The sequence below is a fragment of the Hyphobacterium lacteum genome (assembly GCF_036330345.1).
In the GTDB taxonomy this organism is placed as follows: Bacteria; Pseudomonadota; Alphaproteobacteria; order Caulobacterales; family Maricaulaceae; genus Hyphobacterium; species Hyphobacterium lacteum.
Window position 1 is genome coordinate 1 of the sequence record NZ_JAZDRP010000003.1, and the last position, 57,542, is coordinate 57,542.

The 57,542-nt window shown below is 60.6% G+C and carries 53 protein-coding genes, 1 tRNA gene and 1 pseudogene (1 of these 55 running past the window's edge); 31 read left to right on the forward strand and 24 right to left on the reverse strand.

The genetic code is table 11. The annotated features are described in order from the left end of the window. Positions 1-57 precede the first annotated feature (57 nt). Positions 58-147, forward strand: a tRNA-Ser gene (locus tag V0U79_RS04840). Between the two features lie 108 nt (positions 148-255). Further along, complete coding sequence (locus V0U79_RS04845) at positions 256-1,968, forward strand: tyrosine-type recombinase/integrase (RefSeq protein WP_330198348.1); 1,713 nt, start codon at positions 256-258, stop codon at positions 1,966-1,968. A 105-nt stretch (positions 1,969-2,073) separates the two neighbouring features. Here V0U79_RS04845 and V0U79_RS04850 read toward each other — a convergent pair whose 3' ends face one another. Then, the gene (locus tag V0U79_RS04850; RefSeq protein WP_330198349.1) at positions 2,074-2,421 is read right to left on the reverse strand and encodes a helix-turn-helix domain-containing protein; all 348 of its coding nucleotides are present in this window, start codon (positions 2,419-2,421) and stop codon (positions 2,074-2,076) included. A gap of 111 nt (positions 2,422-2,532) precedes the next feature. Here V0U79_RS04850 and V0U79_RS04855 point away from each other — a divergent pair, with 111 nt between their 5' ends. From V0U79_RS04855 to V0U79_RS04870, 4 genes and pseudogenes are all read left to right on the forward strand, one after another. Further along, on the forward strand, positions 2,533-3,033 hold the full coding sequence (locus V0U79_RS04855; protein WP_330198350.1) for a hypothetical protein: 501 nt from the start codon (positions 2,533-2,535) through the stop codon (positions 3,031-3,033). Between the two features lie 124 nt (positions 3,034-3,157). Beyond that, complete coding sequence (locus tag V0U79_RS04860) at positions 3,158-4,285, forward strand: hypothetical protein (protein WP_330198351.1); 1,128 nt, start codon at positions 3,158-3,160, stop codon at positions 4,283-4,285. Between the two features lie 113 nt (positions 4,286-4,398). Next, positions 4,399-5,484 carry a hypothetical protein gene (locus tag V0U79_RS04865; RefSeq protein WP_330198352.1) on the forward strand — a complete coding sequence of 362 codons (1,086 nt, stop codon included), beginning with the start codon at positions 4,399-4,401 and terminating at the stop codon, positions 5,482-5,484. Positions 5,485-5,762: 278 nt separating this feature from the next. After that, positions 5,763-6,464: pseudogene (locus V0U79_RS04870) on the forward strand (IS6 family transposase). Positions 6,465-6,600: 136 nt separating this feature from the next. On the opposite strand, the gene hemN reads toward V0U79_RS04870, so the two are convergent. Then, on the reverse strand, positions 6,601-7,941 hold the full coding sequence (gene hemN / locus V0U79_RS04875; RefSeq protein WP_330198354.1) for an oxygen-independent coproporphyrinogen III oxidase: 1,341 nt from the start codon (positions 7,939-7,941) through the stop codon (positions 6,601-6,603). A gap of 107 nt (positions 7,942-8,048) precedes the next feature. Here hemN and V0U79_RS04880 point away from each other — a divergent pair, with 107 nt between their 5' ends. The 4 genes from V0U79_RS04880 (at position 8,049) to V0U79_RS04895 (ending at position 13,764) form a co-directional block, all read left to right on the forward strand. Then, positions 8,049-9,794, forward strand: a complete 1,746-nt coding sequence (locus V0U79_RS04880) for a pyridoxal phosphate-dependent decarboxylase family protein (RefSeq protein ID WP_330198355.1) — start codon at positions 8,049-8,051, stop codon at positions 9,792-9,794. A gap of 134 nt (positions 9,795-9,928) precedes the next feature. Then, positions 9,929-11,812: a ribonucleoside triphosphate reductase gene (locus V0U79_RS04885; RefSeq protein ID WP_330198356.1), complete on the forward strand. Its 1,884-nt coding sequence runs from the start codon at positions 9,929-9,931 to the stop codon at positions 11,810-11,812. Beyond that, positions 11,781-12,503: an anaerobic ribonucleoside-triphosphate reductase activating protein gene (locus tag V0U79_RS04890; RefSeq protein ID WP_330198357.1), complete on the forward strand. Its 723-nt coding sequence runs from the start codon at positions 11,781-11,783 to the stop codon at positions 12,501-12,503. The genes V0U79_RS04885 and V0U79_RS04890 overlap by 32 nt, the downstream gene beginning before the upstream one ends. Positions 12,504-12,597: 94 nt before the next feature. Beyond that, positions 12,598-13,764: an NnrS family protein gene (locus tag V0U79_RS04895; protein ID WP_330198358.1), complete on the forward strand. Its 1,167-nt coding sequence runs from the start codon at positions 12,598-12,600 to the stop codon at positions 13,762-13,764. A 26-nt stretch (positions 13,765-13,790) separates the two neighbouring features. Here V0U79_RS04895 and V0U79_RS04900 read toward each other — a convergent pair whose 3' ends face one another. From V0U79_RS04900 to V0U79_RS04945, 10 genes are all read right to left on the reverse strand, one after another. Further along, positions 13,791-14,462, reverse strand: coding sequence for a hypothetical protein (locus V0U79_RS04900; RefSeq protein WP_330198359.1), 672 nt, complete (start codon positions 14,460-14,462; stop codon positions 13,791-13,793). Between the two features lie 58 nt (positions 14,463-14,520). After that, positions 14,521-14,904 (reverse strand): YbaN family protein, encoded by a 384-nt coding sequence (locus V0U79_RS04905; protein WP_330198360.1) that lies wholly within the window; start codon positions 14,902-14,904, stop codon positions 14,521-14,523. Between the two features lie 2 nt (positions 14,905-14,906). Beyond that, positions 14,907-15,662 carry a sulfite exporter TauE/SafE family protein gene (locus tag V0U79_RS04910; RefSeq protein ID WP_330198361.1) on the reverse strand — a complete coding sequence of 252 codons (756 nt, stop codon included), beginning with the start codon at positions 15,660-15,662 and terminating at the stop codon, positions 14,907-14,909. After that, complete coding sequence (locus V0U79_RS04915) at positions 15,662-16,852, reverse strand: molybdopterin molybdotransferase MoeA (protein ID WP_330198362.1); 1,191 nt, start codon at positions 16,850-16,852, stop codon at positions 15,662-15,664. The genes V0U79_RS04910 and V0U79_RS04915 overlap by 1 nt, the downstream gene beginning before the upstream one ends. A gap of 15 nt (positions 16,853-16,867) precedes the next feature. Continuing rightward, positions 16,868-17,383, reverse strand: coding sequence for a molybdenum cofactor synthesis domain-containing protein (locus V0U79_RS04920; protein ID WP_330198363.1), 516 nt, complete (start codon positions 17,381-17,383; stop codon positions 16,868-16,870). Continuing rightward, complete coding sequence (locus tag V0U79_RS04925) at positions 17,380-17,838, reverse strand: molybdenum cofactor biosynthesis protein MoaE (protein WP_330198364.1); 459 nt, start codon at positions 17,836-17,838, stop codon at positions 17,380-17,382. The genes V0U79_RS04920 and V0U79_RS04925 overlap by 4 nt, the downstream gene beginning before the upstream one ends. Next, positions 17,838-18,095: a MoaD/ThiS family protein gene (locus V0U79_RS04930; protein WP_330198365.1), complete on the reverse strand. Its 258-nt coding sequence runs from the start codon at positions 18,093-18,095 to the stop codon at positions 17,838-17,840. Before V0U79_RS04930 ends, V0U79_RS04925 begins: the two co-directional genes overlap by 1 nt. Before the next feature lie 2 nt (positions 18,096-18,097). Then, positions 18,098-19,117, reverse strand: coding sequence for a GTP 3',8-cyclase MoaA (gene moaA / locus V0U79_RS04935; RefSeq protein WP_330198366.1), 1,020 nt, complete (start codon positions 19,115-19,117; stop codon positions 18,098-18,100). A gap of 77 nt (positions 19,118-19,194) precedes the next feature. Beyond that, on the reverse strand, positions 19,195-19,746 hold the full coding sequence (gene mobA, locus V0U79_RS04940) for a molybdenum cofactor guanylyltransferase (protein WP_330198367.1): 552 nt from the start codon (positions 19,744-19,746) through the stop codon (positions 19,195-19,197). Next, a complete protein-coding gene (locus tag V0U79_RS04945; protein WP_330198368.1) occupies positions 19,730-20,428 on the reverse strand; it encodes a helix-turn-helix domain-containing protein in 699 nt (232 codons plus the stop codon). The genes mobA (V0U79_RS04940) and V0U79_RS04945 overlap by 17 nt, the downstream gene beginning before the upstream one ends. A gap of 251 nt (positions 20,429-20,679) precedes the next feature. Between V0U79_RS04945 and V0U79_RS04950 the strand changes: the two genes are divergently transcribed. The 10 genes from V0U79_RS04950 (at position 20,680) to V0U79_RS04995 (ending at position 33,971) form a co-directional block, all read left to right on the forward strand. Continuing rightward, complete coding sequence (locus V0U79_RS04950) at positions 20,680-22,005, forward strand: MFS transporter (protein ID WP_330198369.1); 1,326 nt, start codon at positions 20,680-20,682, stop codon at positions 22,003-22,005. A 67-nt stretch (positions 22,006-22,072) separates the two neighbouring features. Then, the gene (locus V0U79_RS04955; RefSeq protein WP_330198370.1) at positions 22,073-23,680 is read left to right on the forward strand and encodes an MFS transporter; all 1,608 of its coding nucleotides are present in this window, start codon (positions 22,073-22,075) and stop codon (positions 23,678-23,680) included. A 12-nt stretch (positions 23,681-23,692) separates the two neighbouring features. Then, complete coding sequence (locus tag V0U79_RS04960; RefSeq protein WP_330198371.1) at positions 23,693-27,430, forward strand: nitrate reductase subunit alpha; 3,738 nt, start codon at positions 23,693-23,695, stop codon at positions 27,428-27,430. Continuing rightward, entirely contained in the window at positions 27,427-28,953 is a 1,527-nt protein-coding gene (narH, locus tag V0U79_RS04965) for a nitrate reductase subunit beta (RefSeq protein ID WP_330198372.1), read from the forward strand. The genes V0U79_RS04960 and narH overlap by 4 nt, the downstream gene beginning before the upstream one ends. Further along, on the forward strand, positions 28,953-29,651 hold the full coding sequence (gene narJ, locus V0U79_RS04970) for a nitrate reductase molybdenum cofactor assembly chaperone (protein WP_330198373.1): 699 nt from the start codon (positions 28,953-28,955) through the stop codon (positions 29,649-29,651). Before narH ends, narJ begins: the two co-directional genes overlap by 1 nt. Then, the gene (gene narI / locus V0U79_RS04975; protein WP_330198374.1) at positions 29,648-30,352 is read left to right on the forward strand and encodes a respiratory nitrate reductase subunit gamma; all 705 of its coding nucleotides are present in this window, start codon (positions 29,648-29,650) and stop codon (positions 30,350-30,352) included. Before narJ ends, narI begins: the two co-directional genes overlap by 4 nt. Further along, positions 30,349-31,182, forward strand: coding sequence for a peptidylprolyl isomerase (locus tag V0U79_RS04980; protein WP_330198375.1), 834 nt, complete (start codon positions 30,349-30,351; stop codon positions 31,180-31,182). The genes narI and V0U79_RS04980 overlap by 4 nt, the downstream gene beginning before the upstream one ends. 23 nt (positions 31,183-31,205) lie before the next feature. Next, positions 31,206-32,405: a hypothetical protein gene (locus V0U79_RS04985; protein ID WP_330198376.1), complete on the forward strand. Its 1,200-nt coding sequence runs from the start codon at positions 31,206-31,208 to the stop codon at positions 32,403-32,405. Positions 32,406-32,434: 29 nt separating this feature from the next. Next, the gene (locus V0U79_RS04990; RefSeq protein WP_330198377.1) at positions 32,435-33,124 is read left to right on the forward strand and encodes a carbonic anhydrase; all 690 of its coding nucleotides are present in this window, start codon (positions 32,435-32,437) and stop codon (positions 33,122-33,124) included. Positions 33,125-33,269: 145 nt separating this feature from the next. Then, positions 33,270-33,971 carry an IS6 family transposase gene (locus V0U79_RS04995; protein WP_330198378.1) on the forward strand — a complete coding sequence of 234 codons (702 nt, stop codon included), beginning with the start codon at positions 33,270-33,272 and terminating at the stop codon, positions 33,969-33,971. Between the two features lie 106 nt (positions 33,972-34,077). Here V0U79_RS04995 and V0U79_RS05000 read toward each other — a convergent pair whose 3' ends face one another. Next, the gene (locus V0U79_RS05000) at positions 34,078-34,302 is read right to left on the reverse strand and encodes a DUF2188 domain-containing protein (RefSeq protein ID WP_330198379.1); all 225 of its coding nucleotides are present in this window, start codon (positions 34,300-34,302) and stop codon (positions 34,078-34,080) included. Positions 34,303-34,401: 99 nt separating this feature from the next. On the opposite strand from V0U79_RS05000, the gene V0U79_RS05005 reads away from it, so the two are divergent. Together V0U79_RS05005 and V0U79_RS05010 are read left to right on the forward strand one after the other, a co-directional pair. Then, a complete protein-coding gene (locus V0U79_RS05005; protein ID WP_330198380.1) occupies positions 34,402-35,484 on the forward strand; it encodes a helix-turn-helix domain-containing protein in 1,083 nt (360 codons plus the stop codon). Further along, entirely contained in the window at positions 35,481-35,987 is a 507-nt protein-coding gene (locus tag V0U79_RS05010; RefSeq protein WP_330198381.1) for a PIN domain-containing protein, read from the forward strand. The genes V0U79_RS05005 and V0U79_RS05010 overlap by 4 nt, the downstream gene beginning before the upstream one ends. 202 nt (positions 35,988-36,189) lie before the next feature. Here the strand turns inward: V0U79_RS05010 and V0U79_RS05015 are convergent, their stop codons facing one another. Genes V0U79_RS05015 through V0U79_RS05025 form a run of 3 tightly spaced genes read right to left on the reverse strand, consistent with a single transcriptional unit; the run spans position 36,190 to position 41,971 of the window. Beyond that, positions 36,190-37,179 (reverse strand): cytochrome c-type biogenesis protein, encoded by a 990-nt coding sequence (locus V0U79_RS05015; RefSeq protein ID WP_330198382.1) that lies wholly within the window; start codon positions 37,177-37,179, stop codon positions 36,190-36,192. Next, positions 37,176-41,381, reverse strand: a complete 4,206-nt coding sequence (locus V0U79_RS05020; RefSeq protein WP_330198383.1) for a VWA domain-containing protein — start codon at positions 41,379-41,381, stop codon at positions 37,176-37,178. The genes V0U79_RS05015 and V0U79_RS05020 overlap by 4 nt, the downstream gene beginning before the upstream one ends. Positions 41,382-41,416: 35 nt before the next feature. Next, entirely contained in the window at positions 41,417-41,971 is a 555-nt protein-coding gene (locus V0U79_RS05025; RefSeq protein ID WP_330198384.1) for a hypothetical protein, read from the reverse strand. A gap of 453 nt (positions 41,972-42,424) precedes the next feature. On the opposite strand from V0U79_RS05025, the gene V0U79_RS05030 reads away from it, so the two are divergent. The 3 genes from V0U79_RS05030 to V0U79_RS05040 all read left to right on the forward strand — a co-directional run bounded on the left by V0U79_RS05030 (position 42,425) and on the right by V0U79_RS05040 (position 45,085). After that, the gene (locus tag V0U79_RS05030) at positions 42,425-43,168 is read left to right on the forward strand and encodes a hypothetical protein (RefSeq protein WP_330198385.1); all 744 of its coding nucleotides are present in this window, start codon (positions 42,425-42,427) and stop codon (positions 43,166-43,168) included. Positions 43,169-43,251: 83 nt separating this feature from the next. Then, positions 43,252-43,902, forward strand: a complete 651-nt coding sequence (locus V0U79_RS05035) for a hypothetical protein (protein ID WP_330198386.1) — start codon at positions 43,252-43,254, stop codon at positions 43,900-43,902. A 328-nt stretch (positions 43,903-44,230) separates the two neighbouring features. After that, positions 44,231-45,085, forward strand: coding sequence for a glycoside hydrolase family 16 protein (locus V0U79_RS05040; RefSeq protein WP_330198387.1), 855 nt, complete (start codon positions 44,231-44,233; stop codon positions 45,083-45,085). 17 nt (positions 45,086-45,102) lie between these two features. Here V0U79_RS05040 and V0U79_RS05045 read toward each other — a convergent pair whose 3' ends face one another. Together V0U79_RS05045 and V0U79_RS05050 are read right to left on the reverse strand one after the other, a co-directional pair. Next, positions 45,103-45,870 carry a hypothetical protein gene (locus tag V0U79_RS05045; protein ID WP_330198388.1) on the reverse strand — a complete coding sequence of 256 codons (768 nt, stop codon included), beginning with the start codon at positions 45,868-45,870 and terminating at the stop codon, positions 45,103-45,105. 3 nt (positions 45,871-45,873) lie between these two features. Then, a complete protein-coding gene (locus tag V0U79_RS05050; protein ID WP_330198389.1) occupies positions 45,874-46,572 on the reverse strand; it encodes a hypothetical protein in 699 nt (232 codons plus the stop codon). Between the two features lie 126 nt (positions 46,573-46,698). On the opposite strand from V0U79_RS05050, the gene mobA (V0U79_RS05055) reads away from it, so the two are divergent. Genes mobA (V0U79_RS05055) through V0U79_RS05080 form a run of 6 tightly spaced genes read left to right on the forward strand, consistent with a single transcriptional unit; the run spans position 46,699 to position 50,706 of the window. Further along, entirely contained in the window at positions 46,699-47,235 is a 537-nt protein-coding gene (mobA, locus tag V0U79_RS05055; protein WP_330198390.1) for a molybdenum cofactor guanylyltransferase, read from the forward strand. A gap of 34 nt (positions 47,236-47,269) precedes the next feature. Continuing rightward, positions 47,270-48,286, forward strand: a complete 1,017-nt coding sequence (gene moaA / locus V0U79_RS05060; protein WP_330198391.1) for a GTP 3',8-cyclase MoaA — start codon at positions 47,270-47,272, stop codon at positions 48,284-48,286. A gap of 2 nt (positions 48,287-48,288) precedes the next feature. Then, entirely contained in the window at positions 48,289-48,546 is a 258-nt protein-coding gene (locus tag V0U79_RS05065; protein ID WP_330198392.1) for a MoaD/ThiS family protein, read from the forward strand. Further along, positions 48,546-49,004 (forward strand): molybdenum cofactor biosynthesis protein MoaE, encoded by a 459-nt coding sequence (locus tag V0U79_RS05070; RefSeq protein ID WP_330198393.1) that lies wholly within the window; start codon positions 48,546-48,548, stop codon positions 49,002-49,004. Before V0U79_RS05065 ends, V0U79_RS05070 begins: the two co-directional genes overlap by 1 nt. Next, on the forward strand, positions 49,001-49,516 hold the full coding sequence (gene moaB, locus V0U79_RS05075; RefSeq protein ID WP_330198394.1) for a molybdenum cofactor biosynthesis protein B: 516 nt from the start codon (positions 49,001-49,003) through the stop codon (positions 49,514-49,516). The genes V0U79_RS05070 and moaB overlap by 4 nt, the downstream gene beginning before the upstream one ends. A gap of 5 nt (positions 49,517-49,521) precedes the next feature. Further along, positions 49,522-50,706, forward strand: a complete 1,185-nt coding sequence (locus V0U79_RS05080) for a molybdopterin molybdotransferase MoeA (RefSeq protein ID WP_330198395.1) — start codon at positions 49,522-49,524, stop codon at positions 50,704-50,706. 71 nt (positions 50,707-50,777) lie between these two features. On the opposite strand, the gene V0U79_RS05085 is transcribed toward V0U79_RS05080, so the two are convergent. The 6 genes from V0U79_RS05085 to V0U79_RS05110 form a co-directional block, all read right to left on the reverse strand. Further along, on the reverse strand, positions 50,778-51,194 hold the full coding sequence (locus V0U79_RS05085) for a DUF2147 domain-containing protein (RefSeq protein ID WP_330198396.1): 417 nt from the start codon (positions 51,192-51,194) through the stop codon (positions 50,778-50,780). Positions 51,195-51,268: 74 nt separating this feature from the next. Beyond that, complete coding sequence (locus V0U79_RS05090) at positions 51,269-52,219, reverse strand: dimethyl sulfoxide reductase anchor subunit family protein (RefSeq protein ID WP_330198397.1); 951 nt, start codon at positions 52,217-52,219, stop codon at positions 51,269-51,271. 25 nt (positions 52,220-52,244) lie between these two features. Further along, the gene (locus V0U79_RS05095) at positions 52,245-52,991 is read right to left on the reverse strand and encodes a 4Fe-4S dicluster domain-containing protein (RefSeq protein ID WP_330198398.1); all 747 of its coding nucleotides are present in this window, start codon (positions 52,989-52,991) and stop codon (positions 52,245-52,247) included. Next, positions 52,988-55,978, reverse strand: a complete 2,991-nt coding sequence (locus V0U79_RS05100) for a molybdopterin oxidoreductase family protein (RefSeq protein ID WP_373696444.1) — start codon at positions 55,976-55,978, stop codon at positions 52,988-52,990. The genes V0U79_RS05095 and V0U79_RS05100 overlap by 4 nt, the downstream gene beginning before the upstream one ends. Before the next feature lie 130 nt (positions 55,979-56,108). Then, entirely contained in the window at positions 56,109-57,044 is a 936-nt protein-coding gene (locus V0U79_RS05105) for a universal stress protein (RefSeq protein WP_330198400.1), read from the reverse strand. 5 nt (positions 57,045-57,049) lie between these two features. Continuing rightward, positions 57,050-57,542 carry the 3' portion of an SLC13 family permease gene (locus tag V0U79_RS05110; RefSeq protein WP_330198401.1) on the reverse strand. It continues 941 nt past the right edge of the window, so only the last 493 of its 1,434 coding nucleotides appear in the window; its start codon lies beyond the right edge, outside the window; its stop codon occupies positions 57,050-57,052.

The window sequence follows — 57,542 nt, forward strand, 5'->3', positions numbered from 1 at the left end:
GGCCAGCGCGACTCTCTTGATTTTGTTCGACCACTCGGCTTTAACGCGTGTCCCCGCGGAGAGGTGCCGGAGTGGTCGAACGGGGCGGTCTCGAAAACCGTTGAGCGCGCAAGCGTTCCGAGGGTTCGAATCCCTCTCTCTCCGCCACTTTTCTGGAAACCCCCATTATCCCAATAGGCTACGGTTTCCGGGGATTTCGGCTCCAGCAAAACGTTCCAATTCCCTGTTCCAATCCTCCCTCCTGAGGGCGGCGTCGTGAGCGGGCGCAGGGTTCAGCATCTCGTAGCGCGTGGCCGGGGCTTCCAGGTGCGCTTGCCTATCCCGGCGGACGTCCAATGCCTGCTCCGGCGGAAAGAGCTTAGGTGGTCGGTCAGAACACGCGATCCTAAGCTGGCGGCACGGCGCGTGCTAAACGCCACGCTCGCCTTTCACGGGCTCTGCGATAAGCTGCGGCGTATGAAGGACTTAAGCATCGACGATGCGCGTGAAATCGCGCAGGCGTTCTATCATGACCTGGCCCAAAGCTATCGCTCTCCAGCGCCAATTGCGGAGGGCGAGTTGGACTACGATGCCGGACACCAAGAGGTTATGGCTGAAGAGTTCATCAACGGTCTGGAAAGTCAGGTCCAGTCGCGCACGTTCAAGTCTGGTGTCCAATCGCAAGCGATGACGGTTGCTGAGGAACACGGCTTCCAGATGCCGCCACCTGGAAGCGATGAATTCCGGGCGCTTTGTGAGGGGATTGCGCGAGCGCAGATCGAGCATGCCCGGTTCACCCTCTTCCGGCAGAGCAACATCCTGGGAAAATACAGCCCGCAAGACGAACTCTTCGTGCCGGTAGAAATGCCAGCCGCGCGTCCCAGCGTTCCGGGATTGCAATCAATTGCAATTGAGGCGGGGCTGCCGGTCAAAGAGGCCGTTGATCTCTATATCAAGGCATACTCATCAGGCCCACGAGCGTGGAAGCCCAGAACTCGCGACGAGAAAATCCGCATCCTGCAGATCGCGATGAAAACGTGGGGCGAGGCGATCACGGTCGAACAACTGACCAGCGCCCATGTTCGCGATGTCAGGGACGTGATCGAGGCGCTGAAACCACGGGCAGAGGCTGATCCGAAGTATCCCAAACGGCTGACCGCGAAAGAGGGCGAGAAGCGTCTGAACCCAAAGACCTCGGGCAAGTATTTTAGCTATGTGAAATCCTTCCTGATCTGGCTGGACGCGGAAGGCTATATCGACGGTGTGCCAGGCGCGTCCGTAAAGATCGCCGCTCCAAAGCCGAGCCTGAAGAAGCCGCGCCGGCCGTTCACACAAGATGAGCTGAACGAGATTTTCGCTTCACCGCTTTATAGCGGGTTCAGCTCCCGCCATCGCAGATATCTACCGGGCAAGCACAAGGCCCAGGACGGCCTTTATTGGGTCTATCTGATCGGGCTCTACACCGGGATGCGAGAAGGCGAGCTGATCCAGTTGACGCGATCCGACCTGCATGTGGATGACGACGTGCCCTTCTTCGATATCCGGGGCGAGCTCGACCTGAAAACTGAAGCCTCTGAGCGGCGGGTGCCGATACACCCCGACCTGTTCGACTTCGGACTGAGGGAGTGGCTGGAGGCGCGGGCCAAGAAAGCCGAAAAGCGCCTCTTCTTTGAGATCAAGCTGGGGCCGCCGGGAAATCTGACCGCAATCGCTTCCAAGAAGCTGAACAAATACCTGGTGCAGATCGGCGTGAAGACCGGACCGGACCTGACCTTCCATAGCTTCCGACATGCCTTCGTAGACGCGATGCGGAGCGCGAATGTCCCTGAACAGCGCCTACACGAGTTCCTCGGGCACACGGACAAAAGCGTCACCGGAGGCTACGGGCAGGGGGCGAATTTGCTGGCCCTTGGTAAGCTCATGAACGGGGTGGATTTCGGGCTGAGCGAAGATGTGAAAACGCTCTTGATCGGGAACGCGAAAAACTAGTTGAACACTGTTTGTGACAAATGACCTCCCCGGTCTTAATTCGCGCCATTGATATACCTACGTCGACTGGCAGACCTATTACGTTCAACGTGACACGCTAGGGAACTATCTGACGATCAGGTCAATGGCCGAGCTGACCCGTTCAAGGTCCGCCGGTGATAGCGTGTCCACGCGTCGATGGAGGGCTCGCCGGATCGGGGTCATTCCCAATTCCACGGACTGGTCTGGCCCACCGAATAGGTAAGAGGGATGGACACCCAAGACTTCGATCATCCGTGCGAGTGCATTGAAGGAAGGGAAGCTCTTGCCGCGTTCGATCCGGCTGATCATGTCGACGGTCAGGTCACAAGCTTCTGCAAGCGCGCTTTGTGTCATCTGGTTCTTCACCCTCGCCTGTTTTAGGCGGGAGCAGAACAGTGCCCGTAATTCGCTCTTTGTAATTCGTTCGACCATTCACCCGGATTAATATTCAGGGCGACGAGCGAACAGGTAACTAAATTCTGGACAACTATCGCCTTAAGAATATCGTTCTTAATTCGATCCAACTAAGAACGGAGTGAGCTGTTGTCTGCACGAATAAACTTTGGCCTGGCGGCCATCGCGACAATCATGATGATTACCCCAGCCGAGGCGCAGGAGTGGTCCGGGTGGGAGTTCGATCAGACGTCCAACGCGTTCTCCGATGAAGCCTCATGGTCGGTCAGCAATGTTGAGACGAATGCTGTTTCTCCGGCCCAGATTGCGCTGATCTGTCATCAAGGCGGTCAGGTCGGTCTCGTGTTTAATGACGGCGAGGTTCCGATACCACGGACGCCGCGGATACAGTTTCGCATCGATAGTTCTGAGGCCTTTTCCGGATCGTCGGTTAGAGCATCCTCGGATCGATACCTTGTCGCTAACCCATTTATAATGGAGCGCTTGGTGGATGAAATGCGGCAGGGGGAAGAGCTGGTCTTCCAGATTGGGAATAATGCGCCGCGGTTCGTATCCTTGGAGGGGTTTGCCGACGCAATGCTCCTGTTCGATGAGCTCTGCCCCCATCCGATCAACCGCCAGCGGCGATGACCGGTGCTAAATTCTCATAATTGAACAACCCAGAACGTTGTTCTGTGTGGCGAACTCTGATAGCTTGTTCCAGTAAGAAAATTGGTCGTTAGTCTCCGGGGTCCCATCACCGTGAGAGCTGAATTTGACGACCAGCACCATCAATATTCCCGACGCCTATAGTTTTCCCTCTAACAGCCCAGAGATAGGGGTGGAGATAGAGCGCGTATGCAAGGTGATAGAAGCCACCGCAACGCATAAGATCGTCGTTCTAAAGCCAGTAATAGATAAACTTCGTCTGACCTTCTCTGGGCTAGGGGTGATCCAGCACGTTGATGGCCTGCAGGCGGAGGCATACTGGAGCGGCGTGCATCAACTCGCAAATTACGTTGCACAGGCTACCGACGAGCCCTCCATCACACCCTGTTCAGTGGAGGGTTACTGGACCGGTTTGCGTGTCGAACTCGAAGGAGGGGGCGTCGCTACGTTTGGCTTCAATCCTCGAAACGCTAAGAATGCAGCCGTGCGATTGGAGTTCAATCCGTCCCGCCTCTCGCCCGCAGGCTTGAAGAGCCTCTTTGCGGCCTGGAACAGCATCGAGGGCAAGAACATTCCTCTGGCGGCCCACCTTACTTCCGCCCGAGTGTCCCGCTGCGACGTGGCGCTTGATGTGCTGAACCTCAGGCTTGCCGATCTGTTTGTTCACAGCCCTGCGGTCTGGAAGGTGTGGATGTGTTCGTCGATGACCGATGGTGTTCAGACAATCAATTTCTACAAAGGCGCCAAAAACCAATCGCCGTTTCTGGACCCGAAAAAGCGGGCGAACGTAATTATCTATGACAAACGCGAGGAGCGGTTAGCGATGGGCGAGGTGCCCGAGTTCGGCTCCCTGGCCCACACGCGTATCGAGTTCCATCTGAACAAAACGTCCTATTTCAAAAACCTGGCGAACACCCAGTTCCCTGCGAAAGACTGGGTCTTCTGCCGAACAGTCTTGGATGAGCCACCCTTGAAGGCAGACAGGTGGAAAACGTTTCTAGATAGTGCGCGCTTTCGCGGCTATGCGGCGGCGGAGGCATTACTTGATGAAGATGAGAAGGCCGCGCTTGATCTGGCGCACTCGAACCCAGCCTCTCAATTCCAGGATTTGTTCGACAAGAGTGTCTGGAAACACTGGCCAGATGCTGTAGGCGTTCCGGCTCTAGCTTTGCTTATCGAGCTGGCCTCGGTTCATCCCTCCGAGATGATCGGTCAATCAAAGTTCGCTCTCTGAAGGGCGATTGCAATCAATTGCAATTCGCCGAGGACAATTGACCTCTTTGTCCCCCAAGCCACGATAGAAGTGGGCGCGAATGGTCGCGGACCTCCCGACATCAGGAGGTTCAGATGATCAATGCATTCCTTTCCGGCGTTCGACAGCAGGTCGTGACCGAGGCGATGGCGAGACCCTTGCCCGATACGCCCTACCTGCGCATCGACACCCACATCGCCGCATCGCTCATGCAGAAGGCGATCCGGCGCAGCGAAATAGATTGGGCGCTGAAAGCAGGCCAACGACTGTTCGATGTTCAGCCGGCCCGTTTTTGGAGGCGAGTGAGCGTCACGCTCTTCGAGGATGTTGGCCTGCTGGACAAACAGCTCGCGCTGGACACGCTCACCTGTGCGCCTCGACGTGGCGCATCTCCGGTTTGCTGGAGTGTCGCCGCCCATCTGATCTGTCGTCTCTGTGAAGCGACGAAAACCCAGGTCGCGAACAACCTGCTCCACCTGGGCCTATATGATTTGAGTGAGGCGGAGCCGATGGTCGATTTCGACCTGCTACCCTTCGCCGATGCTGAGCGCTGGATCACGGGTAACACGGCAACGACAGTCCAGAGGGCCAAGGCCGTTTGGCAACTCAGCGGGATCGGTTGCTCCGGTCAGGTAGTCCAGCATCCGGAGGCCGACCGGGAGCGTGTGCTGTCCATCCTTTCCGGTTTGGCAGGCGATCCCGTCCTGGAGATCATCGCCCGCGAAGGGCTTCGATTGACTGGCCACATTCTGCCGCTGATCTCTGTACTCGAAGAGGCCGTGAGCCAGGAAAAGGTTTACGTCACAGCTGCTGCCGATCCCATGCCTCCGGAAGACTTGATCGGCGGCTTGCCGAGCTGGACGTTCGATCAATACACCTGGCCCGGTAAGTCCGCCCTCCGGCGGGCCCGCACAGAATGCCCGGCAATCGCCGCCGACCTCGAAAGCCGGGCGACCACCGCCGAGCAGCGCTTCCGCGCCCTGGCGGACGCCCACTTCGAGTTCGAAAGCGCAAACCTTGCCCGGAGAGTGCAAATTCCAGCGCATACAGCCCTGTGGAGACGCGTTCAGGCTCTCGGCCCACATCGGCTACCTGAAAACGCCGCGGCGCTCTATGAAGCGCTCAGGGGGGATTGGGAGGCCTATCAAGCGCTGAGGTCGAGCGCGGTCGAAAATCTATGATTTCTAGACCTATTCAGGCTCCAGCTCCGCTCCCGTCGCGTCGCCTTCCCCCCACGCGGTAAGGTCGATATCTTAGACTGTAGCCTAATCGACCCCTGGTATGTCTCGCGCAAGTTCTTCTGCTTGAACCTGAAGGCGCTCGATCAGCCTTTCGAAGCCTGCCATCTGGCCATTTGACAATCTGGGAGCTTCCGCGTCAGTTTCTTGCCTCGATGAACCAGAATCAGGCACTGTCAGAGGAAGCTCCGTGTTAGCGGGATCGCCGCCAATTTGGCGGTATGAACAAGAATCCCTTTCGCTATTTCAAGACATCGCCTGAGATCATCCGCCTTGCGGTGATGATGTATGTTCGTTTTCCGCTTTCATTGCGGAATGTCGAAGACCTGCTTCATGAGCGCGGCATCGATATCTGTAATGAGACGGTGCGGTTCTGGTGGAACCGCTTTGGCCCAATGTTCGCCTCTGAGACCCGCCGACGACGAGCGGACCGCCTTCGTGCCTGGCCCCAGTGGCAATGGCATCTGGACGAGATGTTCGTGAAGATAAATGGCGAGGCACACTATCTCTGGCGTGCCGTTGATCAAGAAGGCGAAGTGCTGGAAGCCTTCGTCACTAAACGCCGAAATCGCCGAGCTGCGTTGAATTTCTTGCGCAAAGCCATGAAGCGATACGGGCAACTCAAGACAATCGTGACAGATCGGTTAAAGTCCTATCGCGCTGCGATGAAGACCATCGGCAATCAAGATGATCAGGAAGTCGGGAGGTGGCTCAACAATCGGGCCGAGAACAGCCACGTACCTCTTCGAAGACGGGAGCGGGCGATGCTCCGGTTCCGACGAATGCGAAGTCTCTAGAAGTTCGCCGCCGTCCATTCTTCCGTCCACAATCACTTCAATCTTGAACGCCATATCAACCACCGCGCCCGGTTCAAGGAGAACCGTCAAATCGCGCTGGAAGAATGGCGGGACTTGGCCGCCTAAAGTTCGCTCGTGTTAGAAAACTGAGGCCACTTCGCTTTCGTCTGACAGCACCCGACTATGAGGCGCGATCTGCGGCTTAGCTAGCTATCCCCTTGCAATCCGCGCAGCGCCAAGGGCGCCGTTCCAATCAACGAGATTAGACAGAGTTTGAATGCCGGCCGGCGCGATCACTTTGCCAATAGGCATCAAAGCGTGACGCAACGATGCGGGCGAGCATCCGGTTCTGTTCGGGTATCCGGATGCCTGAAGCCCTCATATCAACCAGACCGTCCTGCTCGAGATCGCTCAGATCGGGTTGCGGCGGGGCCAGGCCATAGGCGGACGCGACGCCCGGCACGTCCGCTTCCAGCCCGGACATCAGCTGTTCGATAATGGCGCCGCGCATGCGGTCATCGTCTGACAGGGCAAAGCCGCGGCAAATGGCGTTCCTCCCGGCCGAGACGGCTTCCGACCACGCCCGGACGTCCAGCGTGTTCTGGGCATACCCCTGTGGCAAGTGACTGATCGCGGACGCACCGAAACCGATCAGGTAATCCGAACGGTCGGTTGTATAGCCCTGGAAGTTCCGGCGTACGCCTCCAGACCGGGCCAAGATGGCAAGCGGATCTTCCGAGCGTGCATAATGATCTATCCCGACAGGCACATAGCCTGCCTGTTCAAGCGCATCCGCGATCTCCAGCGCCTGGGCGACACGGGCCGTTGCATCCGGCAGGTCAGCTGTCCGGATAAGGTTCTGGTGCCTTCGCATGTGTGGCACGTGCGCATAGCCGAAGACCGAAAGCCGGCCGGGGGAAAGGCTCCGGGCCAGCGCGACCGTCCCGACGCAACTTTCAATTGTCTGGCCGGGCAGGCCATAGAGCAAATCCATGCTGATGCTGGAAATGCCCGCTTCACGCAGGTCGCTGACGCAGTCGCGGACCGTTTCGAAGGACTGGATCCGGTTGATCCGGGACTGAACGCCGCGATCGAATGTTTGTACGCCAATGCTGGCCCGGTTGATCCCGGACCGGGCAAGCTGACGCGCCAGTTCGGGCGAGAAGGTGCGGGGATCGATCTCGATGGCCTTTTCGGCATCCGGGCCGATGTCGAAGTGTTGATCGAGGCAGGCCATCAGCCGGCCGAATTGATCCGGGTCCAGAATGGTGGGCGTACCGCCGCCAAGATGCACATGGCCGATGCGCGGCCTATGCGGGATGTACGCTGCGGTGATCGCGATCTCGCCGATCAGCTTTTCCAGATAGGCTGCCACGGGTTCGCGGCGTGTTGTGGCCCGTGTCGAGCAACCACAATACCAGCACATTTCCCGGCAATAGGGGATGTGGATGTAGAGCGAGCCCTTGCCGGCCGGATCCAGAGCGGCCAGCCAGTCCGCGAAAACACCGGCATCGATGCCGTCGTGAAATTGCACCGCCGTGGGGTAGCTGGTGTAGCGCGGCGTGTTCGTCCCGGCATATTCGATGAAGGTGGCGTGTTTCATGACGGGCTCCGGACTGCGCGGTTTTGCGCATTGACAAGTATCAAGTCCGGCGCGGGTATGAAGGCGTCATGGTGCCGCACTGACACCGGTCTTGAAGGATAATTGCCTTGCCCCAGAATGAAGTCCGCGAAGAGTTTGCCCACTTTCTCGGCCCGGGATCCGAAAACGGTTCGTGGTTCCGGTCCGAATTCCAGGCCGTGCTGGACCAGTGGTTCGACTGGCGGCGCGATCTGTTCGCGGAGGACCCGTCGCCTTTGCCGAAGGGTCTACGGCGTTCGCCGGGTTTCCTGGCCGAGCGCGAGCAAATCGGTCAGAAACTGGCGGAATTGTGCGACCGGCTCACCGGTGAAGTGCCGAAATATACGCCCCGCTATATCGGTCACATGGTTTCCGAGGTCTCGATCCCGGCCCTGCTGGGACATTTTGCGACACTGCTTCACAATCCCAACAATACGTCACGTGACGTCGCGCGGGTGAGCGGTGCCATTGAGGACGAGGCGATCGGTTTGCTGGCCGCGATGATCGGATTCGATCCGGACACGGCACAGGGACATTTCACCTCGGGCGGAACGCTGGCCAATTTCGAGTGCGTTTGGCGCGCCCGCTACCGGATGGATCATTTCCTGTCTCTGGCTCTGGCCATTTCCGAACAGGCCGGCGAACCGCTGGATCCGTTTGCGGCGGGCCATATGGGCTGGAAACGCTATCATGCGCTGGCAGCCCAGTACGGGTTCAGCGAGGAGGAGCTTCGCAAGGCCAGCGCCGTAGTGTCCAATCCGTTCGAGGCGGCGGAAAGGATCGGAAAAGCCTCGGGCCAGCCGTGGCGCGGCCCGGTCCTCTTGGTGCCGGGCAACAAGCATTTTTCCTGGCTGAAAGCGGCCAATGTCTTCGGTCTGGGCGAAGAAGCCTTCTGGCCGGTTTCCCTGGATGCGAATGGCCGGCTGGATCCTGCCGCGCTGGACCATGCCATCGGGCGGGCTCGGTCGGCAGGCCGTCCGGTGCTCGCCGTGATCACGGTGGCCGGCACGACCGAGGCGGGGGAGATTGATCCCGTTGATACTGTCTGTGACCGGCTGGAGGCGCTGCGCGCGGCCGGTATCGATGTCTGGCACCATGTCGATGCCGCCTGGGGCGGCTTTCTGTGCTCCATGCTGGGCGGCGAGGCCGAAACCGTGCTCGAGGGCCGCAGCCGGACAGCGCTGCGCGCCATAAGGCGCGTCAATTCGGTGACGCTTGATCCGCACAAGCTGGGTTATGTGCCCTATGCGTGCGGGGCGTTTCTGGTCCGCGATCACGAGAATTACGCCAATTCGCTGTTTGCCGCTCCCTATATCGACCGGGCTCTGGCGAATGACCGCTGGATGATGACGCTGGAAGGGTCCCGCAGTGGCGCGGGTGCGTCAGCGGTCTGGCTGACAGGACAAACCCTGTCTTTCCGGCCCGACCGCTTCGGCGCGATGATGGCGGGAACGATCGACTCCTGCCGCTTTTTTGCCCGGGCCCTGCAAAACGGCGAACCGCTTGTCAGGCCGCTGATACCCACCGACAGCAACATATTCTGCTTCTCGCTGGCGAAGCCGGGCGAAGCGCTCAGTGTTTCGAATGAGCGGACAGCGAGCGTTTTCCGGGCTTTCACGGCAGATCCGGAATTCTCGGTGTCGAAAACGGTTCTCTCGCGGGAAAATTACGGCGAACTGATTAACGCGCATGTGGCGCGTTATGGCGGCGAGGCCGACACCGATTCGACGGTTCTGTTGCGGTGCGTGTTCATGAACCCCTTCTGGCGCGAGGACTCCATCAGGGCGGCCCTGATGCCGCGTTTCATCGAGCGGCTGCAAGCGCACATGAATTGATAAATGTCAAGTCATGACGCCTGCGTCCCGAAGCCGCGCGGCAAGGCGCCGCGATGACGTTTGTTGTCCGTAGGCACAATATGTAGGCCTGATTTTGGCATGCATCACAACATATCGTGTCGCTGGAGGGCGCAATGGACTTGGTAGCAGATGGTCAGAACAAGCTGGCCCAACCGGCAGGGGCCGGGCGTGTCGATGTAAAGTCGACGATTGAGGAATACACAGGCCGGGAAGACTGGCGGATAAAGGCCAACGCCAATCAGGGATATTCGCTGGGCGGTCTGATCCTCAATTCATCGGGAAAGGTGACAGCCAATTACTGGCTGGACCATGTCTATCCGGCCGCGCTGGGGGCGGCGCACCGGCAGGCCGATATTCACATCCATGATCTCGACATGCTGGCGGGATATTGCGCCGGCTGGTCGCTCCGCAATCTGCTGATCGAGGGCTTCAACGGCGTTCCTGGCAAGATCGAGGCTGCCCCGCCCCGGCATTTCACCAGCGCGCTCGGTCAGGTAGTCAATTTCCTGGGGGCCTTGCAAAACGAATGGGCCGGTGCGCAGGCACTGTCGTCATTCGATACCAATCTGGCGCCCTTCCTGCGGATTGACAGCCTGTCCTACGAAGATGTTTTCCAGGCCATGCAGGAATTCGTCTTCAACCTGAATGTCCCCTCGCGTTGGGGCACGCAGACACCGTTCACCAATCTGACGTTCGACTGGGTCTGCCCGGAAGACCTGCGCGAGGATGTGCCCGTCATTGGCGGCGAGGAGGCATGCTTCACCTATGGCGAGCTGCAGGTCGAGATGGATATCATCAACCGGGCCTTCATCGAAGTAATGACACGTGGGGATGCCAGAGGCCGCGTATTTACCTTCCCCATCCCCACCTACAACATCACAGAAGACTTTCCCTGGGAGAGCGAAAACGCGCAGCGTCTGTTCGACATGACCGCGAAATACGGTCTTCCCTATTTCCAGAACTTCATCAATTCCGAGCTCAAACCGAACCAGATCCGCTCGATGTGCTGCCGGCTTCAGCTGGATCTGCGTGAATTGCTCAAGCGCGGCAATGGCCTTTTCGGTTCGGCCGAACAGACCGGTTCAATTGGCGTGGTGACGATCAATTGCGCCCGGCTGGGCTATCGTTTCAAAGGCGATGAAGCCGGCTTGATGAAAGAGCTCGACCGCCTGCTGGAGCTTGGCCGCGACAGTCTGGAGATCAAGCGGGGCCTGATCCAGTCGCTCATGGATGAGGGGCTCTATCCTTATTCGAAGCGCTATCTCGGCAGTCTGCGCAATCATTTCTCGACACTGGGTGTGAACGGATTGAACGAAATGATCCGCAATTTCACCAACGACCGAGATGACATAACGACTGCATTCGGCGAGGCTTTCGCCCTTCGCCTTCTCGACCATGTCCGTGCGCGCATGCTCGAATTCCAGGACAAGACCGGTCACATGTATAATCTGGAAGCCACACCGGCAGAGGGCACGACCTATCGCTTTGCCAAGGAAGACGCCCGGCGCTTTCCGGGAATCCTCCAGGCGGGCACAAAAGAGCGGCCATATTATACCAATTCCAGTCAGCTGCCCGTGGGCTTTACCGACGATCCGTTCGAGGCCCTTGAAAGGCAGGATGCGTTGCAGACCCGCTATACCGGCGGAACGGTGCTACACCTCTATATGAGCGAAAAGCTGTCGAGCGCCGAGGCCTGTGCAGCCCTGGTACGCCGATCGCTGGAACGGTTCCATCTGCCATACATCACGATCACGCCGACCTTCTCGATCTGTCCGCAGCATGGCTATCTGGCTGGCGAGCAGCCTTACTGCCCGGTCTGCGATGAAGAGGCCAAGGCAGCAGGCCGCTACGATGAAGAGAACCGGCAGGCCTGCGAGGTCTGGACACGCGTCATGGGCTATCACCGCCCGGTCGAGGCCTTCAATCCCGGCAAAAAGTCCGAACATGAAGAGCGGCAGCACTTCCATGAACATCCACGCCGCAGCCACGCCGCCTGACGCGCTGACCGGGCTCCGGATCGGGGGCTTCCAGCCTTTTACCACGCTGGACTTCCCCGGCCGGATGGCGGCGGTTGTCTTCCTGCAAGGCTGCCCTCTGCGCTGCGTTTACTGCCATAATCCTGAACTGATCCCGCCCGGACGCTCCACCGCGATCAGCTGGGCCGCTGTCCGGCAGAAGCTGGAACGCCGTCGGGGTTTGCTGCAAGCCATTGTGTTCTCGGGTGGCGAGCCATTGGTTCAGTCGCGATTGCCCGAGGCCCTTCGGCAGGCACGGGAAATGGGCTTTGCCACGGGCCTGCATACAACCGGCGTATTGCCTGGCCGTCTGGCCCGTCTCGAGGGGCTGCTCGACTGGGTCGGGTTCGACATCAAGGCGCCATTCGGCCGATATTGCTCGGTGACGGGAGTTGACGGCAGTGGCCTCCGCGCCAGGGAAAGCCTCGATCATCTGACGGCGTGGGGAATTCCATTCGAGATCCGCGTCACCGTCTGGCCGGATCTGATCGGTTCGGCCGAAATCATCGAGATCGCGGATCAAGCTCAAAGCCGGTCCTGCCGGGATTTTGTGCTTCAGGAATGTCGTGACCCTTCCAGCGGGCTAGCGCTGGGCGGGCCGGTTTTCAGTGACGCCGCCTTGCTCGATGAGCTCGAAGCCCGTTTTCCCGGTTTCAAGGTGCGCCGGGCGTGATGGTGTCCGGGTCCGGGGTAATTGTGACAATGCGTCTCATCTGCCGCTCGTGGCCAGTCTGATAATTGATGATTATCAATTTGAAAGATTGACCATGACCCGTGAAACCGACCGCGGAGCGCAACGCCGTGCCGCTCCACCTATCCTGCAAAATGCTTTCCGGCCCTTCTTTCTTGGCGGGGCGATCTGGGCCGCGATTCAAGTGCCGCTCTGGTATGCCGAGTATGCCGGTTATCTGGGCTATGTGGCGGGCCCGGCCGGTCATGCTCACGAAATGCTCTATGGCATGCTGGCCGCGATTATTTGCGGGTTCGCGCTGACCGCGATCCCGAACTGGACCGGGCGGGCACCGGTCGCGGGGGCTGGGCTGGCCGCGCTCTTTGCGCTCTGGCTCGCCGGCCGGCTGGGAATGATATTTGCCGGCCATGGCTGGGGAATGGCGATCGACCTTGTCTTTCTGCCGGTTTTCACTCTGGTGGTGTTGCGCGAAATCATTTCAGGCCGGAACTGGCGCAATCTTCCGGTGGCCGTAATGGTCGTGCTATTCACCTTCTCCCATTTCGCATTTCATTGGCCGGAATGGTCCGGCACCGCAATCCGCGCGACCTTCGCGGTAACGTTGCTTCTGGTGGCGCTGATCGGTGGACGCATCGTGCCGAGTTTCACCCGCAACTGGCTGGCCGGCCGCGATGAGGAGGCTACCCGGCGCGTGGCACCGCCGATGCAGGGGCTGGACAAGATGGTTCTGGCCCTCACCGGCCTGGCGCTCGCCTTGTGGATTGTATGGCCTGAAAGCGCTGCAACAGGTGGCGCGTTGGGATTGGCCGCTATTGCACAGCTCATCCGCCTCCTGCGATGGCAGGGGGTCAGTACATTGGGCGAGCCTCTCATGTGGTCGCTCCATGCAGGCTATTTGTGGATGGTGTTGGCTCTGGCGATCATGGCGGCCGGCATTATCTGGCCAGAGCAGGTACCGGCAGCGGCCGGGCTTCATGCCATTGGCGCCGGCGTCATCGGCGGGATGACGCTGGCGGTCATGACCCGCGCCAGCCTCGGGCATACCGGGCGCGAACGCATCGCCAACCGGGCCACGACCCTGGTTTTTGTGCTTGTGCATGCCGGGGCATTGCTGCGGGTGGCGGCGGCAATCCTGTTGAACGAACCGCGATTGCTGGGCTTGTCAGCGATCCTCTGGAGCGGCGCCTTCGGGCTCTTTGCCATCGCCTATATACCCGTTCTGTTCAGTGCGCGGCGGACATAGCTGAACCGTGCAGGGACTGGCGAAAACTATTTCTTGAAACGGCCTGCAATCTTGCTGAACACGCTGCCTATGCGCGTGGTTGTCGGGTGGGCTTGGCCGCTTTGGTCTATCAATTCCATTGAACAGGGGCATTCGCGGGTCAGACACCCAGGGAGCGGGAAGACCGGAAGCTCGGAGAGGCTGTAGACTTCTCCGTCGCAATTGAGACTGTCGACACACGATGAGTCCGCCGCATGCAACCGTACAGACAGTCTTCTGGTCTGATCGTCGTTGCGTGCCGCCATTACGCGCAGCATCGTACAGCGGTAGCGTGTGCGCAATTGCGCAAAGGTGTCGCTGACAAAGCGGATTACTCTCGTGCCGCGCATGTCGGCGACGGTATCGGTGAACGCGGCTCCCACTCGAAATGTCAAGCCAAGACCGAGGCGGCGCTTTTCAGCCGCGCTGGCTGGATCACCGGCTGTAAGAACGCCCTCGACACTTGGCTGAACCAGGATGAGCTCTGCTATCTGTTCCAGTGAAGCGGGTTTGAAAATACCCGACCGACTAATACGGTCGTCTATGACCAGTCTGATCTGGCGGTCGGCCTCGTCGCATTCCTCTGTCCTGAGACGCTGGCGGATGTCTGATGCCGGTGCGCATTCTATGCGCGAGCCGGGCGCCCATCCTATGCTTTCAGCTGAATCAAGCCTGTCCATTTTTACATCCCTGTAGATGGAGTTGGCCTAATCTCGCTGGCTTTATAATTGATAAATGTCAACCCTGCGGTGAGGGCGGCAAGGGTCGGCTCCAGATGAAAATGCCGGACACAGGCAGCACGATGGCCTGAATGATAAGGGCGTGAAACGGTGCGCCCAGCAGCACTGACAGGCCGAAAACAGCCAGCAATGAGATCAGTCCGGCAATCTTCGCCTGGCGGCTGATGGCGCCATAGCGGCGCCAATTGCCGATCAAGGGTCCGAAGACCCTGTGCTCCAGCAGCCAGTTGTGAAGGCGCGGCGAAGACCGGGCGAAGGCAAAGGCGGCGAGCAGAATGAAGGGCGTGGTCGGCAGGAGCGGCAGGAACACGCCAAGTGCCCCCAGACCGAGGGCCAGACCGCCGGCGGCCGCCCACATCAGGCGCTTGGTGTGGCCGATCATCGTTAGATCCCGGCGGCCCGCGCGAGCAGGCGCAGGGCAACAAAGAGGACGAGAAGGGCGGTCAACCGGATCAGCCAGAGATCGGAAGCCTTGTCGCGGCCGATCCAGACGCCGATCTGGCCGCCCACGAGCACGGCGGGCAGGAGCGGCCAATAGGCCAGAAGCGCGTCGATATCGCCGTTTGCGGCGAGGCGCTGCGCCTGCCCCGTCAGGCCGGATACCGAGTTGACGAGAATGAAGACGGCCGACGCGGCGGCGATTTCACGGGCCGCGCCCCAGCGCATGAGGTGCAGGAGCGGGGCGAGGAAAATGCCGCCGCCAATGCCGACCAGGCCCGCGAGAAAGCCGGTGCCGCCGCCGATCAGCGGTTCGCTCCAGCGCGGCAGCCGGATTGTCGATCGGGTGACCTTGCCGGGCCGGAAGACCAGCGCCGCGGCGGAGGCCATCAATGCCAAACCCAACACGGTGATGAAGGCGCGTTCGGGGATGTCGATCCGACCGCCGAGCCAGGCGAGCGGGATCGACGCGCTGCACAGGAGTACAAGCCGCCGCCAACGGATCAGGCGGGCCTGCGCAAAGCGCAGGGTTGATCCGGTGACGACCGTGATATTGCAGGCCAGCGAGATCGCCGGGATCAGGCTGTAATCGGTTCCGGCCAGGACCAGCAGGGCGGTGTAGGTCGATCCGCCGCCGAAGCCGACCATGGCGTAGGCCAGCGCGGTTGCGAAGAAGAGCCCGCCAAGCCAGAGCAATGGCATCACATGTCATCCAGCGGAAGATATTCCACCGCATCGCCGGCAGACGCGGCTGGCGCGTTGGCCGGCCGGCGGATGAGCGCATTGGCCACGACCAGTGCCGACAGGGCCGAGGAATCCTGATTGGACACGGGTTGGATTTCGCCTGTGCGCGCCTCTAGGCCAGCACGGATCATGTTCTCGCGCGGACCGTTGGCGGGCAGGTCAGCAGAGAGGCGGGCGGTGAGGAAGGGCAGATCGGCGGATTGTCCGAGCAGGCCATCCATCAGCGGTTTCAGGCAGAGCCGGGCCATGACCATGGCGGAGACCGGGTTGCCGGGCAGTCCCAGCACGTGCGTGCCGCCGAGCCGGCCAAACCAGGTCGGCTTTCCGGGCTTGATGGCGATCTTCTCGAAAACGAGCTCACCGCCCATGTCGGCAAAGACGCGGCGGAGATGGTCATGGTCACCGACCGAGGCGCCGCCAATGGTGACCAGCAGGTCGAGGCCCGACGCCGCCGCGAGACGGCTGCGGACCTGCCCGGGGTCGTCGCGGGCAATGCCGAGATAGTCCGGCTCACCGCCCCAGTGCCGGATCAGGGCTCCAAGGCCGGGGCCAAGCGAATTGACGATCTGGTCCGGACGGGTCGACGCGCCGGGCTCGACGAGCTCGTCGCCGGTCGAGAGCAGGCCGGTCTGCGGGCGGCGATAGACGTCGACCGTGTCAACGCCTGCGCTGACGATGAGCGACAGGCTGCGCGGCGTGATCCGGTTGCCGGGGCTCAGCAAGGTGTCGCCCGCGGTGAAGTCGATACCGGCCCGGCGGATATGCCGGCCGGGGTGTGGGGTGTCCGTCGTTGTCAGCCGGTCGCCCTGGCGCTTGGCGTTCTCCTGGATAACGATCTGGTCGCTGCCGTCCGGCAGAGGGGCGCCGGTGGAGATGCGCTGGCATTCGCCGGCTTGCAGCAAGCGTTCGCTGGCGTGCCCGGCGGCCGATTCTCCGCGCACGAGGAGTTCGCTGCCATCGCCATCAAGGTCCTGCGCGCGCACCGCATAGCCGTCCATGGCGGAGGCAGCGAATGGCGGCTGCGTGCGTGCCGCCGCAACGGGTTTGGCAACGATGCGGCCAACACTTTCCATGGTCGCCACGCGCTCCACGGACAGTGGGCGGGTTTCGCTGCGGATGAATTGAAGGGCGTCGTCGAGCGAGATCATGGCGGCCTGGGCTGGCTAGCGTTCCGTCAAGCGCGGCAGGAGGTCCACAAGGTTGCAGGGCCGGTGGGTGCGGTCGAACTCGTCGCGCAATATGTGGTTCCAGGCATCGCGGCAGCCGCCCGAAGATCCCGGTATCGCGAAGACATAGGTGCCGCCGGCAATGCCTGCGATGGCGCGCGACTGGATGGTGGAAACGCCCACTGCTTTGAAGCTGACCTGGTGAAAGACCGCGGCAAAGCCATCCATCTCCTTGTCGAACAGCGGCCGCATGGCTTCCGGTGTCACATCGCGGCCGGTCAAACCGGTGCCGCCCGTGGCGATGATGGCGTGGATTCCAGGCTCGGCGATCCACGCTTTCAGCTTGGCCTGGATATCCGGGATCTCGTCGTGAACGATGGCATGGTCGATGACCGCATGCCCCTCGGCGACAATCTGTTCGCGCAGCCAAGGGCCGGTCTTGTCGGTGCGGTCGTCGCGGGTGTCGGATACGGTCATGACCGCGAAGCCGATGGTTTCCGGGATGGTCGTCATGTTTCCGTCTCCAGCCATTGGCTTGCCTCAACTTGATCGGTGATTGTCGGCTCGATCCAGATCGCGTTGTCGCTGCGCCATTCCCGTTTCCAGAAAGGCGCTTCGGTCTTCAGCACATCAATCGTGTAGGCCACGGCATCCAGCGCCGCGCGCCGTTGCGGCGCTTGGGCGATGATGTGAACGATCGGCTCGCCCGGCGCCATCCGTCCATGGCGATGGGCGATCAGCAGCGCCTGCAAGGCAAAACGCTTGAGGGCGATTTCGCCAATGCGGCGCAGGGCCGGTTCGGTCATCGCCGGGTGATGGGTCAGTTCCAGGGCGGTCAATCCGTCTGATCCCCGCACATGGCCGGTAAAGCTGGCCACGGCCCCGACGGTTTCCGTATCGGGCAGGGCCTTATTGAGCGCCGGCAGGTCGAGGCGTTCGCCAGTCAGATAGACGCGCAGATCGGTCATTACCCGCCCGAGAAAGGTGAAAGGAAGGCAATGCGGTCACCCTCGGCCAAGGCGAGTTTTGAATTGCGGTCAACGAGGCGGTCATTGACCGCGATCCGCAGGTGATCCGCCTGCAGGTAGTCCCCGCCGTCCAGCCTTTGCGCCAATTGCGCAACGAGCGCGTCCAATGTTGCCGGCGTGCCGTCAATCTCGGCCGCCTGCCGGGCGCCGCCCATCCGGTCCTGGATGGGGCCGTAGAATTCAAGCTCGATCCGCACGCCTAGCCTCCCGTTCGCGCCATGTCGCGATCCACCGCCGCGGCCGCGCCAGGGGAGACATCGAAGTCATGCCCTTTGGGCTTTTCCGCCATGGCCTCTTCCAGCGCGCGGTCAAGGGCGGCCGGACCGCCATGGCGCAGCGCGTGCCGCAGATCGATACGCCCGCTCTTGCCGAGGCAGGTATAGAGCTCGCCCGTGCAGGTGACGCGCACGCGATTGCAGCTGTCACAGAAATTGCCGGACAGCGGCGAGATGAAGCCAATCCGGCCACCCGTTTCCTCGACCCGGACATAGCGGGCAGGGCCGCCGGTATTGTCGGGCAGATCGGTCAGCGACCACTTTGCGGAAAGGCGGGTGCGAACATCCTGAAGAGACAGGAATTGCTGCGAGCGGTCGGCGCCGATCTCGCCAATGGGCATGACTTCGATAAGAGACACGTCATGGCCGTCGCCATGCGCCCAACCGATGAGGTCCGGCAAGTAGGCCTCGTTGACGCCCGCCATGGCGACCGCATTGATCTTGACCTTCAAACCGGCGGCCTTCGCCGCGGCAATGCCGGCCAGCGCATTCGCGACATCCCCGCCGCGGGTCAGTTGCCGGTAAACTTGCGGTTCGAGCGTATCGAGCGAGATATTCAATCGGCGGATGCCGGCGGCCGCGAGGCGGTCAGCAAAGCGCGGGAGCTGGGTGGCATTGGTCGTCAGGCAAAGCTCGTTCAGCCCGGCGCGGCCGATCCGCGTGCCCAGTGTCTCGATGAGGGTAATCACGTCCTTGCGGACCAGGGGTTCGCCGCCAGTAAGCCGGATCTTTGTGACACCGCGCGCAATGAAGGCATCGCACAGCATGGTCAGCTCTTCGAGCGAAAGCAGGTCGGCTTTCGGCAGGAATTCCGGCCGCGCCTTCATGCAATAGACACAGCGCAGATCGCAGCGATCCGTCACCGACAGGCGCAGATAGGTGATCTGGCGGCCAAAGCGGTCGATCAGTGGTGTTGCCGGGCTGATAATCGGGCGGCGGTCCATTGCGGACTCCTCGGACATTTCTCGTTGCTTGACAAACATCAATTTCCAGCGCTTGCCAAGCGACGCGAGGTCGCAGGTCAACGCATTTTCCGGGCCGCCGTCAAATCTGCTTGCGTGTTGAGATTGGCAAAGCGCGCGGCCTGGCCCGGATCGAGCGGTAGCCAGTCGATCGGAAAAGTCGCCAAGAGAGACCTGACCGAACGCACTTGATCGCGCGCCCGGCGGGACACTGCGGCCGGAACATAGGCTGGCAATGGGTGATCGGCCCAGGCGCGCGCCGTTTCCGGATCGCCGTCGAGCAGCGGCGCCAGATCTGCAAGTTTCAGCAATGGCATGTCGACCGGCAGAAAGAGAATGCCGGCAATGCGATCGCCCAGCGCTTCCAGGCAATCCAGCATGGCGTGGGCCGGGCCCTGGCCGCTGGTCGTGTCGGGAATGGCATTGTCGAGGCCGGGCCGGCCGCTGACATGGACACTATCGCATCCGGCCTCACTCAGCAGATCGCCGGCGAGGTCCAGCAGACGGCGGCCCCGGAATTCCAGCTCTGCCTTGTCGGTTCCCATGCGCCGGGACTGGCCACCGGCGAGGATGATTCCGGCGACAGGCCGGGTGCTAGCTGCGCGGGTCATCGATCAGGCGGTTGGGCTTGCTGATGGCCTCGAGCGCTGCGCGGTCGGTGATCTCTATGCGCGCGCCATCCATCAGGATGCCGTGGGATTGCAGCGCCCCGAAAGCCCGCGACAGGTTCTCGGGCGTCATGCCCAGGATCGACGCAAGATTCTTCTTGCCATAGGGCAGCTCAATGATTTCGGCGCCCCCGGCTTTGTCGTGCAGGCGGATGATGTAATTGCCGACGCGCTCGATCGATGTCCGCAACTTGAGGTTCTTCATCGACTTCACGACGGACCGGTAGCATTGCGCCAGCTCGGTCACGATGGCGCGGGCGAAGTGCGGGTCGCGGGCGAAGGCATCCCGCACATTCTGCGAAGGGATGAGCAGGAGCTTCGACGATTCGATGGTCCGAGCCGACATCAGGAAAGGGGCATCATTGACGGTTGCGGCGAGAATAAAGGTCGAGACCGGCGTGACGATGGCCATGGATGTTTCCCGGCCATGGCCGCTGGAAAACAGTTCGACGCAACCATCCAGCACGATGTGAAGGAAGTCCGCCGACTCGCCCTCGCGGATGAGCTCGACATGCGGGGGCATACGTTGCGCATAAGACGCCGTCATCAGATCGTCGAACACGTCCGCGTCGACATCCTTGAACAGTTTGAGATCCCGCACGATCTCGCGATCTGTCTGCCTCATTGAGCGCTCCGGTCACCTTCCCCTTCATCCGATACAATCAGGCTTGATATGGATCAAGAGCAGGTATGACGAAATTCCGTTTCTTGCTTGCTTCATGTACAGACGTAAATTGAAAGCGTTCGCTCCAAGTTTTGCAGGCGCGCTGTATTGACGCGCGACAAGTATAGTCATCCCCATACGCCATCTAATCCCCTATGAGAGTCAGGCCAGCCCGGTTCAAGCGGCCGGCCAGACATTGATGGGGGACAGCAATGCACACACTTGACGGCGTGACCCGCGGACAGCAGCGGCAGGCGCTCGGGATGAGCCTTCTGGCGTTCACGGTCTGCTTCGCGGTGTGGACGATCTTCTCGATCATCGGCGTTCGCATCAAGCAGGAGCTCGGCCTGTCCGAGACGCAATTCGGATTGCTGGTCGCGACCCCGGTGCTGACCGGATCCATCAGCCGGATCTTCCTCGGCATACTGACCGAACAGTATGGCGGCCGGATCATGTTCCCGATCCAGATGGTGACCACTGCGGTGGCAGCCTTCCTGTTGTCGATGGCAGATAGCTATCCGCTCTTCCTGCTGGCGGCGCTGGGCGTCGGGCTGGCCGGGGGCTCCTTCATCATCGGCATTGCCTACGTGTCCCGCTGGTACGAGGCGAAGGCCCAGGGTACGGCGCTCGGTATTTTCGGCGTCGGCAATATGGGCGCCGCGGTGACCAATTTCGGCGCGCCCTTCCTGGTGGTTGCCTTCGGCTGGCAAACGACAGCGCAGATCTATGCCGGCGTGCTGCTGGTTATGGCGGTGATCTTCTGGGTTTTCACCAAGGATGATCCGGTGCTGGTCGAGCAACGCAGGACCGGCCAGAAGCGCCCTTCCGCGCTGATGCAGTTGGAGCCCCTGAAAAACCCGCAGGTCTGGCGCTTCGCGACCTATTATTTCTTCGTGTTCGGAGCCTTCGTCGCGCTCGCCTCCTGGCTGCCGCGCTATTATGTCGGCGCCTACGATCTCGACCTGCAGACCGCCGGCATGCTGGCTGCGGCGTACTCGCTGCCGGCTTCCATCTTCCGCGCGCTGGGCGGCTGGATGTCGGACAAGTGGGGCGCACGCTTCGTGATGTACCTCACCTTCATCATCTCGCTGATCTGCCTGTTCGTGCTGAGCTATCCGTCCACGCGCTACATTGTCAGCGGGATCGACGGACCGATCGAGTTCAGCTTCGGCATCAATGTCGTGGTGTTCACGGTGCTGACCATCGGGCTCGGCTTCGTGATGTCGCTCGGCAAGGCGGCCGTCTACAAGCACATCCCGGTCTATTACCCGCACCATGTGGGCGCCGTTGGGGGCCTGGTCGGCATGATCGGCGGGCTTGGCGGGTTCGTGCTGCCGATCAGCTTCGGCATCATGAATGACCTGACCGGCGTATGGACCAGCTGCTTCATGCTGATGTTCGTGATCGTCCTGGTTTCCACGATCTGGATGCACGTTGCCATCCGCCGCATGGAACGCCGCAAATTCCCGGCCCTGGCCGACGAGAAACACCTCAGCGACGTGCCGGACGAGCCACTCCCCGCTCCGCAGGCACGCTGAGGCCGTGCCGTGGTGACGGGCGCCACACAGCCTGCCGCCACGGCCACACCACAACAAGGACACCGACATGGCCAAGGACCTCTATAACTGGAACCCGGAAGATCCCGAGCAGTGGGATTCAACGGGCAAGAGCATTGCCAACCGCAATCTCTGGATCTCGATCCCGGCGCTTCTGTGCGGCTTCGCCGTGTGGCTCTACTGGGGGATCATCACGGTCCAGATGATCAATCTGAACTTCGGGTTCAGCCAGGCCGAACTGTTCACGCTGACCGCGATTGCCGGCCTGTCCGGGGCGACACTGCGCATCCCCTCGACCTTCTTCATCCGGCTGGCGGGCGGTCGCAATACGATCTTCTTCACCACGGCGCTGTTGCTGCTGCCGTCCGCCGGTACGGCCATCATCCTGCAGAATCCGGACACACCGCTCTGGCAATTCCAGCTGATGGCGCTGCTGTCCGGCTTCGGTGGCGGCAATTTCGCCAGCTCCATGTCGAACATCAGCTTCTTCTTTCCCAAGAAGGTGCAGGGCTATTCGCTGGGCATGAATGCCGGGCTCGGGAATTTCGGCGTCACCACGATGCAGATCCTGATCCCGCTGGTGATGACGGTCGGTATTTTCGGTGGCACCTCCATGGTGTTGCAGAACACGTCCGGCACGCTGATCGGCCGGATCCCGGCGGGCACCGAGACCTTCCTGCACAATGCCGGCTTCATCTGGGTGGCGATCCTGATCCCGGTGGTCGTGGCGACCTGGTTCGGCATGAACAATATCCGTGACGAGCATGTCTCGCCGGACATCGGGTCACCGCCCGCGGCATTTGGCAAGATCGCCGGCATGCTGGCGATCGGCCTTATCACGGCCGCCGCCGGGCTGTGGCTGATGCTGCCCGCCGACGCCAACGGGTCCGGCTGGGGCATCTCGAAATGGCTAGTCCTGCCGGCGGTGATCGCCGCCACCGTGTTTGCGCTGAAGGCGATCCCGGGCGCGATCCGCAAAAGCCTGGATCGCCAGTACAAGATCTTCCGCAACAAGCACACCTGGGCGATGACGGTCATCTACACGATGACGTTTGGCTCCTTCATCGGTTACGCCGCCGCCTTCGGTCTCGCCATCAAGGTGATCTTCGGCTTCCAGCACATTGAGATCGACGGCGTGATGACGCACGACACGATCAATGCGAACGGGCCGAGCGCGCTGATGTTTGCCTGGACCGGGCCGTTCATCGGTGCGCTGATCCGCCCGATCGGCGGCAAGCTGGCCGACCGGTTCGGCGGTGCGCTGGTCACCCAGGTGATCTCCGTGGTCATGGTGATCTGCGCTCTGGGCGTGGCCTGGTTCATGAAGCAGGCCTACGGGTCGGCGACCCCGGAAGCGTACTTCACGCCCTTCCTGGTCCTCTTCCTGATCCTGTTTGCTGCCACTGGTATCGGCAACGGTTCCACCTTCCGCACCATCGCCATGGTCTTCGACCGCGAACAGGCCGGTCCCGTTCTTGGCTGGACGTCAGCGGTGGCCGCCTATGGCGCCTTCATCATCCCGCAGGTCTTCGGCGAACAGATCCGCGCCACCACGCCGGAATTCGCCCTGATCGGATTTGCCGTCTTCTACGCCGTCTGCATCGCCATCAACTGGTGGTTCTACCTGCGCCCCGGCGCCTACATGAAGAACCCGTAAAGGACTGAAACCATGAGCCATCTTCTTGATCGACTGACCTTCTTCACGCGCAAGACCGAGACGTTCTCCGACGGCCACGGCATCACGACGACCGAGGACCGGAAGTGGGAGGATTCCTATCGCAAACGCTGGCAGCACGACAAAGTCGTGCGCTCCACCCATGGCGTGAATTGCACCGGTTCGTGCAGCTGGAAAATCTACGTCAAGGGCGGTCTGGTGACCTGGGAAACGCAGCAGACAGATTATCCGCGGACCCGGCCCGACCTGCCCAATCACGAGCCGCGCGGCTGTTCCCGGGGCGCCAGCTATTCCTGGTACATGTATTCGGGCAATCGCCTGAAATACCCGCTGATCCGTTCGCGCCTATTGAAGGCTTGGCGCAAGGCACGCGAGACGATGGCACCGATGGCCGCCTGGCGGTCGATCCAGTCTGACCCGAAGGTCCGGGCGTCCTATGTTTCCAAGCGCGGATCAGGCGGATTTGTACGGGCCGCCTGGGACGAGGTGAACGAGATCATCGCCGCGGCCAACGCTTATACGGCAAAGGAATTCGGGCCGGACCGGGTATTCGGCTTCTCGCCCATCCCGGCGATGTCGATGGTCTCCTACGCTGCCGGCTCGCGCTATCTGTCGCTGCTGGGCGGGGTCTGCATGTCCTTCTATGACTGGTATTGCGATCTGCCGCCGGCCAGCCCGCAGACTTGGGGCGAGCAGACCGATGTTCCGGAATCGGCGGACTGGTATAATGCCGGCTTCCTGCTGATCTGGGGCTCGAATGTCCCGCAAACCCGCACGCCGGACGCGCATTTCTATACCGAGGCGCGCTATCGCGGCACCAAGAGCGCGGTGATCTGCCCGGATTATTCGGAAGCCGCCAAATTCGGCGATATCTGGCTCAACCCGAAACAGGGCACGGATACCGCGCTGGCCATGGCAATGGGTCATGTGATCCTGCGCGAATACCATCTTGACCGGCAGGCCCCGTATTTCGAGCGTTATGCGCGTGAAAATACCGACATGCCCAACCTTGTCCGTCTGGAAGAAAAGGACGGGCGTCTGGTACCGGGCCGGCTGCTGCGCGCGTCGGATTTCGATGATGCGCTGGGCGAAGACAATAATCCGGAATGGAAGACAATCGCCTATGACCGCAAGAGCGGCCGCTATGTGGCGCCGCAAGGCTCGGTCGGATTCCGCTGGGGCGAAAGCGGCAAGTGGAATCTCGAGCAGAAGGACGGCAAGGGAGATGAGGTCGAGCTGGAGCTCTCCTTCATCCTGGACGATCGCCATGACGAGGCGGTGGATGTCGCCTTCCCGTATTTCGGCAACAAGCATCACGACCATTTTGCCGGCACAGATCATCCGGATCTGCTGAGCCGCAAACTACCCGCCCGCCGCGTGAAGCTGGCTGATGGCGAAGCGCTGGTTGTGACCGTGTTCGACCTTCTGTGCGCCAATTACGGCCTCGACCGGGGTCTGGGCGGTAAGCATCTGGCCCAGAGCTATGACGAGGTCGAGCCCTACACGCCGGCCTGGGCCGAGCAGATCACGGGTGTTGACCGTCAGAAAATTATCTCCACGGCGCGAGCCTTCGCCACCAATGCCGAGAAGACCGAGGGCAAGTCCATGGTCATTCTCGGGGCCGGTCTGAACCACTGGTACCACATGGACATGAATTATCGCGGCATCATCAATCTCCTGGTGATGTGCGGGTGTATCGGCCAGTCCGGTGGTGGCTGGGCGCACTATGTCGGCCAGGAAAAACTGCGCCCGCAAACCGGTTGGCAGCCTCTGGCCTTTGCGCTCGACTGGAACCGGCCGCCGCGTCACCAGAACTCGACCTCCTGCTGGTATGCGCACACAGACCAGTGGCGCTATGAAACGCTGGATGTGGCCGAGATTGTTTCGCCCACAGCGCCGGAAGGTGACTGGTCGGGGGCGATGATCGACTGGAATGTCCGCGCCGAGCGCATGGGCTGGCTGCCTTCCGCGCCCCAGCTGCAAACCAATCCGTTCGAGATTGCGAAGGCGGCAGAAGCGGCGGGCAAGGACCCCAAGGATTTTGTCGTGGAAAGCCTGACCAATGGCGATCTGCGCATGTCCTGCGAGGATCCGGACAATCCGTCCAACTGGCCGCGCAATCTGTTCGTCTGGCGCTCCAACCTGCTGGGCTCATCGGGCAAGGGGCACGAATATTTCCTGAAGCACCTGGTCGGCGCGGCAAACGGCGTGATGAGCGAGGAAGCTGATGCTGACCATCGTCCGTCCGAGGTCGACTGGCATGATGAGGCGCCGGAGGGAAAGCTGGACCTTCTGGTGACCATCGATTTCCGCATGTCGACAACGTGTGTCTATTCCGACATCGTTCTGCCGACCGCCACCTGGTACGAGAAGAACGACCTCAACACATCGGACATGCACCCTTTCATCCACCCGCTGACGGCGGCTGTGGACCCGGCCTGGGAAGCGCGCAGCGATTGGGACATCTTCAAGGGGCTGGCGAGGAAGCTGTCGGATATCGCGCCCGAGGAATTGGGCGAGGAAACCGATATTGTCCTGACGCCGATCCTGCATGACACGCCGGGCGAGATTGCCCAGCCCTTTGATGTGAAGGACTGGCGCAAGGGCGAGACCGAAGCGTTGCCCGGCAAGACCATGCCGAATATTGCCGTGGTGAAGCGGAATTATGCCGACCTCTATCGCAAATTCACCTCGCTCGGCCCGCTGATGAATACGCTGGGCAATGGCGGTAAGGGCATCAGCTGGAATACCGACCATGAGGTTCAGAATTTGGCCGCACTGAATGGTGTGGTGCTGGAAGAGGGGGTCTCGAAAGGCCGTCCGAAGATCGAAACCGCCATCGATGCCGCCGAGACGATCCTGATGCTGGCGCCGGAGACGAATGGCGAAGTGGCGGTCAAGGCGTGGGATGCGCTGTCGAAGAATACCGGCCGCGATCACACCCATCTGGCCTTGCCCAAGGAAGACGAGAAGATCCGTTTCCGCGACGTTGTAGCCCAGCCACGCAAGATCATTTCGTCGCCGACCTGGTCAGGGCTGGAGAGCGAGAAGGTCTGTTACAATGCCGGCTATACGAATGTGCATGAGCGTATTCCCTGGCGAACCCTGACCGGGCGACAACAGCTCTATCAGGATCACAAATGGATGCTGGCCTTCGGGGAGGGGCTGTGTGTCTACCGGCCGCCGATTGATACGGCGACGGTGGCTCCGGTCATCAACTCCAAGCCGAATGGCAATCAGCAGGTCGTGCTGAACTTCATCACGCCGCACCAGAAATGGGGCATCCACTCCACCTATACCGACAACCTGCTGATGCTGACTCTGTCGCGGGGCGGCCCGATTGTGTGGTTGTCCGAGGATGACGCGAAAGCTGCCGGCATTGTCGATAATGACTGGGTCGAGGCTTACAATACGAACGGTGCCCTGGTGGCGCGGGCCGTGGTGTCCCAGCGGATCAAGCCGGGCACGCTATTCATGTATCACGCCCAGGAAAAGATCGTGAATGTGCCGGGTTCGGAACTGACCGGACAACGCGGCGGCATCCACAATTCGGTGACCCGGGCGACGCTGAAGCCGACGCACATGATCGGCGGCTACGCCCAGCAATCCTATGGCTTCAACTATTACGGCACGGTCGGTTCGAACCGCGATGAGTTCGTGATCGTCCGCAAGATGGACAAGGTCGACTGGCTTGAAGGGCCGGCTGCCGATGCAATGGAGGCGGCAGAATGAAGATCCGCGCACAAATCGGAAAAGTCCTGAACCTCGACAAATGCATTGGCTGCCACACCTGCTCGGTGACGTGCAAGAATGTGTGGACCAGCCGTGAAGGCGTTGAATACGCTTGGTTCAACAATGTCGAGACAAAGCCCGGCGTCGGCTATCCGAAGGACTGGGAAAACCAGGGCCGCTGGAATGGCGGCTGGACGCGCTCGAAGAATGGCAGCCTTCACCCGAAAATGGGGTCGAAATGGCGGATTCTGGCGAAGATTTTCGCCAATCCGGACCTGCCGCAGATTGATGATTACTACGAGCCCTTCACCTTCGATTACGGGCATTTGCAAAGCGCGCCGGAATCAAAGGCCTTCCCCACGGCACGTCCGCGATCGCTGATTTCCGGCGAACGGATGGAAAAGATCGAATGGGGTCCGAACTGGGAAGAGATCCTGGGCGGTGAATTCTCCAAGCGCTCGGAAGACTACAATTTCGAGGGTGTCCAGAAGGAGATTTACGGCCAGTTCGAAAACACGTTCATGATGTATCTGCCGCGTCTTTGCGAGCACTGCCTAAACCCGACCTGTGCAGCAGCCTGTCCGTCCGGCGCGATCTACAAGCGGGATGAGGATGGGATTGTCCTGATCGACCAGGAGAAATGCCGCGGCTGGCGGATGTGTGTGTCCGGCTGCCCGTACAAGAAAATCTATTTCAACTGGGCCAGCGGCAAATCCGAGAAATGCACCTTCTGCTATCCGCGCATCGAAGTCGGTCAGCCGACCGTTTGCTCGGAAACCTGTGTCGGCCGCATCCGCTATCTCGGCGTTATGCTCTATGATGCCGACCGGATCGAGGAAGCGGCCTCTGCCGAGAACGAGCAGGATCTGTATCAGGCCCAGCTCGACATCTTCCTGGATCCGAACGACCCCGAAGTTCAGGAACAGGCGCGCAAGGATGGCGTGCCCGAGGCTTGGATCGAGGCGGCCAAGCAATCGCCGGTCTACAAGATGGCGATTGACTGGAAAGTGGCATTCCCGCTGCACCCGGAATACCGGACCCTGCCCATGGTCTGGTATGTGCCGCCGCTCTCGCCGATCAAGAATGCGGCCGAGACCGGTGCCATCGAAACCGACAATGGCATGCCCGATGTACGCTCGCTGCGTATCCCGTTGCGCTATCTCGCCAATCTGCTGACAGCGGGTGATGAAGCGCCGGTGGCGCTGGCGCTGGAGCGGATGCTGGCGATGCGGGCCTATATGCGCGCCAAGACAGTGGACGGGGTGGTCGACCCTTCGATTGCCGAGGCTGTCGGGCTCGATCAGGCCCTGATCGAGGACATGTACCAGATCATGGCGATCGCGAACTATGAAGACCGTTTCGTGATCCCGACCTCCCACCGTGAAGAGGCCGAAGAGGCCTTCGATATCCGCGGCGAATGCGGGTTCAGTTTCGGCAATGGCTGTTCGGACGGTTCCAGCAAGACCTCGCTGTTCGGCGGGCCCCGCCGGCGTGCCCAGGTCACCCCGATGGAGAGAAGCTGATGACACGGACATTCAAGGTTCTGGCGGCCCTGCTCAATTATCCGACACAGGAGATCGCCGCAGCTGCCCCGGAATTCGGTCCGGCGCTGGCAGAAGAGGCGCTGATACCGGATCGCCAGATCCGGGTGTTGGAAAAACTGGCAGACCAGCTGGCCGAGCGTGATCTCTATGATCTGCAGGAGCGCTATGTGCAATTGTTCGACCGGTCGCGATCACTGTCGTTGCACCTGTTCGAGCATGTTCACGGCGAAAGCCGGGATCGCGGCCAGGCCATGGTTGATCTCAAGGCGCTCTACGAAGCCCACGGTCTGGAACCGGCCGCCAATGAATTGCCGGATTTCCTGCCGCTCTTTCTGGAGTTCCTTTCGACACAGGCGCTGGACGAAGCCCGCGCCCTTCTGGGCGAAGCGGTTCATGTGACCGATGCCCTGGCCGACCGGCTGAGCAAAAGAGACAGCATCTATGCCAGCGTCTTCCGGGCGCTTGGCAGCCTCGCTGACCGCAATGCCGCGCTGGATGCCTCCGTAGAGACGCCGGCTTCCGAGGACCAGAGCCTCGAAGCGCTCGACAAGGCCTGGGAAGAAGAACAGGTCGTTTTCGGCCCCGACCCCAATGCCGGATGCCCGGTCGCCAAAGACATGCTGGCGGACATGGCGCCGCCCCCACCCCAACACTCTGGCAATGGAGAACCAGGATGATCGACTTCCTCCATACCGCACTGTTCGGGATCTATCCCTATATCTGCCTGTCGGTTCTCGCGATCGGATCGATCATCCGCTACGACCGCGAGCCCTATACCTGGCGGGCGGGCTCGAGCCAGCTCTTGCGCCGGCGTCAGCTGGTGCTGGGATCGGTTCTCTTCCATCTCGGTGTGCTGGTGATTTTCTTTGGCCACCTTGTCGGTTTGCTGACGCCGATCGCCGTGTTTGACGCGCTGGGCATCAGCCATGGTGCCAAGCAATTGCTGGCCATTATCGCTGGCGGTGTTGCCGGCGTTCTGGCGCTGATCGGTGCCAGCCTGCTTTTGCATCGCCGCCTGTTCGATGCCCGTATCCGTTCAACCACCAGCTTCGCCGACATGGCCATATTGCTGCTGCTCTATGCTCAGCTGGTGCTGGGCCTCGGCACGATCGCCGTTTCCATGAACCATCTCGATGGCCATGAAATGGTGACTTTCATGAGCTGGGCGCAGGGCATCTTCACCTTCCGGGCCGATGCGGCACAACACATCGCGCACGCTCACTGGGTCTTCAAACTGCACATCTTCCTGGGGCTGACGATCTTCCTCGTCTTCCCGTTCACAAGGCTGGTGCACATGTTCTCGGCCCCGGTCCGCTATGTGTTCCGCAGCGGATATCAGATCGTGCGTCGCCGCGTGCCGAAGGGGAGCGCGAAATGAGCACCGCCTCCCTGATTTCGAACACGCCTGAAAAGCCGGTTCCCGTCACCGTGAATGGCGAGACCATTCCGGCCGAGGCCATCGCGTCCGAAGCCCAGAACCACACGGCCGACCGGCCGGAGAAAGCCTGGGCGCAAGCAGCAGAAGCGCTGGTGATCCGCGAGGCGCTTTTGCAAAAGGCCCGGGCCATCGGTCTGACACCGCAGCCGGTCAAGGACGGAACAGGGCGTAGCGAGCCGGAAGACGATGCATTGATCCGGCAATTGCTGGAGGCTGAAGTTTCCGTGCCAGAGCCAGATGAAGAGTCCAGCCGCCGCTACTTCGAGCAGAATCGCAAACGGTTCCGGTCTCCGGACCTGTTCGAGGCGTCTCACATCTTGCTGCAGGCCGACAAGCGGGATGCCCTGGCCTATATGCGCGCCCGCAAGGAAGCAGAGGCTCTGATCGCGGCGTTGAAAGACAAGCCGGATCAGTTCGGACGCATGGCCAGGGACCAGTCCGATTGCCCCTCGGCCAGCGAGGACGGGCGGCTGGGGCAGATTTCGGACGGGCAGACCACGCCGTTATTCGAGGCCGCGATCCGCGCGATGCTTCCCGGCGAGATCAGTTCTGTACCGGTGGAGACGCCCTACGGGTTTCACATCATCCGCCTGGATCATGTGGCCGAAGGCGCAGTGCCGGACTTCGAAACGGCACGGCCGCTGGTCGAGGAATTTCTGCGTGATGCCAGCTGGCGGCGCGCCGTATCGCAATTCATTTCGCTGGTGATCGGCGAGGCCAGCATCACCGGTGTGGATCTGAAAGGCGCGTCATCGCCGCTGGTTCAATAGCGGTCCTGTGCGAGGAGACGAGGATGAGAAACATGACTGCCCACTGGACTGGATGTGCCGTGCTGGCGCTGACCGCGATCTGGACCGCGCCGGCACAGGCCGACCCGGAATTCATTCTGGATGCGCGTTTGCGGTCCGAAATGGTGGATCAGGACGGGTTGGCCGAAACGGCCCAGGCCCTGACTCTGCGCACACGGTTCGGGATTGATAGCGGGCCGGATCATGATTTCCGCTTTCTGATCGAAGGCGAGAATGTCTCGCACCTTCTGGGTGATTTCAATTCGACCACGAACGGGAATGCGGCGTATCCGGTGGTCGCGGACCCTGAAGCGACCGAGCTGAACCGGGTCCAGATCGCCTATTCGGGTTTTGAAGGCACCACGCTGACGCTGGGCCGGCAGCGCGTGATCCTGGGCGATGCGCGCTATCTGGGGAATGTCGGTTTCCGCCAGAATGAGCAGACGTTCGATGCTTTCCGGGCGACGCTGCAACAGGTCGAGAATCTGACTGTCAATTATCTTTATCTGGACCGGGTTCACCGGATCTTCGGTGATGATCATCCCGCCGGTGACTGGGATCTCGATGGGCATGTCCTGACCGCCGATTACACCGCACCGGCGGGGCAATTGTCCGGCTTTGCCTATCTGATCGACAATCAGGATGCGATGGTATTGTCGACCGCCATCTATGGCGTGCGCTGGCAGGGACAGATCGCGCAGGAGGGATCGCCCACCTTCACCTATGCGCTGGAATATGCCCACCAGACCGATTACGGAAACAATCCGCTGAGCGTTGATCTCGGCCTGTTCCGCGCCAATGCCAATATTGCCCATAATGGCTGGTCGGCAGGTCTGGGAATCGAGAATCTTGAAGGCGATGGCAGCCGCGGTTTTACAACACCGCTGGCCACGCTTCACGCTTTCCAAGGCTGGGCGGATGTCTTCCTGGTCACACCGGCCAGCGGGTTGCGCGACATCTATGTCCGCGGAGGCTGGAATGTCAGCGAACCGCCCTTCGGCCGAAGTTTGTCGCTTGGCGCCTTCTACCATGATTTCGAAGCTGAGAATGGTGGCGGATCGCTGGGTTCGGAATTCGATGTCGTGGCGACCAGCCGGCTCAACGATGATGTCGTCCTGCAATTGAAGGGCGCATTCTATGACGGTCCTGCCGGAGGTCCGGCGGACCGCAACAAGTTCTGGATTGCGTTGACCTTCACGCGCTGAGAAGAGGAGGCTGGCCAGCCGGGAACGCCATGATCGAGGATCTTCTGGAAAACAATCTGGAGTGGGCTGAAACCAAGACCCGGAATGATCCGGACTTTTTCCAGCGGCTCTCGCGCCAGCAACACCCGGATTATCTGTGGGTCGGATGCTCGGATAGCCGGGTCCCTGCCAATGACATTGTGGGGCTCGATCCGGGCGAATTGTTCGTCCACCGCAATGTGGCCAATCTGGCACCTGCGCAGGATGCGAACTTCCTTTCGGTCCTTCAGTTCGCGGTCGAATATCTGAAGGTGAAGCATATCATTGTCTGCGGGCATTATGGCTGCGGCGGCGTGGCGGCGGCCATGTCCGGGGATCGTCATGGACTGATCGATCACTGGCTGCAGCCGATCCGGGACGTGTCCGACGAGATGGCACCGCATTTGTTGCGGATCAATGATCCGGCGAAGCGCCTGGATGCGTTATGCGAGGCGAATGTCGCCGCGCAGGTGCGATCAGTAGCGTGTAACCCGATCGTCCATGATGCCTGGTCTGCCGGGCAGGATCTGGCCATCCATGGCTGGATCTATGGCATTGGCAATGGCCTGATCCGCAATCTCGGCATCACAGTGCGCAATCGCCGCCAGGTCTCGCGGCAATTCCCCGACCGTCTATCAGTCTGGCTTGGAGCCGAAGCTCACGAATGCAGCAATGCCTGCCGTCATGCGAGTTCGAACTAAGTTTCCCTTCCACCGCCACTCACCCCCGTCTCATCAACAGAGATATTCCCTGATCGGAAATACCCGCGAAGTTCCGCGGGTTAGTCTCTTGTGGGGTCCTGTCAGATTAAACGCCCCGTTATCGGTTTGCCGGTGAAATACCGGCATGAACAAGAACCCCTTTCGCTATTTCAAGACATCGCCGGAAGTCATCCGACTGGCGGTGATGATGTATGTGCGCTTTCCGCTGTCGCTGCGGAATGTCGAGGATCTGCTCCACAAGCGTGGAGTCGACTTGAATCATGAGACGGTGCGCTTCTGGTGGAACCGGTTCGGCCCGATGTTCGCTGCGGAGATCCGGAAAAGGCGCGCCGACCGGCTACGCGCCTGGCCCCAGTGGCAATGGCATCTGGACGAAGTTTTCGTGAAAATTAATGGGATCACACACTATCTCTGGCGGGCAGTTGATCACGAGGGTGAGGTCCTGGAAGCCTATGTGACAAAGCGCCGTGATCGCCATGCAGCATTGAATTTTCTGCGCAAGGCGATGAAGCGATATGGTCAGCCAAAGGCGATCGTGACGGACCGGCTGCGGTCTTACAAAGCTGCGATGAAGGTCATCGGCAATGAGGACAGACAGGACGTCGGGAGGTGGCTCAACAATCGGGCCGAGAACAGCCACTTGCCGTTACGAAGACGGGAACGAGCCATGCTTCGGTTTCGACGAATGCGAAGTCTCCAGAAGTTCGCCGCCGTCCATTGTTCGGTCCACAACCACTTCAATCTCGAACGACACCTCAACCACCGCGACCGGTTCAAGGAGAACCGGCAAATCGCGCTGGATGAATGGCGGGATCTGGCAGCCTGAAGTCCGCTTGTGCTAGAAAACTGAGACCGCTTCGCTTTCGTCTGACAGCACCAGTTGAATGGCGCGAATAGTCCGGCTTCTACGTAGGCAGCACGCAGTGGTGAGGTTAGCCCTTCGGCGGATACGGGTCCTTACCGTAGGTGTTGCGTTCCCGGATTTGCCCATTACGCCCGTGGATCAGCATTTCGCTTCCTTGGTTCTTGGCAATCCCGGTTGCCGACTTGATCGCGGCCGCCTGAGTGGAGTGGACAGAAGTTACTTTGTTGTTTCCGGCTCCTTTGACGGCCCAACCGCCTTCATGCGGAACAACATGCTGATTTTTCTTGGGCATGACGCAATCCATTGCTCTTTTGCATTGACTTTATGTCAACACATGGTAGACAAAATATCATAAAAATAGCGTTTGTAAACCAGCGCGGAAGGGGAAGCGATGCTCGGAGATAGACTGAGGTTGGCCCGAAAAAAGGCCGGGCTGTCGATGCGTGATCTGGCGGCAATCGTGTCGCCGAAGATCAGCGCCCAGGCGATCAGCAAGTATGAGCGCGGCGAGATGATGCCCTCGTCTTCGGTGTTGATCGGCTTGGGCAAGAGTTTGGGCGTCTCGTTGGACTTCCTGATGGGGAGCCAAGTGCACGCGCTAGAGGCCGTGGAATTCAGGAAACATTCTGGGACCTCGGCGAAAGACCGGGCGAGAGCGGAAGCGTTACTCGTAGAGGCTCTAGAGGATTATCTCACCATTGAGGACGTGCTCGATCTGCAGCCGAACAACGATCCGTTTGGAGGGGTTCGATTTGATGAAATCGGTTCCTTTGATGAGGCCGAAGGTGCCGCCGCTGATCTTCGAAAAGCGTGGAGGCTAGGCAACAATCCAATTCCGAGCGTTACCGAACTGCTGGAGGAGCGCGGAATAAAGGTAGTGCGCGAAGACCTGCCGCCGCGGTTTGATGGTCTAACCTGCAGGATAATGCGGGGAGAGGAGCATCCGCCAGCGGAGGCCATTGTCGTGTCGTTACATACCACTGTGGAGCGTGTGCGCTTTAATTTGGCGCATGAACTCGGTCACCGCGTTGTCCTTGGTTGTCGAGCGGGCACCATCGACTACGAAAAGGCCATGCATCGTTTTGCGGCGGCCTTTCTTGTTCCTGCCGATCATCTCCGACAGGAGGTCGGTGATCGCCGTCACGGCATCACCTATCACGAGATAATCGGGCTGAAGCGCTCCTACGGGATATCCGCAGCGGCGATGCTAATCCGTCTCCGCGATACCGGATTGTTGCCGCAGGGCGTCGTAGAGCATGCCTTCCGGACCTATGCTCGAAGATGGCGGACCGATGAGCCCGAGCCAATTGAAGAAGGGCAAGGGTTTGGTGCGTTTGAGCGCCCTGGGCGGTTTCAGGACCTCGTATGGCGGGCCCTGGGTGAGAAACTCATTTCGCCGTCCAGAGCCGCCCAATTTCTGAAGTGCTCAGTAGATCATGTTGAGCGAGAAATTCGGGGGCCGGCAGATCAGTGACTTGCATCATCGTCAACGATGCTTCCTGCCTTATTGACCTTAAGAAGGGGCGGCTCCTTGCGGCTTTCGTACGGCTCCCCTTTGACCTGGTGATACCGCTGACAGTTCGTGAAAGTGAGCTACTCGATTTTACGGAGCTCGAATGGGCGTTGCTTGACGATGCGGGCCTCACAACTATCGACCTGCCTGCCGATGGGGTTCGCCGCGCTCTTGAGATCAGGCAGCTATATCGTCGGCTTTCGGCGAACGATGCATTCTGCCTCGCTACCGCGGAGCAGTTTGACGACCGGGTCCTACTGACCGGGGACCGGTTACTTAGGACTGCTGCCGAAGCTAGTGCGGTAGACGTGCACGGCGTGCTGTGGGTTGTCGACGAGCTCCACCGCCTCGGTATTTGCGGATCGGATGATCTGATAGTCGCGCTGGAGCTGTGGAGGGATGACGGTTCGGTTTTTCTGCCAGCGGCGGAAATCAGAAGGCGTCTCGAACGGCTGAGGGGATAACCTGTTCCAACATTGCTACAATCGACTGTTCCAATTTCCTTTGACCCTTCTGATCTCTATGCAACAATTTCAATATGTTACAAGGATACTGGTCTTGAGCTTCCCTTCCCTCTCTCTCCGCCACTCACCCCGATTTAACCAAATGAAATTTCTTCTGACGGCGGCATCAAGTGGAGCCGGTCTGGCCGCGTGATGCTTTGCTTCAATCCGACTTTGCCCGCCGCCTTTTCCGGAGGATGATAACACCGCCGGCAATGGCGCTTGCGAGCGCCAATGCCGGGATCAGCCAGATAATCCAGTTACGACCGTCCGACCGAAACCCTTCGCCGCGAACGACCTGTGCAAGCTCGGTGGCAACGCGATCAGCCTCATCGGCGGCCCGCACGTCCATTCCCAGAGCGTCGCCGACCAGACCCAGCTGAAAAAAGGACGGGTCGTCGGTTTCGAGACTCAGCGTAATCAGCCGGCCCGAACTGCTGGTCATCGGTTCGATCCGCACGATTTCCAGCGCCTTGAAGCCGTCGGGCTGTTGATCGGCCCAGGGTGAGGAATCGGTAACCCCGACAAAGACAGGCCCGCTGTCCACGCGGACATAGCGCATGCCGTTCCAGCCACCTTGATCCGTCGGACTAAGGTAAAGCTCAACGCCATCCGCATCGACAACGCGGATCTGGGGGCCATAGTGACCACCGCGGTTGGCCAGAAGATGAACACCCAGAATTCCGCGCCTGCCGGGATCGACCTGAAACCAGTCCCAGTCGCCATGCGACAGGCGCACAACCTGGTGAAAGGGCAGCTCGACCTCTCGCGCCGTTTCGGGGGTGTCATTGGGTTCAAAAGCGTCATTCGGCGGCAGGAAATGCGGGCGGACCTGGATCACGGTTTCGCCTTCGCCAGCGGGTCCACCGGAGACGGCGAGCTGGTGACGGCCGGCGGGCAGGACCAGCGTTTGAGCCGGAGCGATGCCGGTGTCGCCGTTGGGGGTGATGAAGACCGCCTGCACCGTCTCCGGGCCAGCGAAGACGGGAAGCTCGACTGCAGCTGCATGATCGAGGTCGATCCGGACCAGCGCTTCGCCTGCGTCGTCCAGCCGAAGAGTTGTGACCTCGCCAGCAACCAGCCTTTGCTGTGCCGCCGTGGAGGCGGAAAGCAGGAGCATAGCCGCAAGGACTGACAACAGGAACCGCATCATCCTTCCTCCGGCTCTGCCGCCTGGACGGCCCGCTCTATTTCGCGCCGCGCGGTGGGCAGATCCACGAGCCCTGCGCCGGCCGCGTCTGCGATACCCCGCACCCGCAGGAGGTCAGCTTCGCCACGTGAACTGCGCCCGATCAATGTCCGGGTGTCGCTGGGTTGGCTGTTGATCCCCCAACGCAAGCCCGAGCTTCGCGTGCGCCCGTAGTAGACGCCGTATTCGCGGGTCTCGAACGAAGCGATGCAGCGTCCGTCCGGCAGGGCGCGTTCGAGATAGGTATGTTCCACCAGCGTGATGCGGTCGAGATGTCGGCCGCCATCGGTGACCTCGACCGAATAACCCTGTCCGGTCGTTGCCCTGCAATCGAATGCGCGTTCCGGAGCCGGCGCAACATTTGGCTCGGGTGGCGACCGATCCGGTGCCCGGTGGCGGCTCAATACCGCTTCGAGATTTCGGATCGAACTGGCGACATTGCCGTCACAGGTTTCAGCGCCATCGGTAAAGCTCGCATAGCGCCATTCGGCGGCGCGAGGATCAGCCTGAGACAGGAAAATGGCGCGCGCCTGATCATGCGCGACCGCGAGAGGCGTACCTTGTCCCGGTTCAATCGAGGTCAGGAAGCTGCGGATCGCTTCCGCGTCCCGGGTAAATGTTCGCGTGGTGAAGGACCCGCAATTTTGGAAGGCCACGGCGGCAAATTCGATGACCTGGTTTGGCGGCAGCGATTCGAATGTCTGGTTGATGCCGGCCCGTGCGTTCGTCATGCGGTCATTCTCGCGCATCGAGCCTGATGCATCGAGAATCACCAGAAGCGAAAGCGCAGGCGGTTCGCCGAGCCGATGCCAAACGTCTTCCCCGCCATCGGTGCCTGCAGGCCCACCGCGGCGCTGGTCCAGATCCGCCCAATACGTTCCGTTCGACCACTGATCTGGCGGGGCAATGGCAGCCGGCGTGGCCGGATCGGCATCGAGGGCCTGACCGGTCAGGCCCACTGTAATCTGGATGTCGCCGTTGGAGTCCTGCAGCGATGCTGCTTCCTCCACGTCGAACTGCGCGCGCCAGCGGCGCCCCTCGCCGCTAACCGTGGCGTTTGATCCGCCGACGCGAATTGTCGGAGCGTCGTCCAGTGGCATGGAAAATTCCAGACGCATCCGGCCGGTACCGCTGGCCGGCACAGCGCGGGCTTCCGTTATGTCCAGAATTCGTGACTCATAGTCCAGCGTTCCCAACGTGAGATTGCGTACCCCTTCATAATCGGGTCCGCTGGTCCATTCCGCGCCATAGATGTTCTGGCCGTCGGCGCGAACCTCGATGGATTCCAGGACCACCGGAATACGGTCATACAACAGGACGGTTTCACGGTCCGGCTCAGACCCGGGGCTCTCGGGATCCCCGTCGGTCCAAGCGCCGCGCTCAGACTGGACATAAACCTCGAGGGTTTGCGGGCCACGAAGGGCATCAAAGGCATCCCCGTCCGCGATCACGCGCTCGCCGCGCCAACGGCGGCGGCTGGTCCAACGGCCTTCCAGAGGCTCGCCGCCAAGGCTAATGATCTGACCTTCAGCATCCCGATCGATATCTTCATCAAAGGTAAGCTCAATTGTCAGCCGTGCGCCCGGTTGCACGGGCCGGAAGGCTGTCTCCGCGTCTCCGGAAGCATTCTCCTCGGTGGGCTCGAACAGCCAGCCGGCTTCTTCGTCCAGGCGGGAGGGTGGTTCGGGCAATGTTGTGAAGTAGACCGGCTGATCCTCGCCATGCGCGGTAACTTCTACCCGCGTCAGACGCGGTGGCCTGACTTCCCGCCGGATCACGAACCGTCCGGCACTGAGCTGTCCGGGGTCGTCAGCCGCGTCGCCGGCGCGCGTAATGAATACATGACTGTCGCTGAAACCCCCGGTGCTTATTGCCGATTCCCGGAAGGCCAGCTGGTCGAATTCCGCTTCCACACGAAACCGGATGCGGGTGTCTGACCAGGACAGAATTTCTGTGAGCGGGATGGCGGAATCGGGCGTCAAGCCGATCGCCAGATGCCCCGTGCTGTCTCCGAAATGCCGCCCACGTATTTCCAGAGTATCCCGCGTGTTTTCGATGACGGCCACGACACTCGCGGCCAGGAGGTCTTCTTCGTCGCGCGCGTCGATTACCGGCGTCCGGTCGCACCAGTTCGCGACGGATTGGTAAGAGAGCTGGGCGTCATCCATCGCGAAAGAGCGAGATTCGTCTGCTGCGAAATCCCACGGGACATAACCGGGGTGCAGAATGTCGATCCGGTCGCCGCCGAAGTGTGGCGCTGCCCAGCCCTCTGATGCCAGGCGGCAAAGCGGTTCGGTTCGCTCTCGCGAGCCGTTGAGTATTACAGACGAATACTCCTCCACGTCCGGGCCGTCCCCGCGCGCCTCTTCGTAAAGCCTTTGAGCCATTATTCTGCAGGTGGCGCGATCGGAGTCCTCTGATGAGCCGCGAAGTGAGTCGAGCAGTTCCTCGGAGCGCCGACAGAAATAGTCTGCATGAGAGCGATTGTAGAAACCGAAAATTGTCTCCGCATCGCGCCCTCGTGGATCGGAATCCGGAAGGGTTGTCAGATCGCCCGGCTCCAGATAGCTGGCGATCGGATACGTGTCGCCGGTTGGAACGCCTGACAAAGCACCCATCCCTCCCTGGGCGAGGTCAATGCCGTTGGCATTGCGGTAAGCCGCCAGCCGGGCCTGGACGTAGATGCGCGTCAGCGAGAAGGTGTCATTGCGCGTGTATACCAGACCCCGCAGTTCCGGCGGCAGCGCATTTCGTGACCCCTGGCCGGATGACTCCGCCGTGTAGACACCGATCCGCACCAACGCCTGCGACAGGGTGGCGATGCCGCCTGCCGCGATGAATTCGGGCCCCATGCCTGCCACCATGGATTCATTCGTTGCCCAGGTGTCAAAACAGTGATCGCCAAGCGATTCACCGGCGGCTGGGCTAAGCGCGACATCATCGATGCCGTAGCCGGCAGAGTTTTGTCCGAAAGCGGCGATCACTTCGCGATAGCCTGCGGTCGAACAGGCCAGCAATTCGCGGCGTTGACGTTGAACCGGCAAAGCGGTTTCCGAATTGTATTCCAGCAGATGTCCGGCGACGTCGAGCCTCGCAGCATAACGCAAACGCATCATGTCCCATGCGCGGTAATCGCCGACACCGGGATGGGTTTCTTCTTCATTCGCGTGGCGCCAGACGGGGATGTAGATGGATGCCGCCGGCACTTCGAAGTCTTCGTCGACCAGTCCGACGGCCTGCCTCAACGAGGTTAGCGCCCGCGCCGTGAGATTGGTGATGGTCTCCGTTGCCCCGACTTCCGGCGATGAGAGGGCGTCAGGAACGTGGGTCACGGATTGATGGCCGTGAATGATGCCTGTAAAGCCTCCCGCCAACAGCGCTCGGGTCGGATCCCATCCAATGCCGTTGGCGTTGTATTCCGGAGAACCCCAGCGTTCGAACATGTGCCCCATTGCCCACCGGTCCTGCAGAAAATGCTGAGCATAGGCCTCGTAGGCCAGCGCCTCATGTTCGGCTTCCCGGATAACGTCGCGATAGGCCTCGAGGTTGGCGGGGTCCCCGGAAATTCGGCTGCGGAGCAGCCTCGCGCGCGCGGCGAGGGATAACGCCGTCTGATGCAGTTGAAGATAGGAACGTGTTGCCTGGGAACCGAAATGGGAGGCGTTGAACCCCCCGCCTTGCCAATAAGTGTAGTTGTGACAATCGCCGGGCACGCCTGCGGGCATTGCTCCGCCCGGTGCCGGCGGACAGTGCGTATTGCGGTTGATCCAGTCATACATTGTGTAACTGAAATCGGGAACGCCTGCGAAATTGGCAGGACCCGGCAGGCGACGCTGGGGAAGACCCATCACGTCATCGGGATCCCAGGAAGACCCCGGTCGTTCGGCAATTTCGGGCCGGAAATAGCCTGTCGCGAGGTCGAGGACGAACAGATCATCGTCCGCCGAGAAATTCCATGGCGAGCGGGGCGCCGCGCGATCCAGCGCGGTCTGCGCCAGCCACGCATGTTCGTTTTCCCGGCAATTATCCAGAGTGCTGCCATGGCAGTAATAGATGGCGTGCCACTTGTCGCGATCGGCGACATGGCCCGAAAACTCGCCGATCCGTGCCGCATCCTTTGTGTCATGGGCGCTGGCAAACACGGCGATACCGATAACGGCCGCCATCTTTGCGATGCGGAGCGAGTATGATTTCAGCTTCGCTAGTCCTGTTGCGGTGTGCACCATGCATCCTCCGCAACGAAAATCCGTTCAAACGCATCGACAGCTGCATCCAGGTCTCCACCGGCCTGTCCGGCGTATCGATCGAGACAGGCTTGCGGGCATTCGGCCTGGGCCACGCAGGCGCGCAGGCGAGTGGCCCGCTCGGTTGCGTTGGCGTCATCCGGCGGCCCGAGACAGGTAAAAACCGTGTCCATGCAAAGCCCCCATTGGGCGATCGGGTCGTCCAGCTCCGGATATGCAACCAGGGAGATGGCCGGGCCGGTGCCGTCAGAGCCATGACCCGCTGGAACGGGTGCGAGCAAAACTTCGCAGTCCGGTGTTGAGGGATCACACTCCGGATCCGCTGTGTAGCTACCTTCCGCCCATAGATCGTCCGGCGGAGCATCTGCTGATGGAAAATACAGGAGCAGCCCGGCAATGGCCGCGCTGAGCACAATCAGCACGGCAAGGCCCGCAAGTATGCGAAGCCGCCAGCCACTACGCCGCGCAGGTGGCGTGCTGTTGGCTTCCGGTGTCTTTTCCCCTGTCTTCATTTACACCCCGGTGAATGAAGGCGGTTGATAGCGTAACAGGAAAATGGCGTTTTGACAGCCAGACGAAGAAAGCAGGCTAATGATGCTCTTCCGGTATCCGCTTTGATTACGGAATATTGCTGTTCCAAGTTGGATTATCAGAAACAGCACGTCTTTGGTGGGCCTTTCGCCAGTCCGGTTAAATGAGAAAGAATCCACGTCGAAAAATGAAGTGTTCTCTACTGAGACCCCTTCGCTTTCGTCTGGCAGCACCGCCACTTTTCTGATCTCATCGACAGGGTTTTTTCTTGTTCAGAAAGACCCGCGAAGTGCCACCAATTTGCAGCGGGTGGTGATGCGGATATCTGAGGTGCTGCCGGGAATAAGCGGCCCCATTCAGGCCGCCCGGTTTTCGGTTGATGGCAACCTTGCGATAACCCGCGGCATTGCGCATGCTCCCCTGGGGAGAGGCCGATGATCCTGGCAAATTTGGCAAAAGCCGTCCGTGAGCAGAACTGGTTTGCTGTGGCGATCGAATTCGTGATCGTCATTGCGGGTGTTGCGATCGGCTTCCAGATCCAGGGCTGGAATGCGGAGAGGGAGGAGAGAACGGCAGAGGCGGAGCTGCTCGGCCGGCTCCACGCCGAATTCTCAACCAATCTCGCGCGAATTGATGAACGCACCTTCTACCTGTCGATTTTATCAAGCGGTGAAGAGCTGTTCTCGCAGATCACCGAAGCCAGAGACAGTGGCGATGAAACCATAATGGCTGCCGGATCCACGCTGAGAGTATTCCTGTTCGCGCCGACCTTCGAGGCGGACACGCCTGTCCTGGACGGCCTGATCAGCCGGGGTCAATTGGAAATCATCGAGGATCGAAGCATCCAGAACGTTCTGGCTACCTGGGAACGGGAATTGCGCGATTACACAGCATTTGCGGAGCGGGCACGTCGATATTCGGATGAATTATTGCTGCCCGCCTTGTCCGTCCGGGGCGATGTCGGTGACATTCTGATGGCCGCTGATACTCAAAGTCTCGATGATCCCGCGCGCCAGGTTTATGTCCAGATCCGCATCGATGCCGAGCTCAGGGGAATTGTTGCCGGCCGATATTCTGCCGCTCGCAGTGCTCAGCGTAAATTCGATCTGCTTCGCTCTGCCGCTATCGACGTCATTGACGCGATAGAGCGTCAATTACCGTCAACAGTCCGGCCCTGACAGCGCCTGTTTCGCGAATACAGGCAGTGCGAAATCAAGCTGGTTGAGCGTTTGTTTGCCGGGAACACCCGGGCCACCATCGCATGGAATTTCGCTTTGCGATGACTGCCCTGTGCATTCACGCAATTCCGGTTTTGTTTTTTCGGGAATTCCGGCTTTCTCGCCTTGCGGCATGCTGTCCAGACACGATGCTGAGCTGGAGGCCGACCATGCATGCGACAAAAACCGTCTTTATCCTGGCCGGGTTTTGGCTGTTAACCATGGGCGCCACGGAAGCATTCCAGCAATCGGCTATCCCGACAGGTCCGTCGAACGGCGGTTTCGGGTTTGAGTGCACGACGCATACTTCGCCCGCTGAGTGCACCTGCCTTGGCGATGAGGATTGTGACGCTATGGCGGCCCTGAATGTTTGCGAACAGATTCCGATTGTTAGCGATGGTGAGCACCGTTGGGTGGATGCCATGATTTGTAACCGTCATCCCAGCGGTGAACTGGTCGAGCCCACAAGCTGCCATTGTGACGCACAAGTTAGACGGGATCTTGGCTGGCGCGAGCTGTATCGCATCGATTCCGCTTTCGAGAATGCCCCTCGCGCCGATGATGTCGTAAGGTCCGGTAATCGGGATAGTGAGGTCGTTCCCGCTCGACGCGGAACTGCAGATCAGGTTCGCGGCGAAGCTCCACAAGCTCAGCCATCACGCCGCACCCGTCGTGATCACCGGGACGACAATTAGGATACAGGGTAGTGTTGAATGGCATTGTCAGAAGAAACGCGTTGTTAGCGGGCTGTTCGCCAGCCTGGTGACATCAGAAAGAACCCACTTCGCCAATTCAAACGACCTCCAGTAAGACCACGTCGCTTTCGTCCGGCAGACCGCCACTATTCCGGTTTCATCAATATGGATTTTCCCGGATCGGCCTGATGCCGGTTCTGAAATGACGGTCGGGTCTGAACGCGATCAGCCTCGCCAACATTGCTCGCGCGTGCCAGAGTCGGCTTCACAGGGATCAAGGATGGGGCGAGCAATGCGGAATTTTGCCTGGACGACGGTTTTGGGAGCGATGGTATCAGCCGGCCTGAGTGCAACGGTATGGGGCATCATGGATGGCCATGAAAACCCGGAGCGCGTCGTGATCTTCGCCGACGAATTCAATGGCGATGCGCTGGACCGGAGCGCCTGGAATGTCAGAGGCCCTGATCTCTGGGTGAATAACGAGCTGCAGGCTTATATCGATAGCCCGGAAACCATCAGGATCCTGCCTGCCGGCACTGTCGATGGAGCGGATGGCGGTGTGCTGGAATTGCGCGCGCTGGCCCGGGCGGATGGATATGAAACGCCGACCGGGCGGATGGCCGATTTCGTTTCCGGCCGGGTCAATACCCGCGATAATTTCGAATTTACCTACGGCCGGGCCGAGGCCCGGATCCGGATGCCCGACCTCGAAGGCGTCTGGCCGGCCTTCTGGATGCTGGGCAATGGAAGATGGCCCGACAGCGGAGAGATCGACATCATGGAATATGTCGGTGAGCCGGACTGGGTCGGTGTTGCTCTACACGGTCCGGGATATTCCGGCGAAACACCGATCGTGAATAAATACTTCTTCCCGCAGGGAGAGGACGTGACGTCCTGGCATATTTATGCGGTTGAATGGACGGCCGACAGTATAGAGTTTTTTGTGGATGACCGTCTGATCTACCGGGTGACCCGGCCCATGGTCGAGCATTATGGCGAGTGGCGTTTCGATACACCGAAATACCTGATTCTCAATCTCGCGATTGGCGGAGTCTACCCGGCCAAGACCAACGGCATCGAAGAGCCATATTATGGTCTCCCCGCAGAGACAGCTGAATACATTGCGGAAAATGGGGCAGCGATCCAGATCGACTGGGTCCGGGTGACCCAGCCCGCGCATTAGGCTGCGATCCGGCTTGATCACTCCGGCATTTCAGCCGGACTGACGCCCCAGCGCGTCTCGAGCTCCGCGGCGATCACCGGCAGGACGTCTTCGTAAATACCGATGAGAGGCCGGTACGCTTCCATGCGCTCATAGGTCAGATAGCTGACGGAAGAGACAGAATTGATCAGGCCTGGGTTCCGACAGAGGTCCGTAATGTCGTATTCGACTCGCACCCTGTGGCCCGGCACAAACCGGTTCTCGATCACCTGGTCGAGATGAAATCGCAGATGGGGCTCGATACGCTGACGATTGCTCTGCATGCTGTTCATCGTGTCGTCAAAGGCGGAGGCGCGCCATTCGACGGTCGCCACGATATTCGCCAGCTCGTCAAGAATCGCCCGGTTGCGGATGATATGGGTCCGGCCGGCCGCCATGATCTCGTCAATCGTCCGCCGGTTTAGGCGTGGCGGGTTCAGCCAGCCCAGTGTCGAAATGCCACGCTGGAAGATCAGATCGTCATCCGGGCGGACCTCACAGTTGGAGAGCGCCTCCAGAATAATGGACTGATCGGCAATTTGTTGTTCGAGATACGCGACATCGCGGACCTGGCCCGAAAGGCTGGCCTCGATGTCCTGGTACAGCCGGACCAGCATGTCCCGTTCCTCGGCGCTGTCCTGACGTCCTTCATTCCAGGCATTGATCTGGAAGCCGATGACGACACCCGCAATCACGATCACGAATTCGAGCACCACCGCGTAATAGTTTTGCTGGCGTATGGCTGTGGCAATATTCTGAAGGATCATGGCTCAGTCCCCGCCTCCGCCATCCTCAACCATGGTGAGGATGTCCCGGGCGCTTTCAAGAGTCGCGGTGATAGTGAACCGCAATGCACCCTGATAAATGACCAGCGCTTCGAGTTCCGATTCCGCCAGCGGAACCCGTTCCGGGTCAAACCCTGTCACCCGGCGCGGATCGTTCAGCGATGTGTATTCGACGGCATCCCAGAGCGCCGACGCGCTGGTGAGGTGGCTGGCCGCTTCCGGCCAGAGATATTCATTGCGCTCGATCTGCTGATCGAACCGGGACAACTCGGTGCGAAGCTCTGCCGGCAGAAGCGACAATTCACCGGATGAAATCATCTCGGCATAGACTGCGGATCGCGTGGGTGGACGGCCAACATGGCGCAACAGGCCCAGCCATTCCATCATTTGCTGGCGATCTGTTGTGGCGACCGCATCCTGCCGGATGGCATGGATGACATTCTCGGTCGCCTGTTCGTATTCGACATGAATCCGCTCGGACCGCGTCAGGACGGTTTCAAACGTACGGAATTCTTCTTCTATTCGCTCAAGGAGTTCCGCGGCGCGTACAGCCTCGTGGCGCCGCTCATTCCACCCGTTGACCTGAAAACCGATAACGACACCGGCCAGGACGATAATGAATTCCATAGCCACCGCGTAGTAATTCTGCTCGCGAATGGCGCGAGCGATATTCTGCAGGATCATGCTTTGCCTCCGCCGACGAAGGACAGCATGGAAGGCTCTGAAATCCATCGCAAACACTTTCTGGGTTGAGACGGCATCTGCTAGGCTTGGTTTCCATCAGCCGGATTTCTCCTCGAGACCATTTTCATGAGCGCTTCCACGGACACACTTGCCGGCATCATTCTGACAGGCGGCCAGTCCTCCCGCATGGGTGAAGACAAGGCCGGCCTTGTCTGGAAGGGGCAATCCTTTCTCGATCATGCGCGCGACAGGCTGGCAGGTGCCGGATGTAACCTGGTCCGCATCAGCGGGCGTGCCGGCGATGATGCGATCCCCGATACGATGAAGAATGCCGGTCCGGCGCGGGCAATTTTCGATGTCATCGAGGCGCTTCGGCTGGAGGCAGGCGGCTACCTTTTCCTGCCGGTCGATCTTCCGCTGCTGACTGCGGCCGATCTGTGCAGGCTGACCGGCGCTACCCGTCCGCGCGCCTTCAAAGGTCATCCCTTGCCCTGTTTCATTCCCGCCGGGTCGGACCTGCCCGAAACGCCGTCCGGGCGGTCTGTCTACCGGCTTTTGGAAACAATGGACGTCGAATGGATGGATGCCGGCCATGATCTCGCGCAACGGTTATTCAATGTGAACACACCGGATGATCTCGACCGATTGCGCGCCTCTTCCTGACTTGCAATAACGGGTCTCGACAAGGGAGCACGGCTTGGACCGGCAGTTCGATTTTTCCGCGAAAACACCTCTGGTGGACCGTTTCGGGCGGCAGATCACCTATCTGCGCCTCTCGGTGACGGACCGGTGTGATCTGCGCTGTCTTTATTGCATGAAGGCGCAGCCCGACTTCCTGCCGAAATCCGAGCTTCTGACGCTGGAGGAGCTGGGCGATATCTGCGATGCCTTCATCGCCCGCGGCGTCAAGAAAATCCGGATAACCGGCGGTGAGCCGCTGGTCCGGCGCAATGTGGTGTCTCTCATTGAACGACTGGGCGAGCGCCTCGGCAAAGGCCTCGAGGAAGTCGCGCTGACCACCAATGCCACCCAGCTTGACCGTTATGCGGAACGGATCGCGTCCGCCGGTGTGAAGCGGGTGAATGTCTCGCTTGATACACTGGATGCAGATCTGTTCAGCGAGCTGACACGCGGCGGTCGGCTGGACCGCACACTGGCCGGTATCGCGGCGGCCCGGTTGGCGGGGCTCAAGGTGAAGATCAATGCAGTTGCGCTAAAGGGTGCCAATGAAGCCGAACTGCCGGACATGATCCGTTGGGCACATGGCGAGGGTTTCGATCTGACTCTGATCGAGGTCATGCCCATGGGTGAGATCGGCATTGAACGCGCCGATCAATTCCTGCCGCTGACGGTCGTGCGCGAGCAGCTGGAAAGCCGGTGGACGCTGAGTGATTTGCCGGATTCAACCGGCGGCCCGTCGCGCTATGTGAGGGTCGAGGAAACCGGTGGGCGGCTGGGCTTTATCACACCACTGACGGAGAATTTCTGCGCTGGTTGCAATCGCGTTCGGGTGACGTGTACCGGCCAGCTCTTCATGTGCCTGGGCCGCGATGGCTCGGTCGATCTGCGTAAAGTCATTCGCGAAGAGGGTGCCGCTGCGCTTCAAGCCGCGCTGGACCAGGCCATGATGGAAAAGCCCGAACGGCATTTCTTCGATGTCTCCGAGGGGGCGGGCGCTGCGGTGAACAGGGACATGGCGAGAACGGGCGGTTGAACGTGAAGCTGCACTTCGAATTCTACGGGCCGATCAGCGACCGCATGGGCGGGGCCGGTTTCAGCCTCGAAACGGATGCGGCACCGCAGAACCGGGCAGCCCTGATCGCGTGGCTGTCGCACGAGCATGAAGGCGCAGGGGCGCTGGGCGATAGCCATATACAGATCGCGATAAATGATGAGCTGGTGAGAACGGAGGCAGGGTTCGATCTCTCCGATGGCGACCGGATCGCCTTCCTATCGCCGTTCTCGGGCGGCTGATGACCCGTCAGAAGATTATCCTCACCGGAGAAGCGCTCGATATCGGGCGCTGGAGTGACTGGTTGGCTGAAGATCCGGCCTGTGGCGCTGTGGCGGGTTTTACCGGTCTCGTGCGCGCAGCACAGGGGCTGGAAGCCCTCGAGCTTCAGCATCACCCGGTTCTGACCCTGCAGGCGCTTGAAAGAATAGCGCGTGATGCGACCGGCCGTTTTGGCCTCGCCGGTGTCGTGCTCGCCCATCGTCATGGCCGCATGGCGGTCGGAACACCCATTGTGCACATCGCCTGTGCCTGCGGCCATCGGCGCGATGCGCTGGCGGGCGTGAGCTATATGATCGACATGGTGAAGACCCGCGCACCATTCTGGAAACGCGAATGGCGCACGGACGGGCCGCACTGGATCGAACCGACGCAAGCGGATCATGAGGCCGCGCGGCGCTGGATGGAGGAAAAGACATGAGCGACATGCCCGAAAAGGTCGGCTTCGCCGTCATGACCGTTTCCGATACACGCGATGCCGCCAGCGACAAGACCGGCCCCTGGCTGCGGGACCAGATCACCGCGGAAGGACATGCGGTCATCGACAGCGCCATCATTCCCGATGATGTCGGGCAGATTCAGGAAAAGGCCCGGGACTGGATCGCCAATCCGTCCATCCATGCCATCATCACCACTGGCGGGACCGGGCTGACGGGCCGCGATGTCACGCCGGAAGCGCTGAAGCCGCTCTTCGACAAGGAAATCGACGGTTTTGCGGCCGTCTTCCACCAGGTCAGTTTCAAATCTGTGGGCGTTTCAACCCTGCAGTCGCGCGCTGTCGCGGGCATTGCCGGCGCGACCTATATCTTTGCCATTCCCGGCTCGACCGGCGGCTGCAAGGACGCCTGGAACCATGTCCTGCGCGCCGAGTTCGACCGTAACCACCGGCCCTGCAATCTGGTCGAACTGATCCCGCGGCTCAGTGAGCGCTAGCCGGGATGATCAGCCTCCAAGATGCTATTGCGATTGTGCAGCAATCCATTTCGCCGATGGAGAGCGAAGCGGTCCCGCTTGGGCAGGCCAATGGCCGTATCCTGTCGGCGCCAGTTGTCGCGATGCGCACGCAACCGCCCTTCAATGCTTCGGCCATGGACGGTTATGCGGTGCGGTCTGCCGATCTCGCAGATGGCATACAGAATTTCGAACTGGCCGGAGAATCGGCCGCCGGGCATCGTGCCCCCACCGCCCTTGAGGCCGCGCAGGCGATGCGCATCTCGACCGGTGCTCCGCTGCCCGAGGGCGCCGATCAGGTCGTCATACAGGAAAACAGCCAGCGTCAGGGCGGCCACGTCCGGCTGGAGGATACGGCTCGTCCCGGTGCGAATGTCCGCAAGGCCGGTATCGACTTTGCCGAAGGTGACCGTCTCATCGCTGCCGGGCAACGTATTACGCCGGACGCGATCGCACTGATGGCCAGTGCCGGTGTTGAGGTGGTGTCCGTCATCGCCAGGCCGCGTATCGGAATTGTCTCGACCGGTGACGAGCTGGTGGAGATGGGTGAAGAGGCTGGGCCGGACCAGATCATCAATTCGATAGCGCCGGCACTGGTCGCGCATGTCGCGGGCTGGGGCGGAGAGCCCGTCTATCTGGGCATTGCCCGCGATAATCGCGAAAACACGGAAGCCAGGCTGGCCTTGGCCAGGGATTTTGACATCCTCGTCACCATTGGAGGCGCATCCGTCGGTGATCATGATCATTTGCGTCCGGCGTTTGAGACACTGGGCGGTCAATTCCGCTTCGAGAAGATTGCCGTGAAACCTGGCAAGCCGACCTGGTTCGGGTGTCTGGGAGATACATGGTGCATCGGCCTGCCGGGCAATCCGGTTTCGGCGCTCGTCATGGCGCGGCTGATCCTGCGCACGGCGATTCAGGCCTGTCTCGGCCAGGCTCATGAGCTGGTTTTCCAGACCGCTGCCGCCGGGACCGAACTGGCCGCCAATGGTTCGCGGGAGACTTTCGTAAGAGCCGTGGAAGACAGGCGCACCGGGCGTGTCAGACCGCTGGACAATCAGGATTCATCGGCACAATCAGCGCTGGCGTCTTCAACCTGCCTGATACGGCGTCCGGCGAATGCTCCACCGCTCGCTGCCGGGGAGAGGGTGGAAATTCTGCGTCTTGACTGATGCCGGAAAGAAATCCGGCCGGCACTCCGATGAAGAAGCCCGGCCGGAATGCTGTCATGAAGGGTACAGCTTTATTCGGTGACGCGCGGCCACTCTTCTGACCGGCAGATCAGACCGCCAATAATGCAGCCGGACATGCGGATCTCGTTTTCGCCGAGGATCGTGACCCGGCCCTGATATTCATTGCCGTCTTCCGGATTATACATCCGGCCGCGCCACTGATCGTCGTCATGGCGCTCAAGATTGAACAGCATCTGTATACCGATCACGCTTTCTCCGGTATTCTCATCGACGCCTTCACCCTCGACGATCTCACCGCAAAGATATTCACCGCACATGGCGAATTCCACGATCCAGTCCTGATTGACCCGATGCCAGCGGCCAAGCGCCTGATCAGTGACGTCCTGAGCCATTGCCGGCGCGGCGGTCAGCGCTGTGGCCATGCCGGCACCAGCGATCAATGCGACCCTCATTACTGACTTCATCATCCTGTTTTCTCCCCGTAAGCATTTGCAGATGGTTGTGACGAACGGGCCGGAATCGGCCTGCCCCAATTCAGCCGTCAGGCACTGGTCTCCCCGTAATAGAGCGTGACGACATGGCGGGCCTCGGCGAAGAACAACCAGCGCTCGGCGATGATGCCGAATGCGCAGGAAAGAACCGCCACACCCAGCCAGATTTCCGGCATGGGCAATTGGGTCCACCCAACCGCGGCCAACAGGGCCAGCGGAAGCAGAAAGCCCAGGCCGATGGCATAAGCCCTCAGCTTGGACGCGTGTTTGCGGGCAATCCGGAAGCCCATCTCCTCCATGAGATAATTGCTTTCCGAATGCGGAGCCTCGATCAGCGTGACCTTGCCAAAACGGTCCATCCCGGTGGCGCTCGCCGAGGTGCTGACGGGGGCAGCGCCGGAGCGCGCACTCCAATAGGCCAGCTTGATCGCCAGCGCGGCTGCCAGCGCGATCAGCGCAGTGACAATCATCGGCTGCACGGTATCGAGCCCGAACACGGCCGAGATAAAGGTCACCAGAACGGCGCCTGTTGCCAGGGACAGCACCAGATAGGCCGGCGGCGTCCAGACATTGGACCAGGCCGGTATGGCTTTGAGTGAGGCGTAGATCATGGCGGTGCAATAGACGGTCATCAGGGACATCAGGGCACCGGCCGCGCCCAGCATGAGCAGCGCACCGTCATTTCGCCCGAGAAAGACCCAGCCAGCCGCGAACAGGCCGGTCGGGATGAAGGTCAGCACGGCGATCAGCCCTTCGCGTGATAGCCACGACGTTTTCCACTGGCTCATCGCCCGCCAGGCCCGCTCGGGATGGCCGAGGTGGAAAGTCGAGGAAAGCAGACCGCCGGCAACCAGAATGAAGGCGATGGCAAAAGCGATGAAGCCGAACAACTGACCGGCCGGCAGCCATCCCAGGCCGGCAAAGACGGCCAGCCAGATCAACATGCCATATCCGGCACCTGAGGCTGTCGTAAAGAAGATGACCGATTTCGCGGGATGCACTTTGGTTCAGCCTTTCCGTTGAGCTCTAGGACAGGATCTTGTCGACCCAGCGCGCCAAAAGGCCGGCGCCTTCGTTGCTATCATCCTGATGTTCAAGCATGCGCGGCGCGACGTCCTTGCCGGTCTTTTGGCGCGGCGGCAGATAGCGGTTGACCGGACGGGTTCCCTGTTCGGGCATCAGCGCGACGCCACCGCGGGCCTCCACCAGCAGCGAGACATCCGATTGCGGATCGCCCAGATCGCCGAAATGCCGGGCGCCGGCCGGGCATGTCGAGACGCAGGCCGGGACCCGGTTCTCCTCGGGCAGGGCTTCATTGTAGATCCGGTCGATACACAGCGTGCATTTCTTCATCACGCCTTCGTCTTCGTCATATTCCCGGGCGCCATAGGGACAGGCCCAGGAACACAGCTTGCAGCCAATGCAGATATCGCCGTTGACGAGAACGATACCGTCTTCCTCGCGCTTGTAGGAGGCGCCCGTCGGGCACACCGTCACGCAAGGCGCATCATCGCAGTGCAGGCAGGATTTCGGAAAGTGGACGGTACGGCTTTCACCGGTCTCTTCATTGTGCGCTTCGAAGGTGTGGATGCGGTTGAACCAGACTCCCTTGGGCTTGGCGCCATAGGGGTCCAGATCGGTCAGCGGCGCGCTGTGTCCGCCCGTATTCCATTCCTTGCAATTGACCGCGCAGGCATGACAGCCGACGCAGATATCGAGATCGATCACCAGGCCGAGTTTTTTCTGCGGCGGAGTGGAGGGCAGTTGCGTCATGCCTTGTCTCCCTTCCCGGCCCGGCCGTATTGGCCGTCGCGCATGCCTTCAATGGTCTGCGCAAGTTCATGGCGATGAGCGATCCAGTCTTCGGCCTCGGCGGTCCCGGCAGTTGGCGTGCCGGTCAGATCCTTGCCATAGCGCAGCACATCCAGCCGTTCCGGCGCTTCCGGCATGGGCGCGATGTCCGGGTAGAGCGGATCGGTAAGGCCGGCTTCCTCCGGTGCACATTTTTCGACCTTCACCCGCAAATCGAACCAGGCGGCCTGTCCGGTCACCGGGTCGGAGTTGGAATAGCGGGCCTTTTCTGCGCCGCGCGGGACCAGCTCGTCGATAAGATGGTTGAGCAGGAAACCGCGATTGGATTCCGGAGCGTCCTTTGACAGGCCCCAGCTGCCCTTGCGTTTGCCGATGGCATTCCAAGTCCAGACGGTCTGCGGATTAACACCACGCACCAGTTTGACCTGGCCTTTCACATAGCCTGTCCGGCTGGAAACCCGGACCCAGTCATTATCCTCAATGCCCAGTTCGCGCGCAGTATCGACATGCATGAACAGCCGGTTGGCCGCCGTGATCTGGCGCAGCCAGGCATTCTGCGATCCCCAGGAATGGTACATATGCATAGGACGCTGGGTGAGGGCGTGCAGCGGATATTCATCGACGCCATCGACCTCATCCTCGAAGGGCGCATACCAGATCGGCAGCGGGTCGAAATATTCCTTCACCCGTTCGCGGTGGCGCTCCGGCGGTACATGCGCGCCATGCCCCATCGCGGCGAGGCGGAATTTCTGAAGTGTTTCGGAATAGAGCTGGAAGGTGATCGGTGCAGCGGCGCCGATCCAGCCCATACCATGCGAATAATCCAGATAGGACTGGTTGGCATGTTTGTAATATTGCTGCTCCGGCGCCAGATCGTGATGCCAGAACGCGCCATGCTCGATATACCGGTCGAGCTGGTCAGGGTTGGGATCCCCGCGCCCGTGCTGATCACCGTCCTTGCCGCGCCAGCCGGCCAGCGGTCCGATGCCGGGGCCGCGGACATGATTGGTGATGTAATCCGGATAGCCGCCCGGATAGGCCGCCGAGCCGTCGTCCTTGACGAAACCTTCCATGCCCAGCCTGGCGCCCAGATCCAGCAATACGTCCTGGAAGGGCCGGACATCACGGTCCGGCTGGACCACCGGGTGGCGGATCGCATCTGCCGGGCCATGGGCGCTGGAAATCGGCCGATCGAGCAGCGAGATGCAATCCCAGCGCTCCAGATAGGTCGTGTCCGGCAGGATCAGGTCGGCATAGGCGACGGTCTCGGAATAGAAGGCATCCGAATAGATGATCTTCGGAATCCGGTATTCGCCATTCTCATCCTTATCGGTGAGGTATTTGAGGGTCCCCGCCGTATTCATCGACGAATTCCAGGCCATGTTGGCCATATACATGAACAACACGTCGACCGGCTCGGGGTCTCCCGCCCAGGCATTGTGCAGCACCATGTGCATCAGGCCATGCGCGGAAAGCGGGTGTTCCCAGGAATAGGCCTTGTCGATGCGGACCGGTTCACCGGCATCATCAACGATCAGATCTTCCGGACCAAAAGGCGTGCCCAGCGGCATGCCGCCCAGTGGCAGCCCGCCGTCAGCCGCGTGGCCTGCCGGTTTCGGCCCTGGCGGCGCCGGGCGCGGGAAGGGCGCCTTGTTGCGCCAGCCACCGGGCGTATCCACTGACCCGAGAAGCGCTTGCAGGATGTGAATGGCCCGGCAGGTATGGAAACCGTTGGAGTGCGCCGAGATGCCGCGCATGGCATGGAAAGAGACCGGTCGGCCGATCATCTTGTCATGCTTGCGGCCCCAGGCATCTGTCCACGGAACATCCAGCACGACTTCGCTCTCGAAAGCGGCTTCGGCCAGCTCGGCAGCAATACGGCGGATCGCGTCCGCCGAAACCCCGGTCTGCTCGGCGACGGCATCCGGTGAATACGCGTCCGAGAGATAGCGCCGCGCCAGCAGCTCGAAGGACGGCACGGCCTTGCGGCCATCCGGCAGGGTGCGCTCGCCAGCAAAAGCGGGTTTGAAATCAGGCGTCGAGAAGCTGACCAGCGACTTCGATTCCAGATCATAGACCAGTGGCTGGCCGTCCTCGCCACGGGCGAACAGGCCATCATCAGCGGCACCGGGATCCTGGATCACCAGCCAGGGTGCGTTGGAATAGCGGGCCAGCGAAGCGAAATCGATTTTTTCCGCACGCAGCAATTCATGGATGAGCGCGAAGACGAACAGGCCGTCTGTGCCCGGCCGTACACCTACCCATTCATCGGCAACGGCAGAATAGCCGGTGCGGCAGGGATTGATCGAAACGAATTTGGTCCCTGCCCGCGACTTCATCTTGCCGATGCCCGCCTTGATCGGGTTGGAATCATGATCCTCGGCCACGCCGAACATCATGAAATAGCGGGTCAGATCCCAGTCAGGCTCGCCAAATTCCCAGAAGGCCCCGCCCAGCGTATAAAGACCGCCAGCAGCCATGTTGACCGAACAGAAACCGCCATGCGCTGCGAAATTGCGGGTGCCATACTGCTTGGCCCACCAGCCGGTGAAGGACTGGCTCTGATCGCGTCCGGTAAAGAAGGCCAGCTTGTGCGGGTCTTTCCTGCGTGTATCGCCCAGCCACTCGGCCGCCAGCGCCAGCGCTTCATCCCATTCGATTTCACGGAATTCGCCGGAGCCCCGTTCGCCGGTCCGCAGGAGAGGCTTTTTCAGCTTCGCCGGCGAGTTCTGGTTCATGATGCCGGCCGAACCCTTGGCGCAGAGAACGCCCTTGTTCACCGGATGGTCGGGATTGCCTTCGAGATAGCGGACCTTGCCGTTCTTGAGGTGAACCTTCACCCCGCACCGGCAGGCGCACATATAGCAGGTGGTGGTTTTTACCTCGTCAGAGGGGTCGACCGAGAGATCGACTTTCTCCTTGACGGTTTCGAACGGGTTAGCCACCACGCCCTTGTCTCCCCTTGTCCCGCCGGTTGGCCCGGCTGTGACATGCGTTCATCCAATTATTCGGATGATCTAATATTTCCTGCCCGCTTATCCTCAGAAGTGCAATGCCTATTCACGAGGTATTGCCAGTTCAACGGATAATCATCACGGAATTATGCGCGTGTTGGAGCACGCGATACGCTACGCTGACCTCGAAGAAACGTCGAAGTCCCCGAACGTGTGAATCGGCCATCACAATGACCGAATAATTCTTGCCACGTTCAATGATCCGCTCGATCGGATCGCCTACCTCGATCGCCTCGTCGACTATCTCGACATTTTCCGCCTCGATCGCTTCTCGCGCTTGCCGGATGACATCGCCGGCAGCCTCGATGCCGTCCTCATTGGCAGCAACCGAATAGAGGTGAACAGGGCATTCGCACCGGCTCGCCATGACCGCGTCGCGTGCGGCGGCTTCGATGGATTTTTCATCATCGGTGACGCAGATCAGATGGCCGTGATTCTCTTCGATACCGCGGGCCACGAGGATGGTGCCGGTGTGGTTCATCACCACGGTGCGTGTCACATCCCAGTTGATATGCTGCCGGCCGGCCGTTTCCTCATCGGCCATGGCAATGATGGTCAGCTCATATTCGTTGAGCTCGCACTCATCGAGAATGCCCCGCGCCACGGACGGCGAGACCATGTTCTTCAGCGTGATCTGGGCGCCGGTCTCGCTGGTGTAGATCTGCATGTTGTCTCCGACCGGGTCCCCGAAGGCCTCCTTGTGTACCGCCTTGGACTTCCAGTGCTCGTTCATGAAGCCCATTTCGATCAACTGCTGGTGGGCGTCCTGAAGAGCCGCCGCGCCCGGAAGGTCCAGCCCCCAGTCGATCACATTCTCCCGGACGATCCGAAGGTCCATGCCGCCGGAACTCAGTGTCGGATCGCTGCGGCGGACATAGAGCAGGGTGATATCGGCATCGTTGCCCTTGCCGACGCGGACCGCGTAGCGAAGGCCCCGATGGGACTCCTCCGAGCCGTCGATGCACAGCAGAATTCTGAATCTCTGATCGTCGCCGCTCATCAGTCTCACAGCCCCAGTAACGGCCAGTAAAACATCGCTGCCAACATCAGGACAAGCATGGAAACGATGATCAACCGCGATCCGACCCGCAGGAAATCCCCGGCTTTCAGATAGCCCGAGGAATAGACGATCATGCAGGCTGGCGTGGCGATCACCGTGAAGTACGCAAAGGAGGATGCGATTGCGGTGATGAAACCGAGCCGCAACGGGCTTTCGCCGGCCGTCACGGCCATGTCCAGTGTGACCGGCCCGATCACCGCAACCGCCGCACCATTCGACATCGTGTTGGTAATGACCGCTGTCATGCCGCCAACCACGGCCCATAGCGGCATGCCCGATTCAATGCCCAGGGGTTCCAGCAGGCCGAGCACGCTCGTCGCCACCCATTCGGCAGCGCCACTGTCGCGCATCTCAACGCCCAGCGAAATGGCTGCGGCATAGAGCAGAACAACACCCCAGTTGACGCCACTGTTCATGTCGTCCCATCGGACCAGCCCG

Coding starts and splice junctions, on each gene's coding strand:
- V0U79_RS04850 (WP_330198349.1), bottom strand. CDS start 2,421: ATGGTCGAACGAATTACAAAGAGCGAATTACGGGCACTGTTCTGCTCC.
- narJ (WP_330198373.1), top strand. CDS start 28,953: ATGACACGGACATTCAAGGTTCTGGCGGCCCTGCTCAATTATCCGACA.
- V0U79_RS04945 (WP_330198368.1), bottom strand. CDS start 20,428: ATGAGGCAGACAGATCGCGAGATCGTGCGGGATCTCAAACTGTTCAAG.
- V0U79_RS04905 (WP_330198360.1), bottom strand. CDS start 14,904: ATGATCGGCCACACCAAGCGCCTGATGTGGGCGGCCGCCGGCGGTCTG.
- V0U79_RS04950 (WP_330198369.1), top strand. CDS start 20,680: ATGCACACACTTGACGGCGTGACCCGCGGACAGCAGCGGCAGGCGCTC.
- V0U79_RS04915 (WP_330198362.1), bottom strand. CDS start 16,852: ATGATCTCGCTCGACGACGCCCTTCAATTCATCCGCAGCGAAACCCGC.
- moaB (WP_330198394.1), top strand. CDS start 49,001: ATGAGCGACATGCCCGAAAAGGTCGGCTTCGCCGTCATGACCGTTTCC.
- V0U79_RS05045 (WP_330198388.1), bottom strand. CDS start 45,870: ATGATCCTTCAGAATATTGCCACAGCCATACGCCAGCAAAACTATTAC.
- V0U79_RS04995 (WP_330198378.1), top strand. CDS start 33,270: ATGAACAAGAACCCCTTTCGCTATTTCAAGACATCGCCGGAAGTCATC.
- V0U79_RS04865 (WP_330198352.1), top strand. CDS start 4,399: ATGATCAATGCATTCCTTTCCGGCGTTCGACAGCAGGTCGTGACCGAG.
- mobA (WP_330198367.1), bottom strand. CDS start 19,746: ATGACCCGCGCAGCTAGCACCCGGCCTGTCGCCGGAATCATCCTCGCC.
- V0U79_RS05085 (WP_330198396.1), bottom strand. CDS start 51,194: ATGATGAAGTCAGTAATGAGGGTCGCATTGATCGCTGGTGCCGGCATG.
- V0U79_RS05025 (WP_330198384.1), bottom strand. CDS start 41,971: ATGAAGACAGGGGAAAAGACACCGGAAGCCAACAGCACGCCACCTGCG.
- V0U79_RS05080 (WP_330198395.1), top strand. CDS start 49,522: ATGATCAGCCTCCAAGATGCTATTGCGATTGTGCAGCAATCCATTTCG.
- V0U79_RS04885 (WP_330198356.1), top strand. CDS start 9,929: ATGGACTTGGTAGCAGATGGTCAGAACAAGCTGGCCCAACCGGCAGGG.
- V0U79_RS04980 (WP_330198375.1), top strand. CDS start 30,349: ATGAGCACCGCCTCCCTGATTTCGAACACGCCTGAAAAGCCGGTTCCC.
- V0U79_RS04920 (WP_330198363.1), bottom strand. CDS start 17,383: ATGACGACCATCCCGGAAACCATCGGCTTCGCGGTCATGACCGTATCC.
- hemN (WP_330198354.1), bottom strand. CDS start 7,941: ATGAAACACGCCACCTTCATCGAATATGCCGGGACGAACACGCCGCGC.
- V0U79_RS04910 (WP_330198361.1), bottom strand. CDS start 15,662: ATGCCATTGCTCTGGCTTGGCGGGCTCTTCTTCGCAACCGCGCTGGCC.
- moaA (WP_330198366.1), bottom strand. CDS start 19,117: ATGGACCGCCGCCCGATTATCAGCCCGGCAACACCACTGATCGACCGC.
- narI (WP_330198374.1), top strand. CDS start 29,648: ATGATCGACTTCCTCCATACCGCACTGTTCGGGATCTATCCCTATATC.
- V0U79_RS04900 (WP_330198359.1), bottom strand. CDS start 14,462: ATGGACAGGCTTGATTCAGCTGAAAGCATAGGATGGGCGCCCGGCTCG.
- V0U79_RS05020 (WP_330198383.1), bottom strand. CDS start 41,381: ATGGCGGCCGTTATCGGTATCGCCGTGTTTGCCAGCGCCCATGACACA.
- V0U79_RS04925 (WP_330198364.1), bottom strand. CDS start 17,838: ATGACCGATCTGCGCGTCTATCTGACTGGCGAACGCCTCGACCTGCCG.
- V0U79_RS04895 (WP_330198358.1), top strand. CDS start 12,598: ATGACCCGTGAAACCGACCGCGGAGCGCAACGCCGTGCCGCTCCACCT.
- V0U79_RS05030 (WP_330198385.1), top strand. CDS start 42,425: ATGATCCTGGCAAATTTGGCAAAAGCCGTCCGTGAGCAGAACTGGTTT.
- V0U79_RS05050 (WP_330198389.1), bottom strand. CDS start 46,572: ATGATCCTGCAGAATATCGCTCGCGCCATTCGCGAGCAGAATTACTAC.
- V0U79_RS04985 (WP_330198376.1), top strand. CDS start 31,206: ATGAGAAACATGACTGCCCACTGGACTGGATGTGCCGTGCTGGCGCTG.
- V0U79_RS05035 (WP_330198386.1), top strand. CDS start 43,252: ATGGAATTTCGCTTTGCGATGACTGCCCTGTGCATTCACGCAATTCCG.
- narH (WP_330198372.1), top strand. CDS start 27,427: ATGAAGATCCGCGCACAAATCGGAAAAGTCCTGAACCTCGACAAATGC.
- V0U79_RS04990 (WP_330198377.1), top strand. CDS start 32,435: ATGATCGAGGATCTTCTGGAAAACAATCTGGAGTGGGCTGAAACCAAG.
- V0U79_RS05015 (WP_330198382.1), bottom strand. CDS start 37,179: ATGATGCGGTTCCTGTTGTCAGTCCTTGCGGCTATGCTCCTGCTTTCC.
- V0U79_RS05070 (WP_330198393.1), top strand. CDS start 48,546: ATGACCCGTCAGAAGATTATCCTCACCGGAGAAGCGCTCGATATCGGG.
- V0U79_RS05095 (WP_330198398.1), bottom strand. CDS start 52,991: ATGACGCAACTGCCCTCCACTCCGCCGCAGAAAAAACTCGGCCTGGTG.
- V0U79_RS05040 (WP_330198387.1), top strand. CDS start 44,231: ATGGTATCAGCCGGCCTGAGTGCAACGGTATGGGGCATCATGGATGGC.
- V0U79_RS04890 (WP_330198357.1), top strand. CDS start 11,781: ATGAACATCCACGCCGCAGCCACGCCGCCTGACGCGCTGACCGGGCTC.
- V0U79_RS05000 (WP_330198379.1), bottom strand. CDS start 34,302: ATGCCCAAGAAAAATCAGCATGTTGTTCCGCATGAAGGCGGTTGGGCC.
- V0U79_RS05005 (WP_330198380.1), top strand. CDS start 34,402: ATGCTCGGAGATAGACTGAGGTTGGCCCGAAAAAAGGCCGGGCTGTCG.
- mobA (WP_330198390.1), top strand. CDS start 46,699: ATGAGCGCTTCCACGGACACACTTGCCGGCATCATTCTGACAGGCGGC.
- V0U79_RS05105 (WP_330198400.1), bottom strand. CDS start 57,044: ATGAGCGGCGACGATCAGAGATTCAGAATTCTGCTGTGCATCGACGGC.
- V0U79_RS04960 (WP_330198371.1), top strand. CDS start 23,693: ATGAGCCATCTTCTTGATCGACTGACCTTCTTCACGCGCAAGACCGAG.
- V0U79_RS04955 (WP_330198370.1), top strand. CDS start 22,073: ATGGCCAAGGACCTCTATAACTGGAACCCGGAAGATCCCGAGCAGTGG.